The sequence below is a fragment of the Maridesulfovibrio sp. genome (assembly GCF_963666665.1).
Classification (GTDB): Bacteria; Desulfobacterota; Desulfovibrionia; order Desulfovibrionales; family Desulfovibrionaceae; genus Maridesulfovibrio.
Genome location: NZ_OY762999.1, coordinates 938,874 through 992,500, shown reverse-complemented (window position 1 = coordinate 992,500; position 53,627 = coordinate 938,874). Strand labels below are relative to the sequence as shown.

At 45.5% G+C, this 53,627-nt stretch carries 55 protein-coding genes and 1 tRNA gene (1 of these 56 only partly in view); 17 read left to right on the top strand and 39 right to left on the bottom strand.

Features of this window, described 5'->3' with window-relative positions; all coding sequences use genetic code 11:
• Positions 1-785 precede the first annotated feature (785 nt).
• The 17 genes from panD to ACKU40_RS04430 form a co-directional block, all read right to left on the bottom strand.
• Positions 786-1,136, bottom strand: coding sequence for an aspartate 1-decarboxylase (panD, locus tag ACKU40_RS04510; RefSeq protein ID WP_320175336.1), 351 nt, complete (start codon positions 1,134-1,136; stop codon positions 786-788).
• A 169-nt stretch (positions 1,137-1,305) separates the two neighbouring features.
• A complete protein-coding gene (locus ACKU40_RS04505; protein WP_320175335.1) occupies positions 1,306-1,809 on the bottom strand; it encodes a hypothetical protein in 504 nt (167 codons plus the stop codon).
• A gap of 25 nt (positions 1,810-1,834) precedes the next feature.
• On the bottom strand, positions 1,835-2,062 hold the full coding sequence (locus ACKU40_RS04500; RefSeq protein ID WP_320175334.1) for a MoaD/ThiS family protein: 228 nt from the start codon (positions 2,060-2,062) through the stop codon (positions 1,835-1,837).
• Between the two features lie 156 nt (positions 2,063-2,218).
• Positions 2,219-3,139, bottom strand: coding sequence for a manganese-dependent inorganic pyrophosphatase (locus tag ACKU40_RS04495; protein WP_320175333.1), 921 nt, complete (start codon positions 3,137-3,139; stop codon positions 2,219-2,221).
• A 75-nt stretch (positions 3,140-3,214) separates the two neighbouring features.
• Positions 3,215-3,838: a PTS sugar transporter subunit IIC gene (locus ACKU40_RS04490; RefSeq protein ID WP_320176361.1), complete on the bottom strand. Its 624-nt coding sequence runs from the start codon at positions 3,836-3,838 to the stop codon at positions 3,215-3,217.
• 88 nt (positions 3,839-3,926) lie between these two features.
• Positions 3,927-4,388: a PTS sugar transporter subunit IIB gene (locus ACKU40_RS04485; protein WP_320175332.1), complete on the bottom strand. Its 462-nt coding sequence runs from the start codon at positions 4,386-4,388 to the stop codon at positions 3,927-3,929.
• Positions 4,389-4,390: 2 nt separating this feature from the next.
• On the bottom strand, positions 4,391-4,819 hold the full coding sequence (locus ACKU40_RS04480) for a PTS sugar transporter subunit IIA (protein ID WP_320175331.1): 429 nt from the start codon (positions 4,817-4,819) through the stop codon (positions 4,391-4,393).
• Positions 4,820-4,849: 30 nt separating this feature from the next.
• Positions 4,850-5,731, bottom strand: coding sequence for an RNase adapter RapZ (rapZ, locus tag ACKU40_RS04475; protein ID WP_320175330.1), 882 nt, complete (start codon positions 5,729-5,731; stop codon positions 4,850-4,852).
• Between the two features lie 94 nt (positions 5,732-5,825).
• Entirely contained in the window at positions 5,826-6,275 is a 450-nt protein-coding gene (locus tag ACKU40_RS04470) for a fructose PTS transporter subunit IIA (RefSeq protein ID WP_320175329.1), read from the bottom strand.
• Between the two features lie 3 nt (positions 6,276-6,278).
• A complete protein-coding gene (gene hpf, locus ACKU40_RS04465) occupies positions 6,279-6,815 on the bottom strand; it encodes a ribosome hibernation-promoting factor, HPF/YfiA family (RefSeq protein WP_320175328.1) in 537 nt (178 codons plus the stop codon).
• A 51-nt stretch (positions 6,816-6,866) separates the two neighbouring features.
• Positions 6,867-8,282 carry an RNA polymerase factor sigma-54 gene (gene rpoN / locus ACKU40_RS04460; RefSeq protein ID WP_320175327.1) on the bottom strand — a complete coding sequence of 472 codons (1,416 nt, stop codon included), beginning with the start codon at positions 8,280-8,282 and terminating at the stop codon, positions 6,867-6,869.
• A 327-nt stretch (positions 8,283-8,609) separates the two neighbouring features.
• A complete protein-coding gene (gene lptB, locus ACKU40_RS04455; RefSeq protein ID WP_320175326.1) occupies positions 8,610-9,332 on the bottom strand; it encodes an LPS export ABC transporter ATP-binding protein in 723 nt (240 codons plus the stop codon).
• 17 nt (positions 9,333-9,349) lie between these two features.
• Positions 9,350-10,975 carry an SH3 domain-containing protein gene (locus ACKU40_RS04450; RefSeq protein ID WP_320175325.1) on the bottom strand — a complete coding sequence of 542 codons (1,626 nt, stop codon included), beginning with the start codon at positions 10,973-10,975 and terminating at the stop codon, positions 9,350-9,352.
• 14 nt (positions 10,976-10,989) lie between these two features.
• Entirely contained in the window at positions 10,990-11,580 is a 591-nt protein-coding gene (lptC, locus tag ACKU40_RS04445) for an LPS export ABC transporter periplasmic protein LptC (RefSeq protein ID WP_320175324.1), read from the bottom strand.
• Positions 11,581-12,102, bottom strand: coding sequence for an HAD-IIIA family hydrolase (locus ACKU40_RS04440; RefSeq protein WP_320175323.1), 522 nt, complete (start codon positions 12,100-12,102; stop codon positions 11,581-11,583).
• Positions 12,092-12,904: a 3-deoxy-8-phosphooctulonate synthase gene (kdsA, locus tag ACKU40_RS04435; protein ID WP_320175322.1), complete on the bottom strand. Its 813-nt coding sequence runs from the start codon at positions 12,902-12,904 to the stop codon at positions 12,092-12,094. The genes ACKU40_RS04440 and kdsA overlap by 11 nt, the downstream gene beginning before the upstream one ends.
• 76 nt (positions 12,905-12,980) lie before the next feature.
• On the bottom strand, positions 12,981-14,618 hold the full coding sequence (locus ACKU40_RS04430) for a CTP synthase (RefSeq protein ID WP_320175321.1): 1,638 nt from the start codon (positions 14,616-14,618) through the stop codon (positions 12,981-12,983).
• A 288-nt stretch (positions 14,619-14,906) separates the two neighbouring features.
• On the opposite strand from ACKU40_RS04430, the gene ACKU40_RS04425 reads away from it, so the two are divergent.
• Positions 14,907-15,716: a phosphoribosylformylglycinamidine synthase subunit PurQ gene (locus ACKU40_RS04425; RefSeq protein WP_320175320.1), complete on the top strand. Its 810-nt coding sequence runs from the start codon at positions 14,907-14,909 to the stop codon at positions 15,714-15,716.
• Positions 15,717-15,753: 37 nt separating this feature from the next.
• On the top strand, positions 15,754-16,263 hold the full coding sequence (locus tag ACKU40_RS04420) for a nucleoside deaminase (RefSeq protein WP_320175319.1): 510 nt from the start codon (positions 15,754-15,756) through the stop codon (positions 16,261-16,263).
• A gap of 234 nt (positions 16,264-16,497) precedes the next feature.
• Here the strand turns inward: ACKU40_RS04420 and ACKU40_RS04415 are convergent, their stop codons facing one another.
• Together ACKU40_RS04415 and ACKU40_RS04410 are read right to left on the bottom strand one after the other, a co-directional pair.
• Entirely contained in the window at positions 16,498-16,692 is a 195-nt protein-coding gene (locus ACKU40_RS04415; protein WP_320175318.1) for a hypothetical protein, read from the bottom strand.
• 110 nt (positions 16,693-16,802) lie between these two features.
• On the bottom strand, positions 16,803-18,038 hold the full coding sequence (locus tag ACKU40_RS04410; protein WP_320175317.1) for a phosphatidylserine decarboxylase: 1,236 nt from the start codon (positions 18,036-18,038) through the stop codon (positions 16,803-16,805).
• A gap of 264 nt (positions 18,039-18,302) precedes the next feature.
• Here ACKU40_RS04410 and ACKU40_RS04405 point away from each other — a divergent pair.
• Positions 18,303-18,393, top strand: a tRNA-Ser gene (locus ACKU40_RS04405).
• 714 nt (positions 18,394-19,107) lie between these two features.
• Here the strand turns inward: ACKU40_RS04405 and ACKU40_RS04400 are convergent.
• Entirely contained in the window at positions 19,108-19,581 is a 474-nt protein-coding gene (locus tag ACKU40_RS04400; protein WP_320175316.1) for an Sbal_3080 family lipoprotein, read from the bottom strand.
• A gap of 187 nt (positions 19,582-19,768) precedes the next feature.
• On the opposite strand from ACKU40_RS04400, the gene ACKU40_RS04395 reads away from it, so the two are divergent.
• Positions 19,769-21,118 carry a DEAD/DEAH box helicase gene (locus ACKU40_RS04395; RefSeq protein ID WP_320175315.1) on the top strand — a complete coding sequence of 450 codons (1,350 nt, stop codon included), beginning with the start codon at positions 19,769-19,771 and terminating at the stop codon, positions 21,116-21,118.
• A 49-nt stretch (positions 21,119-21,167) separates the two neighbouring features.
• Here ACKU40_RS04395 and ACKU40_RS04390 read toward each other — a convergent pair whose 3' ends face one another.
• A complete protein-coding gene (locus ACKU40_RS04390) occupies positions 21,168-21,794 on the bottom strand; it encodes a LysE family translocator (protein ID WP_320175314.1) in 627 nt (208 codons plus the stop codon).
• A gap of 108 nt (positions 21,795-21,902) precedes the next feature.
• On the opposite strand from ACKU40_RS04390, the gene ACKU40_RS04385 reads away from it, so the two are divergent.
• Entirely contained in the window at positions 21,903-22,775 is an 873-nt protein-coding gene (locus ACKU40_RS04385; protein WP_320175313.1) for a LysR family transcriptional regulator, read from the top strand.
• Positions 22,776-22,794: 19 nt separating this feature from the next.
• Here the strand turns inward: ACKU40_RS04385 and ACKU40_RS04380 are convergent, their stop codons facing one another.
• On the bottom strand, positions 22,795-23,703 hold the full coding sequence (locus tag ACKU40_RS04380) for an AraC family transcriptional regulator (protein WP_320175312.1): 909 nt from the start codon (positions 23,701-23,703) through the stop codon (positions 22,795-22,797).
• 180 nt (positions 23,704-23,883) lie between these two features.
• Here ACKU40_RS04380 and ACKU40_RS04375 point away from each other — a divergent pair, with 180 nt between their 5' ends.
• Positions 23,884-25,068 carry an iron-containing alcohol dehydrogenase gene (locus ACKU40_RS04375; protein ID WP_320175311.1) on the top strand — a complete coding sequence of 395 codons (1,185 nt, stop codon included), beginning with the start codon at positions 23,884-23,886 and terminating at the stop codon, positions 25,066-25,068.
• Between the two features lie 25 nt (positions 25,069-25,093).
• Here the strand turns inward: ACKU40_RS04375 and ACKU40_RS04370 are convergent.
• Positions 25,094-26,328 (bottom strand): IS3 family transposase gene (locus ACKU40_RS04370; protein WP_320173021.1). Its coding sequence is split into 2 segments (ribosomal slippage): positions 25,094-25,974 and positions 25,974-26,328, totalling 1,236 coding nucleotides; the frame shifts between segments, so codons are not numbered across the junction.
• A 104-nt stretch (positions 26,329-26,432) separates the two neighbouring features.
• Positions 26,433-28,127 carry an FAD-dependent oxidoreductase gene (locus ACKU40_RS04365; RefSeq protein WP_320175310.1) on the bottom strand — a complete coding sequence of 565 codons (1,695 nt, stop codon included), beginning with the start codon at positions 28,125-28,127 and terminating at the stop codon, positions 26,433-26,435.
• Between the two features lie 277 nt (positions 28,128-28,404).
• Between ACKU40_RS04365 and ACKU40_RS04360 the strand changes: the two genes are divergently transcribed.
• Positions 28,405-29,145, top strand: a complete 741-nt coding sequence (locus ACKU40_RS04360) for a PAS domain-containing protein (RefSeq protein WP_320175309.1) — start codon at positions 28,405-28,407, stop codon at positions 29,143-29,145.
• Between the two features lie 54 nt (positions 29,146-29,199).
• Here the strand turns inward: ACKU40_RS04360 and ACKU40_RS04355 are convergent, their stop codons facing one another.
• From ACKU40_RS04355 to ACKU40_RS04335, 5 genes are all read right to left on the bottom strand, one after another.
• Positions 29,200-29,592 (bottom strand): ferredoxin-thioredoxin reductase catalytic domain-containing protein, encoded by a 393-nt coding sequence (locus tag ACKU40_RS04355; protein ID WP_320175308.1) that lies wholly within the window; start codon positions 29,590-29,592, stop codon positions 29,200-29,202.
• A 145-nt stretch (positions 29,593-29,737) separates the two neighbouring features.
• Entirely contained in the window at positions 29,738-30,442 is a 705-nt protein-coding gene (locus ACKU40_RS04350) for an HAD family hydrolase (RefSeq protein WP_320175307.1), read from the bottom strand.
• Positions 30,443-30,559: 117 nt separating this feature from the next.
• Complete coding sequence (locus ACKU40_RS04345; protein ID WP_320175306.1) at positions 30,560-31,483, bottom strand: helix-turn-helix domain-containing GNAT family N-acetyltransferase; 924 nt, start codon at positions 31,481-31,483, stop codon at positions 30,560-30,562.
• A 188-nt stretch (positions 31,484-31,671) separates the two neighbouring features.
• Positions 31,672-32,175, bottom strand: coding sequence for a 4Fe-4S binding protein (locus ACKU40_RS04340; protein WP_320175305.1), 504 nt, complete (start codon positions 32,173-32,175; stop codon positions 31,672-31,674).
• Between the two features lie 71 nt (positions 32,176-32,246).
• Positions 32,247-33,119, bottom strand: coding sequence for an AraC family transcriptional regulator (locus ACKU40_RS04335; RefSeq protein WP_320175304.1), 873 nt, complete (start codon positions 33,117-33,119; stop codon positions 32,247-32,249).
• 203 nt (positions 33,120-33,322) lie between these two features.
• Between ACKU40_RS04335 and ACKU40_RS04330 the strand changes: the two genes are divergently transcribed.
• From ACKU40_RS04330 to ACKU40_RS04320, 3 genes are all read left to right on the top strand, one after another.
• The gene (locus ACKU40_RS04330; protein WP_320175303.1) at positions 33,323-34,186 is read left to right on the top strand and encodes a TIGR02285 family protein; all 864 of its coding nucleotides are present in this window, start codon (positions 33,323-33,325) and stop codon (positions 34,184-34,186) included.
• A 69-nt stretch (positions 34,187-34,255) separates the two neighbouring features.
• Positions 34,256-34,633: a PH domain-containing protein gene (locus tag ACKU40_RS04325; RefSeq protein WP_320175302.1), complete on the top strand. Its 378-nt coding sequence runs from the start codon at positions 34,256-34,258 to the stop codon at positions 34,631-34,633.
• A gap of 145 nt (positions 34,634-34,778) precedes the next feature.
• Positions 34,779-36,617, top strand: a complete 1,839-nt coding sequence (locus tag ACKU40_RS04320; RefSeq protein WP_320175301.1) for a UbiD family decarboxylase — start codon at positions 34,779-34,781, stop codon at positions 36,615-36,617.
• 51 nt (positions 36,618-36,668) lie between these two features.
• Here ACKU40_RS04320 and ACKU40_RS04315 read toward each other — a convergent pair whose 3' ends face one another.
• Positions 36,669-37,454: a transporter substrate-binding domain-containing protein gene (locus ACKU40_RS04315; RefSeq protein ID WP_320175300.1), complete on the bottom strand. Its 786-nt coding sequence runs from the start codon at positions 37,452-37,454 to the stop codon at positions 36,669-36,671.
• A 213-nt stretch (positions 37,455-37,667) separates the two neighbouring features.
• Here ACKU40_RS04315 and ACKU40_RS04310 point away from each other — a divergent pair, with 213 nt between their 5' ends.
• Both ACKU40_RS04310 and ACKU40_RS04305 read left to right on the top strand, forming a co-directional pair.
• The gene (locus ACKU40_RS04310) at positions 37,668-38,270 is read left to right on the top strand and encodes a hypothetical protein (RefSeq protein ID WP_320175299.1); all 603 of its coding nucleotides are present in this window, start codon (positions 37,668-37,670) and stop codon (positions 38,268-38,270) included.
• A gap of 254 nt (positions 38,271-38,524) precedes the next feature.
• Positions 38,525-38,938: a hypothetical protein gene (locus tag ACKU40_RS04305; RefSeq protein ID WP_320175298.1), complete on the top strand. Its 414-nt coding sequence runs from the start codon at positions 38,525-38,527 to the stop codon at positions 38,936-38,938.
• A 45-nt stretch (positions 38,939-38,983) separates the two neighbouring features.
• On the opposite strand, the gene ACKU40_RS04300 is transcribed toward ACKU40_RS04305, so the two are convergent.
• The 5 genes from ACKU40_RS04300 to glnH form a co-directional block, all read right to left on the bottom strand.
• Positions 38,984-39,481: a hypothetical protein gene (locus tag ACKU40_RS04300; protein ID WP_320175297.1), complete on the bottom strand. Its 498-nt coding sequence runs from the start codon at positions 39,479-39,481 to the stop codon at positions 38,984-38,986.
• A gap of 192 nt (positions 39,482-39,673) precedes the next feature.
• Positions 39,674-40,249: a calcium-binding protein gene (locus tag ACKU40_RS04295; RefSeq protein WP_320175296.1), complete on the bottom strand. Its 576-nt coding sequence runs from the start codon at positions 40,247-40,249 to the stop codon at positions 39,674-39,676.
• Positions 40,250-40,399: 150 nt separating this feature from the next.
• Positions 40,400-41,131 carry an amino acid ABC transporter ATP-binding protein gene (locus tag ACKU40_RS04290; RefSeq protein WP_320175295.1) on the bottom strand — a complete coding sequence of 244 codons (732 nt, stop codon included), beginning with the start codon at positions 41,129-41,131 and terminating at the stop codon, positions 40,400-40,402.
• Positions 41,132-41,135: 4 nt separating this feature from the next.
• Entirely contained in the window at positions 41,136-41,804 is a 669-nt protein-coding gene (locus ACKU40_RS04285; RefSeq protein WP_320175294.1) for an amino acid ABC transporter permease, read from the bottom strand.
• A 78-nt stretch (positions 41,805-41,882) separates the two neighbouring features.
• Complete coding sequence (glnH, locus tag ACKU40_RS04280; RefSeq protein ID WP_320175293.1) at positions 41,883-42,626, bottom strand: glutamine ABC transporter substrate-binding protein GlnH; 744 nt, start codon at positions 42,624-42,626, stop codon at positions 41,883-41,885.
• Positions 42,627-43,455: 829 nt separating this feature from the next.
• Here glnH and ACKU40_RS04275 point away from each other — a divergent pair.
• The 3 genes from ACKU40_RS04275 to ACKU40_RS04265 all read left to right on the top strand — a co-directional run bounded on the left by ACKU40_RS04275 (position 43,456) and on the right by ACKU40_RS04265 (position 48,148).
• On the top strand, positions 43,456-45,642 hold the full coding sequence (locus ACKU40_RS04275; RefSeq protein ID WP_320175292.1) for a glutamine synthetase III: 2,187 nt from the start codon (positions 43,456-43,458) through the stop codon (positions 45,640-45,642).
• 152 nt (positions 45,643-45,794) lie between these two features.
• Positions 45,795-46,337, top strand: coding sequence for a hypothetical protein (locus ACKU40_RS04270; RefSeq protein WP_320175291.1), 543 nt, complete (start codon positions 45,795-45,797; stop codon positions 46,335-46,337).
• A gap of 272 nt (positions 46,338-46,609) precedes the next feature.
• Complete coding sequence (locus tag ACKU40_RS04265) at positions 46,610-48,148, top strand: methyl-accepting chemotaxis protein (RefSeq protein ID WP_320175290.1); 1,539 nt, start codon at positions 46,610-46,612, stop codon at positions 48,146-48,148.
• Between the two features lie 54 nt (positions 48,149-48,202).
• Here the strand turns inward: ACKU40_RS04265 and ACKU40_RS04260 are convergent, their stop codons facing one another.
• The 3 genes from ACKU40_RS04260 to ACKU40_RS04250 form a co-directional block, all read right to left on the bottom strand.
• Positions 48,203-48,430, bottom strand: coding sequence for a YgdI/YgdR family lipoprotein (locus ACKU40_RS04260; protein ID WP_320175289.1), 228 nt, complete (start codon positions 48,428-48,430; stop codon positions 48,203-48,205).
• Between the two features lie 68 nt (positions 48,431-48,498).
• On the bottom strand, positions 48,499-50,151 hold the full coding sequence (locus ACKU40_RS04255; RefSeq protein WP_320175288.1) for a glycosyltransferase: 1,653 nt from the start codon (positions 50,149-50,151) through the stop codon (positions 48,499-48,501).
• Positions 50,152-50,160: 9 nt separating this feature from the next.
• Positions 50,161-51,852, bottom strand: a complete 1,692-nt coding sequence (locus ACKU40_RS04250) for a glycosyltransferase (protein ID WP_320175287.1) — start codon at positions 51,850-51,852, stop codon at positions 50,161-50,163.
• Between the two features lie 132 nt (positions 51,853-51,984).
• On the opposite strand from ACKU40_RS04250, the gene ACKU40_RS04245 reads away from it, so the two are divergent.
• Complete coding sequence (locus ACKU40_RS04245) at positions 51,985-52,677, top strand: CatA-like O-acetyltransferase (RefSeq protein ID WP_320175286.1); 693 nt, start codon at positions 51,985-51,987, stop codon at positions 52,675-52,677.
• A 113-nt stretch (positions 52,678-52,790) separates the two neighbouring features.
• Here the strand turns inward: ACKU40_RS04245 and ACKU40_RS04240 are convergent, their stop codons facing one another.
• Positions 52,791-53,051, bottom strand: a complete 261-nt coding sequence (locus ACKU40_RS04240) for a GIY-YIG nuclease family protein (RefSeq protein ID WP_320175285.1) — start codon at positions 53,049-53,051, stop codon at positions 52,791-52,793.
• 171 nt (positions 53,052-53,222) lie between these two features.
• Between ACKU40_RS04240 and ACKU40_RS04235 the strand changes: the two genes are divergently transcribed.
• A protein-coding gene (locus tag ACKU40_RS04235; RefSeq protein ID WP_320175284.1) for a transporter substrate-binding domain-containing protein crosses the window boundary here: on the top strand, positions 53,223-53,627 show its 5' portion. It continues 333 nt past the right edge of the window; only the first 405 of its 738 coding nucleotides appear in the window; the start codon lies at positions 53,223-53,225; the stop codon falls past the right edge of the window.

The following is a 53,627-nucleotide window of genomic DNA, read 5'->3' as shown; positions in this document are numbered from 1 at the left end:
CAGCGCCTTGCTTTTGATCAGCGCGGATTGGGAAACTATGTAATCCCGTTCCGAAAGTCAACCGCAAATGTCCGGTCAGTCAAAAAAAAATCTCGACGCGCTTGTGACTCCCAGCCGTTGCTGCGTCGAGAAGAATGTATCTATGAAAAACTTAGTTCTGCGTCAACATGTTTTTAAATTATTTATGCTATACCCAACGATTTACTTACAAAGATGGCTTAATGGTAGGCTTACGCTGCATTTAAGTATATCTGCAATAAAACGGTTCAACTAACGTCTGCCCAGACGTCATACCTTCCTATATATATAACTGATCTGGACTCTGTCTATCGTTGTGAAGCTCTGAATGTCAGGAACAGTTGATCCGGTCAGATCATGCTGAGCTTGAACAGTTAATGAAACAAGGCGCACAGATACAGCCGAAGGAACCAACACATAAGCATCCCAGCTCTCCTCCTGAGAATCAATCGAATTTATACCTTGCATCACACCCCATGCAGTTCTACCCCTCCGCTACCAACTGTCATGTAATAAGACTGCATCCCTTGAAAGACGCCTCCCTCACGACCTCTTCCTGCTGGTAAACACGTTTGATAATAACTTCATGCTGTCGAAACAGGTATATACTAAATTCTAATCACCGGAGCACTGCCAGACACCAGAACTAAACCGCAAAATATTGCTAACAATCTTTTTTCATTAGATTCTCCATTCTGATGCCTTTTCTGTACATAATATATAAAAATAAAAAAAGGCGCGGTAACCGCGCCTTTTTACTAGAACTACTAAACTTTTTTGACCTTATTCCCGTCACCGAGAAGAACAACCTTAGGCTTGTGCAGCCCTAATTCATCTTCATCAAGCCACGTATAGGTACAAATAATAATCTTCTGCCCAGCTTCACCCTTGTGAGCGGCTGCGCCGTTCAGACAAAATTCACCCGGACCGCCTTCAATGGCATAGGTGGTAAGCCTTTCCCCGTTGTCTACGTTTAGAACATCGACGCGTTCATAGGGAAGGATTCCTGCTTTCTCAAGCAGATCCACATCAATAGAAATAGAACCTTCATAATCGACATTGGCATCGGTGATGGTTGCTCTGTGAATTTTCGAATTTAAAAGGCATCTGCTGCCCATAGTTTCCTCCTTCAGGACTATTTAATTCTCCTGAACGGATATGCCGATACCATGAGCCCAATCGATTATCAATACAATAAATTTTACCTTGATTTTGATTAGAACATAATCACTGAAAACAAAAAGACCGGATTAAGTCCGGCCTTTAAAATATTGCAAGTAAACTCGATTAGCGGAAAAACTTGCGCCGAATAAAAGCTAACACAGAAAGTCCTCCTGCAAACAACAGAACTGCTCCGGGAATAGGAGTAGGCGTGTGGGAAATATCACCTTTGGTATATTTCCATTTCTTATCAATGTAAAAATTGGTCCCTGTAAGGGTGTTACCCTGACTTAATTCGGCCCACTCAACTGAAAAATTGTACTTTTTATATGGAGAAGTAAACTGAAAATCAGGCCTTATAGCATTAACCCCGGAAGCCTTGGGACCGGTCATGATCACGGATGACTTTGTGTCATCCACATATTTCCATGACCATAACGAGCTTTCACCGTTCTTAAATTTCACACTCTTAATAGAAACATCCGGCTCAACCACCCAGATCTGCATTGTATGCACACCGGGAGATTCGTTATACCAATTTTGACCGTTAATTGTTGCCGCACCAACGACTGAGGCCAAAACAAAAATCAGCAAAAGACTTAGAATCAATGTTCGTGCAATAAATTTCATACATCACCTCCCCATTGCGAACAAATCAGCCACCACCGACTGCAGGAAAAACACCAACCCGGTCTCCATCTTGAAGCGCTATGTCAAACTTAGAAGACTTGCCGTTGATAAAAACGATTTTTACCTCTTCAATTGGAATCCCTACCCTCTCAAGAACATCGGATACCGTTTCCCCTTCGGAAATAGGGTATGCCTCAGAATTTTCAGGGCTTTTTACAGCAAAAGTTGCATAACAAAGCAAAGTTATTTTCATAAATCCCCATATTTAGTGCCCACAGGCAGTTGGATAATACAAGAAAACTTAAAAAAATTAATCCAATAAATCAACCTTAACAAGGCTAATACAACACAACAAAAAAGTCCGGCAGGACTAAACCTGCCGGACTTACAGAAGCTATATATACTTAACTTATGCGGAGAAAGCTTTCTCGAAGTTAGGTACAACCTGCTTTTTGCGGGACATTACGCCTTCAAGGTATACTTTGGTACCTTCGGGAGCAACGCCGAATGCTTTTTCAACAACAGAAGGATCGTCAGAAACGATAAGCATTTCAGAACCTTCTTTCATGATGTCGGTAAGCAGCAGGAAGCAGCTGTGACGGCCTTCAGCTTTAACTTTTTCAAGTTCAGCATAGAGGTCATCTTTGATGCCGTCGAATACGGACAGATCAACAACTTCGAGCTGGCCGATACCGACTTTGTTGCCGGACATATCGAAATCTTTGTAGTCACGGAAGATAAGTTCGCTCATGGTTGCGCCAGCAACTGCGGACTTAACGTTGAACATTTCCATTCCGAGAGCCATAACATCTTCAACACCAGCAATCTTAGCCAGTTCTTCTACAGCAGCTTTGTCAGCGTCGGTGCAGGTAACGGACTTGAACATAACGGTGTCGGAGAGGATAGCACAGAGAAGTACGCCAGCAATGTTCTTGGGAACTTCTACGTTGTAGAACTTGTACATTGCGTTGATGACGGTACCGGTGCAGCCTACAGGCCATACCCACATTTCGAGGGGGTTGGGGGTAGTAACATCACCGAGTTTGTGGTGGTCAACTACTGCAACGATTTCACCTTTATCAAGGTTGTCCAGGCTCTGAGCGATGTCGGAGTGGTCAACGAGGATAATTTTCTGATCGGTAGCGTCAGTTACGATCTCGGGAGCAGCACAACCGAACTTTTCCAGAACAAAAGCGGTTTCAGGAGCGATAGCACCCTGAGCAACAGCTTTGGTTTCTTCTTTTGCTTTGGACCAGAGGTCAGCAATAGCGATTGCGGATGCAATGGTATCGGTATCGGGGTTTTTGTGTCCTACTGCGATAATAGCCATAATAATTTCCTCCTAAGAAATATGGTAGCTAAGTGAGCTTGTGTCTTCTATCACAATCTTTTTTCTATGCCAAGCTTATATAATCCCGGCAAGGATAAAAAAGCCGAATAAGACCACTCCGAAGACAAAAGTGGCATAGGCTTTTCGCAATCTAAGGGCCAAAAGGCCTCCAAGACTAGCAGCAATCCATAAAAAAGACCATTTCATCTCCACACCGGCGACCAACGGCCCCCACTTGTGAAAAAATATACAAAGGATATAATGAAGGATTATGGTGCTTGTCCAGAAAAAAAGCCACGAAGTGACAAAAGTTCTTAAAATAGAGCGAAAAACCAGCTTTTGAGGGAGTTGATCGCCTGCCTTTCCCTTGCGTGCCCAACTGATAAGCTTGTTGTGTCCCCTGTTATGCCACTGCCTTAGTGAATAATCCATCCACGCACCGATGCGTGCTAAAGGCAAACAAGCCAACAGAATAATCATAACCTGACGTGCTTCTGTAAATGCAAAAGAAGTGGTCAAAGCAAGCGCGGCAAATGTAGGAGCCAGAATATGTGGAGGAATGTAGGTTCCGGCCGGGATATTATCCAGCCAGAAAAGTTCGAAAAACACGGCAATCTTGAGACTGGTGACAACATCTCCCGTAACAGCACCCCAAAGGGCACCTACGACAAGAGGACGCTCAAGAAGACCGGGATTTATTGTGAAGCGGAAAAGCGAAAAAATCGCAAAAAAAAACCGATCAATGCAACCCAGACGGGGAAGGACAAAGCTAGTCCTTGAAACAGACTCATGAGAACCTCACCTGCACAGGATCATTAGGGACGCAGCGAAAATCGAGCTCTATGCCCTGCCCTTTGAAATAATGAAGACAGGATTCATCATCAGAACTCAAAGCCACGCTGGGGGAAATCTGTTTTTTACCGGGACCATAATGAATGTTACCGATATTAACCGAACTGAAAATAAAGCCGGAATCCAGAGCCCTGCGTACGTCAGCGCAGGAAGAAAACAAAATGATTGTGCTGCCGTTACCACTGGTAAAAGCAGGAATCATAGAATTCAAATCATCTACCGGACAAAAGGAGCAGCTCACCGACTGCGGAATTGCCAGCGACATGATCTGCTGCTGCAAATCATCCCTGGCAACGGCATCGTTAGCCACGATTATATGTTTTGCGTGGGTGTACGGGAGCCATGTTTCAATAATCTGCCCATGAACAAGACGGTTATCAATTCTCACCCACATCATCGTTACCCTTTGGAAGTTCGTTTTCGCAGCATTTCGCCGGCAATTACAATACCTTTAGCCGCGGCTTTGCTGACCTCTTCGGCCATCTTCTGCAAAGACTCATTACGCATCTGAAAAGCTTTCAGAAGCATGGGCAGGCTGACTCCGGTCACAACCTCAATATCATCTCCCTGCAACAGGGAAAGGCTTAGGTTAGTGGGTGTTCCACCAAACATATCAGTAAGAATGAGAACTCCGTTACCGTTATTCACTTCGGCAATATTGCTTTTCAAGGAGTCCACTGCCGCATCAATGCCCTGAGAAACATCAACACTAAGGGAGAGCACTCCCTCCTGAGGACCGACAATAAGTTCACCCGCTTCAATAAGCGCCTGTCCGAAGTTACCGTGGGTAACGAGAACAATTCCGTTTTTACTAGATTCTATGCCCATCAAAATTCCCGATATATTCAACTATAAATACTATTTCAAATGAATGTGCTTATGTTCAAGAGAGACAGAATAACCATTATCTTTAAGAGTTGCAAATATCCTTTCAGCCGTCGCAACGGAGCGATGACGTCCACCAGTACAACCTACAGCAATGGTCAGCCTGTATCTTCCTTCCTCCTCGTAAAGAGGAAGGACATATTGAAGGAAATCGAGATATTTCTCAATAAAAATTGAGCCCGGTTCAGTACCTAAAACATAATCAGAAATAGCTTTGTCCTGTCCGGAAAGCGGACGGAGATCTTCCTCAAAATATGGATTGGGCAGGAAACGAAGGTCCATAACCATATCGGCAGCGGTAGGCACGTCATGCTTAAAGCCGAAAGACATGACATGTACGCGTAAACCGCGAGTCTTTTCACTGAGTTCAGCCCATTTTTCCTGAATACGCCGGCGCAGGTCATGAATGGAGTAGGTAGTGGTATCAATCACCAGATCAGCCTGCTGGCGCACTTCACCGAGAATTTCCTTCTCTTTTTCAAGGGCCTGCTCTAGGCCGATATCTCGGGATTCAAGAGGATGCAGGCGGCGGGTTGTAGCGTATCTGCGAACAAGCTCGGGCAAACGGGCTTCGAGGTAAAGGATGCTGGGACGATAGCCCATAGAAGTAAGTTCTTCACGGGTGGCTTCCCAGTCAACGCTGAATTCAAGCTGACGCAAATCCATACCCAGCACCAGACCGCGATATGCATTGTCGCGGGTATTGAACAGCTCAACCAGACGCGGAAGCATGCTCGCGGGCAATCCATCCACACAAAAAAAACGCAGATCCTCAAAAACCTTCAGAACAGTAGATTTACCGGCTCCGGAAAGCCCGCTAACAACAATCACAGGAAAGGAATCCACATCGACCACCCCAATATCCTCCTTGCGAAATAGCCTACAAACAAAATTAGCAATGACCCGAGTTCATTGCTAATCTGATTTATTAATTTGAAAAATGCCGATTCTAGCTGAGACCGAGGAGTTTCAGCAACTGCTGCTTGTCCTCTGTATCTATAAATGCCTGTCGGAATGCTTCATCTTTAAGTTGCCGGGAAATTTGTGCCAGCACCTTCAAATGAGCACCGGCCCCCTGCTCGGGGGCCAGTACCATAAAAAATATCTTACATGGCTGCATGTCCAGAGATTCAAAGTCGACACCCTCACTGGATCGGCCGACCACCACGACAATCTCTTCGAGACATTCCAGTTTACCGTGGGGGATGGCTATGCCATCCCCGATTCCGGTTGTTCCAAGTTTTTCACGATCATTAAGGACCTTTAAGGCATTTTCCACATCCACATCGAGACCTGCGTCCTTGAGGGTGGAAACCATTTCTTCCAGGACTTTACTCTTATCAGAGGCCTGCAGTTCATAAATAACAAGGTCCTTTGCCAAATTATCAGTTATATTCATCAGTTAGTATCCTGGGTCAATTAAACCGAAGTCGCCATTATTACGGCGGTAGATTACGTTTATGGCTTCATTATCCGCATTGCGGAATACGAGGAATTCGTGGTCGAGAGTCTGAAGCTGTTCAGCAGCTTCATCAACACTCATCGGCTTGGGAACAAAGGAGTCAGACTCCACAATCACAGGTTCCCTGTACTCTTCCTCTCCGTAGCTGAGAACATCCATCCGGGCAGGAGCCGCCTCCTTTCGCCTGTGGCTTCTCATCTTTTCGTTTGCGCGGCGAAGCTGGGCTTCAAGCTTGTCCAGAACCATATCCACGGTGGAATACATATCCTCGGACACTTCGTAAGCAGAGACATGCATATGATCAGAGCTGAAAACAACTTCCGCAACATGCCTGAACTTATCCACTGACAGATTCACCTGCATATCAGTGTTTTCAGGATTGGTTACGTACTTTACCAACTTGGAGAAACGGCTGTTTGCATATTCCTTAAGATGTTCGGATGCGTCGAAGTTCTTAAAAGTAAATGCTACGTTCATAAAGAGCCTCCTTAGTAAAGGGTGAATATGCTTTGATTTCTCCGGACTACATTAGAATACTGTCTTCCTCTTGGATGAGGAGAGAATCCCCATTGCAGTCCTATACTTAGCTACGGTCCTTCTGGCTATATTGACTTCCAGTTTCTCTTTGAGAATCTCAGCTATCTTTTCATCGCTGAGGGGTTTCTTTCCGTCTTCTTCACTGATCAATTTCTTGATCGTTGCCTTGACGGACTCGGAACCGACCTGAGAACCGTCATCCAGACCAAGCGCACTATTAAAAAAGAATTTCAGTTCATAGATTCCATGCGGAGTAGAAACATACTTATTCGTAGTGATTCGGCTCACAGTGGACTCATGCATCTCGATGTCTTCCGCAACCTCCTTAAGAATAAGCGGTTTTAACTTGGTGACACCTTGAGCGAAAAATTCGCGCTGAAATCTCACTATGGATTCAAGAACTTTATATAAGGTACGTTGCCGCTGATACAGGCTCTTCATCAGCCATTGAGCGGAACGCATCTTGTCCTGAAAATATTCCTTGTCATCTCCCTTGGTTGATTCAAGAGTCTCCACATAAAATGCATTCATCTGCAACTTAGGAAGACCGTCTTCGTTCAGAACTATGACAAAATCACCATCATATTCATAAACATAAGCATCCGGGCTGATATAGAAAGAGTCTCCACCTGAAAAACTTGCACCAGGAAGAGGATCAAGTGTCTGCATCAAGTCCAGATAACTCTTTAAATCCTCCATGCTGAGCTTGAACTTCCTTGCAAGCGGCTTGTAGCGCTTCTTTTCAAGGTCATCTAGATGATCACGGACCAGAGAGACCAAAATCGGATCATCATCAAGCTTCAATGCTTCCAGTTGTATAAGCAGACATTCGTGCGGAGTCCTTGCCGCCACGCCCACCGGATCGAATCTCTGAATGCGATGCAGAACCTTTTCCACATCTTCGATTTCAGCATAGCATGTTTCGCAAACATCTTCCAAGTCTATCCGTAAAAAACCTCCCGAACTTAAATTCCCGATAAGACATTCGCCGATGGCGATATCTTTTTCGGTAAAATCGGAAAGGCTCATCTGCCAATGCAGATGCCCTTCAAGGGATACCGAATTGGTCAAACGGGCTTCAAAAGAAGTCCCATCTTCATATGATTCAGACTCGCGGGAAGCTGACTGCTTTGATGTACTGGAAAATTCACCGAGATAGTTTTCCCACTCAGCTTCCCTGGAAATTTGTGCTTCTTCGGCAGTAGCGGTGCCTGCTTCAGCATCGGGAGTGTCAGTACGCTCCTGAGCTTCTGCCTCTTCAAGGATAGGATTCTCCATGAGTTCCTGATGGACGGTATCCATCAGCTCCAATCGGGAAAGCTGCAACAACTTGATAGCCTGCTGCAGCTGAGGAGTCATCACCAGCTGTTGAGTAAGCTTTAATTGTTGTCTAAGTTCCAACCCCATATATTCAGGCCACCTTGTATATTGATTCGTATATTTTCAGATTCAGATTTATTACTACATTTATGCTGGACTAATCTTTTTTTTCATTCTTTTAATCCGAGCTTGATTCAACTATGCCACATCCCATTGCAAGATGCAAGAAAGACCTCTGATTTATCTGAAATTTAAGGATTTTTTATTAAATAGAAGTGCATATGAAAAAAGTGTACCAATGTTCTGCCCGACTGTAAATCTACAAAGACAAAATTCATCAAACTTTGTACCAAAAAAACAAGCCGAAACTCATTAAAGTTCCGGCTTGTACAGTTCAATTCCCAGCACAAAAGACTACAGACTGAAACTATCTCCCAGATAGAGCCTGCGGGCCTTGGTATTTTTCACGATACTCTCAGGTGAACCGTTAAGAATAACCCTACCCTCGTACACAAGGTAAGCGCGGTCACAAATAGAAAGAGTCTCACGCACGTTATGGTCGGAAATCAGAATCCCCAGCCCCATCTCCTTAAGCGTAGAAATAATATCTTGAATATCAATTACCGCAATTGGGTCAATACCCGCAAACGGTTCATCAAGAAGGATGAATTTTGGATTGTTGATCATAGCCCGGGCAATCTCAAGCCTGCGGCGTTCGCCGCCGGAAAGATACATTGCCTTCTGGTCGGCAAGGCGAAGGATACCAAGTTGGTCCAGCAACTCATCCGCCCTTTTAGGAACATCCTTACCGGAAAGCCCGGTATGCTCGATAATGATCTCAAGATTCTTACGTACGGAGAGCTTCTTGAAAATGGAACTTTCCTGCGGCAGATAACTAAGTCCCAAACGGGCACGCTCATGCAATGGCAGCCTGGTTATCTGCTGTTTATTGAAATAGACATCACCGGATGTAGGCTTGACGACACCTACAAGCATATAAAACGTTGTGGTCTTACCTGCACCGTTCGGACCAAGCAACCCCACAACCTCGCCCTCACGCACGGTCAGCCCGATTCCGCGGACAACCTCTTTAGGCCCATAGTTCTTGACCAGTTTCTTGGCGACAATTGCAGACATAAAATTCCTTTAATAACCTAAGGGGAAACATTTTTAGGAGTATAGAAAATTGCCTCAATAGGCTTATTACCGCCAACAACCTCAGCACGGTTCTCTTTCAGGTAAAATTTAATTTCATCACCCTGAATAAGGTTTGGACCATCCTGCAATTCTGCATTCCCATTCATGTAAATGATTGAATCACCCACTACATAAGTAAGCTTGTCGCAGTGACCTTTGCGCTTCTTCATGACTACTTTTACATTACCCCCGGCCACAATCTTCTTGATCTTGTCCTGAGTATCGGAAAGGGAATCCCCTTCAGGGCGCAGATGCGCGGTCAGGGTGTCTGAAGTAAGAGTAACATCAAGGCGTACCACCTTGACTTTACCGGAAAAAGTAATCCGGTTGCGATTCTCACTGAAAGTCATCTTGGTAGATGTAATCTTGATGGGAACTTCGTCCGGACCGCCGGGCTTGCCCTTCTTGCGCGGCTTTTCCTTTTCCACAACCGGAGCTTCAGCTTTGAGATATGTACCGAAAACGTAACCTACGCGTTTAAGCTCATTATTGTCGGCGGGCTTAAAAACAGGATACCATTTCCCTTCTTCCTGTCCTACACTGACAGCTTCCCCCAGCTCCAGCTTATCCACAATCAAGGATTTTGCATCGGGTTCGGAACGGACATTGAGAACAGCAGTAGCATACAGGGTTTTAGTTTTGACCGGAGCCATCAGCATTTCATCCATGGCTTCTTCCATGGCGGCCAACTCACTCCCTCTCTTGACTTCAGCCTTTGCATTACGCACTTCTTCAGCTTTGATTTCAGCTTTACGAGCGTCTATCCCGGCCATCTGTTCTTTTTCCAAATTCTTTGGATAAGGGGCAAGAAACGGTCCCCATGCATAGCCCCATACAGGAGTGTCGTCTTTAACCATGGTATCAATGCGGTAAAGAGCGTACATGCCCCCCTTCTCAGCCCCAACCTGCGCACGGTGCCCGGGACTAAGCACACCGACAGCCTTTGATGTGGAAACAGGCTTTTCAATCACATTAATTCTACGAACGGCATAACGGATACGGGCGTCATCCAGAACGATGTCCACATCATCCTTTTTAATATAGCCAAGCGCATCAGCCTCTGAATAAACCGGAGCATCTGCTTTGAAAATTGCGTACCAACCGTCCTTGAGAAATCCGACCTTAATTTTATCGCCGGATTTGATCATACCACCGGTTGAAGATTTTACTGTACGTTCAAGATAGAATTTCAAATCCTTGCCGGCATATCGAACATCACCCCAATCCGCCAATGAGCTGTCCGCAGCAGCGGGAACAACCACTTTGCTGGAAACATACCCCACAGGCTCGGCCTTCTTATCTGCAGAAGCAGGATAGACCGGAAACCAGCCTCCCTGAGCCTTGCCGACCACAAAACTTTCCGCCGGAGAAAGAACCCAGACAACCTCTCCCTTGAGGTCCGGTTTGGAACGGACATTGGCAATGGTCCGGGCAATTTTCAATTCGGATTTATCGTAGGCATGGGCAGCAGGACCGGCCAGAACAAGGACAAAGAAAAATACCGCACAAACAATGGCGGGGGAAAGCAGCGCAAATATGGACCTGCCGCGTAACAATGAACTATTTTCAACTATATTAATCAAATGAATGCTCGCTTCTATTGAGGCATTACCACCATGTCCGGTGAAATCAGGGCTTCCATTCCATCTTCAATCATAATTTCACGGGTGACAAGGTCCACCTTGACCCGTTTGGAAGTGATGTAAACAGTAGGACTCTGGACCTTTACATTGCCTTCGAGGAAAAGCAGGTTGTCCTTGGGTTTAAAATCAAGTCGGTCAGCCACAAGCCCCATATCACCGTAATGTCCTTTGACATTATCCCAGAGCTTCAGACCTTCACCTTTCTGGCTGACCTCACCGTGCAAGGCACTTACAAAAACTTCCTTGCGGTCCCGGCCAAGATAATATGTAACCCGGGGCTTGTCAGCAATGACCAGTCCTTTCTCCTGATCATAATCAGCACTTCCGGCCCGCAGAATCCACTCAATATCACCACCGGTACCCTGAATCAGCTCGATCTCCTCAGCAGAAATATCGGACTGGTTCTTATTGGAAAGAAGCGGATTCTCCACGGCCTCACGGACCATATGCGGAAACGCACCATACTTCTTACCAAGCAGGGTTCCGGCGCAGACCCCGATTAATAGGGCCAGAATTAAATATAGAACTAAGCCGACACGGCCCATCTAGCCTGCCCACTCTTTCCAGATGTCATTCAACTTGCCCTGCGCGTCAAGAATAAAAGAAATTGCTTCGCGCACAGCACCATGCCCGCCCTCACGGCTGGCGATCCATTTGGAGATGCCGAAAATCTCGGGCTGGGCATTTTTAACAGCCATAGGCAAGCCCACACGGAGCATTACCGGGACATCAATCCAATCATCACCGACATAGGCGACGTCTTCGTCCTTAAGCCCTTTTTCCTTAAGCAACTTCTCATAGAAAGGGAGTTTTTCCTTCTGTCCGGGATAATATTCGGTAATTCCAAGCTCGGTGACACGCTTTTCAACAGCACCGTGATTCAATCCGGTAATTACCGCCAGTTCGATACCTGCCTGCTGAGCGAACTTGATACCAAGGCCGTCCTGCACGTTGAAACGCTTGGTTACGTTTCCGTCCTTATCGTAATAAAGACCGCCGTCAGTAAGCACGCCATCTACATCAAGGATGAGCATCTTAATTTTTTCGGCACGAACCTTAGCAGACATAATCAACACTCCACGCGGCTAGAAGGTCCTTGATCAGGTCTTCGGCACGGTCAAGAGGCCAGCTGTTGGGGCCATCACAAAGAGCGCAATCAGGATCAGGATGGGTTTCCATAAAAACACCGGAAGCCCCCGCAGCAACAGCAGCACGGGAAAGAACAGGCACGAATTCACGCTGACCGCCGGACTTGCCGCCCAGGCCGCCGGGAAGCTGCACGGAATGGGTGGCATCAAAAACCACCGGGCAGCCCATTTCCTTCATAATTGACATGGAACGCATATCCACTACGAGATTATTGTAACCGAAGGATGCTCCACGCTCAGTCAGCCAGATACGGTTATTACCAGCTTCACACAATTTACCAACAACATGGCGCATGTCATGGGGCGCAAGAAACTGTCCCTTCTTAACGTTGATAATCCGCCCAGTATTGGCGGCAGCAACAAGAAGATCAGTCTGACGGCAGAGGAATGCGGGAATTTGGATCACGTCAGCGACTTCACCAACAGATGCGGCCTGATCCGGGGTATGGATGTCGGTAACAACGGGAAGTCCGGTTTCATCCTTCACCCGCTGTAACCATTTAAGCCCTTCCTCCAAGCCCGGTCCCCTGAAAGAAGTAATGGAAGTCCGGTTAGCCTTGTCGAAAGAGCTTTTGAAAATTACCGTCACATCAAGACGGGAAGCAATGTCAGCCAATACTTCTGCAGCACGCAGGGCGACATCTATGGTTTCCAGTGCGCAAGGTCCCGCCAGAATAAACGGTCCCTGCAGACTTTTTTGATACAATTCATCGGGGCTCAAAAGGGACTGCCCTCCAATTATAAGATTGCCCGGAGACACTGCATACCAGTATCCCCGGGCAATACAAAGTTAATTCTTATTTATTTTTATTTTCGCAAGAAGCCTTGATGAAATCCCTGAACAGCGGATGTGCATGCATGGGATTAGACTTGAATTCCGGGTGGAACTGGCAACCCAGGAACCAGGGATGGTCGGCTACTTCAACGATCTCAACCAGAGCTTCATCCGGAGAGAGACCACTCAGCACCAGACCTGCTTCAACAAGCTGATCTGCAAATTTTTCTTTGTTGAATTCGTAACGGTGACGGTGGCGTTCCTGAATTTCAGTTTTACCGTACGCAGCCATCGCTTTAGTACCTTCAACAACTTTACAGGGGTATGCACCAAGACGCATGGTGCCGCCCTTGTCACTTTCTTCGCAACGGTTTTCTGTCTTCTTAGTACGGTAGTCGTACCATTCTTTCATCAGGTAGATGACATTATCATCACCATCAGGGTTGAACTCTTCGGAGTTTGCACCCTTGAGGCCCATTACGTTACGGGCATATTCAATAACAGCACACTGCATGCCGAGACAGATACCGAAGAAAGGCACCTTGTTTTCACGAGCATACTGAATAGCAGTAATCTTGCCTTCAACACCGCGGTTACCGAAACCGCCGGGAACGAGTACGCCGTCACAACCGGCCAGTTTTTCCTTAACGTTTTCATGAGTGATCTCTTCAGAGTTCACATAACGCAGGTTAACCTTGACCTCGTTTGCAACACCACCGTGAATCAGCGCTTCATGCAGGGATTTATATGCTTCCTTGAGATCAACGTATTTACCGACGATACCGATGGTGGTTTCACCTTTCGGATTCTCAAGAGTATAGTTAAGCTTTTTCCATGATTCAAGATTACAATTCTTGGCCGGAAGCTTAAGCATGATAGCAATCTTCTGATCCAAACCTTCGTTATAAAAGCTGAGCGGGAGCTGATAGATGGATTTTACATCAACAGCAGTGAATACAGCGTCACGGTCAACGTCACAGAAAAGTGCGATCTTGCGTTTAATGTCTTCATCCAGATCAACTTCACTGCGGCAGAGAATGATATCGGGATGGATACCGATGCTGCGCAGTTCCTTAACGGAGTGCTGGGTAGGCTTGGTCTTAACTTCACCTGCTGCTGCAAGATAAGGAACAAGAGTGAGGTGAATGTAAAGCACATTCTCGCTGCCCAGCTCGGAACGCAGCTGACGGATAGCTTCAAGAAAAGGAAGACCTTCGATGTCACCAACAGTACCACCGATCTCGATGAGGGCCACATCCTCGCCGTTGGGAACGTTTATTACGGCATTCTTAATCTCATCGGTAATGTGCGGGATAACCTGAACAGTACCGCCGAGGTAGTCGCCACGACGCTCTTTGGTGATTACATTGTGGTAGACACGACCGGAAGTCATGTTGTTTTTCTGGCTCAGCGCAACATCAAGATAACGCTCGTAATGGCCAAGGTCGAGGTCGGTTTCTGCACCGTCGTCAGTTACATAAACTTCACCATGCTGAAAAGGGTTCATGGTGCCGGGGTCAACATTGATATAAGGATCAAGCTTCTGAATGGTTGCGGTCATTCCTCTGGCTTTGAGAAGTGCGCCGATGGATGCAGCTGCAAGCCCTTTACCAAGTGAGGACAACACGCCCCCGGTGATGAATATAAATTTGGTTTTCATAACGCTCCCGTCCCGTGGCGGACAATTTATTTTAAAATATCGCTGTTACATAAAACAAAATGGACAGCGAATAAAGTCGATAGCTATGAAAAAAACACAAAAAGGCACCCGCCCCGTTAACATTCTCATATTCAGGCGTATCCCACTTAAAAAAAATGTGTTAGCGGTACGTCCTGAGGAATATAGAGTGTTGACGGGAGGCTTACCCGCAATTATGTTCCTCTCTTCAAACACGCATTAGATAGTCTTGGAATATTTCTATTGTCAACATCTGGAGGACAAAAATATATGGCCCTCGTAAAAGTTTTGGTCATCACCGGTTACGGAACCAACTGTGAACACGAGTCTGCTCATGCCGCTAAAAAAGCGGGCGCAGACGAAGTAGACATCACTTATTTTTCCGATCTTGCTGCAGGCAAAAAAACTCTGGAAGGATATAACTTCCTGATTTTTCCCGGCGGCTTTCTTGATGGAGATGACCTCGGAGCAGCACAGGCTGCCGCGCTCCGCTGGAAACACGCCCACACCGCAGACGGTACCCCGCTTGTGGACCAGATCAAAAAATTCTTTGAAGACGGCGGCGTGATTCTTGGAATCTGCAACGGATTCCAGCTGCTGGTCAAACTCGGCCTGCTGCCCGCAGTTGGTGGAGAATACTTCACCCGTCAGGTTTCACTCAGCTACAACGATTCCGCAAAATACGAGGATCGCTGGGTTCATCTTAAAGCCAACCCTGATTCTCCCTGCGTTTTCACCAAGGGAATCGATACCCTTAACGTTCCCGTACGTCACGGCGAAGGGAAAATTATCCCCGCTGATGATGCCATGCTGGAAAAAATCGTGGAGAACAACCTCCACGCAGTTCAATATATAGATCCCGAGTCCGGCGAAGTGACTATGGACTACCCTGCCAACCCCAACGGCTCCCCGCTGGGTATTGCTGGCCTCACTGATCCTTCCGGCCGCATTCTCGGACTTATGCCTCACCCTGAAGCATACAATCACCCCACCAACCACCCCAAGTGGACTCGTGGCGACATTCCTACCCTCGGGTTGGCGTTGCTCGAAGGTGGCGTGAATTACCTTAAATCGCTCTAAACGAAAAAGGGGGAGTTAAGCTCTCCCTTTTTTTATTATGACAAATATTATTACCCGAGGGACCCCACCCGCCGAACCGCCACAGGGCCAGACTTGGCGCTCCATGATGGATGTTGCCATACGTGAAGCCTTTAAAGCCCGCCAGCACGATGAAGTTCCCATCGGCGCGGCTCTTTTCACGGCTGAAGGCGAACTACTCGCCACTGGAAATAATACCCCGCTTACCAAAAACGACCCCACCGGACATGCAGAAGTAAACTGCATCCGCAATGCCTGCGAAAAACTGGATAATTATCGTTTGCCACGTGGAACGATTCTTATTGTCACGCTGGAACCGTGTATCATGTGCCTCGGTGCAATCATCCATGCGCGGGTAGGAGGAGTTGTTTTCGGCGCTCCCGACCCGAAAGCAGGGGCCGTAATCTCCAATATGGAAGGAACAGAACTCTCCTTCGCCAACCACAAATTCTGGACCATCGGCGGGGTTTGTGAGAATGAGTGTAAGGAAATTTTGCAAAGTTTTTTTCTGCATAAACGCAAAAAATAAGTCCCTAGGCGACTTCCTCGCATAGGAACTTATTTTTAAAAACCTACTTCAATTCTTATTTCTTTTTATTTTTCTTCTTTTTATCTTTTTTCTTATCACTCTTTCGTTCTTCGCGCTCAGTCTTTTTTTCTTCTTTCAGCTTATCACGTTCCTCCGCAGCATCTTCTTTACGCTTTGTCTTATCTGCCTTTGATTCTTCCTTGCGGGTCTCACGTTCATCTTCCCTTTCATCCTTTAAACGCTCACGCTCTTCTTTATCACGCTCACGCTCGGATTCCCGCTCATCTTTAGCACGCTGACGATCGTCTTTATCACTTTCACGCTGGGCTTCGCGCTTTCCTGCTCATCTTTTTTCTTTCCTTTGCCTTTAGCTGCGAAAGCAGCACTGCCAATCATTGGCCACACAAACCAGAACAGATGCAGCGGCAATATGTTTAAAGATACTGCGACGAGTAAATCTTGTCTTCATAACCATTCTCCATTTATTTAATTTCATCAATAACAAAAGACTGTTACGTATATTGTCCAAAAATTTAAATTTAATCATTCGAGCCGGTATCAAAAATACCGATCTGATTCCCCAGTCGGACTTTAATAGCCCCGGATTTATACTTACCCGGCTCAAAGATAAGGATAACCAGTGATCCGCCGTAAAGAAAATGACCAAGCTCATCCCCTCTCTTGACCGCAACGGGGCTATTACCCTTAAGAAATTCATCCTCAAATATTACTGATCCAACGGTACTCAGCCCAACCGGAACAACACCTACCAATCCATATTTTCCGGTATCAATAATAAAATATCCGCGCTGGTAGCTTTCGAAGGCACCGAAACTGGCCCCGAAATACCCCACATTTCCGGTAGTAGGTACGAACTTAGGAAAGTCTTCCATACCCAGCAAAGCACCATCGACAAGCCGAGTCTCAATCACCTTCCCGCTCACGGGAGAATGGTAATGATGATAGGTGTTGGGCATCAAAATGCAGGACATGGCAGTACCGCCAACAAACTTTTCCCAATGTTTTGATCCGGCAAGCAATTGCCTGATATTCAGAACCTGCATGCCCTTGGTGGGAATTGTCGCTTTTTCCGCCACGATCTTTGCCGGAATAGTATTAACAATTGCATCAGTAGGCGCTCCGATCACATAATCCCGCTCGGGCATAGTTTGCGGCCTGACCTTATTGATATCCTTAAATTTACGTGAGAAAAATTCATTATATGACTTGAATCCCCCGTCGGCTGCCTTTGGATCAGGGAGGACATACTCTTCTTTTTCAATACGCGAGTCAGCAAGCCAGCGGGTCACAAACTTAGTTGAGGCCTTACTGTTAAGAAACGCCCCGCGCTCTTTCGCGAAATTATCGAAAATCATAATCCCCGGGCTGGTTTGGAATGCAGCCCTTCCAAATGGGTTCTTGTAAGCAAAAAGGTCCATCTGCTCGATGTACAGAAGCCCGTTATCAGAGCTCCCCTTTGCTTCCGGTAAAAAGGAACACCACTCAACAAAAAATGGAATCATATCCGCAAAGGTTTTGCCCTGCCATGGATTTCCGCCTGCTCGATAGCCTTCCGGGGTAGGCTGCATATTCTTGAAAGCTTCATCAATAAGCAGTTTAAAAACCTGATCCCCTTCATAAGATCGCACAAGTTCCGAAATTGATTCCTTGCACGGACAATCATCAGGAATGGAGTAGCCTGCTCCGTAACCCAGAGATGGAAAAGAAAGAAATACCAACAAGCTTAAAATCAAGGTTAAACATCTTTTGCTCATAACCACTTCCTCCTGAAATGAAATATTCGTTACCCTCAGCATCAACGGACACATGGAATACAAGCTTAAGCATACTACATTTAACGCAACCCTGAAATCAGAAAACTGCTATTTGGTTGCACCCTGCATCTATGCGGCATTATATGTCTATTTTAAATTTCACCCTTCAATCCCAATCATTTATGCTTGCCAAGCCCATTAAAAAAACATATAAATCGTGCCTTCCAAGATCGAATCGCCGGAAACGGTCTTGCTTATAAACGTGGAAAGGTAGCGAAGTCCGGCCGTAACGCGCTCGACTCGAAATCGAGTTATGGGAAACCATACGTGGGTTCGAATCCCACCCTTTCCGCCAGAAAAAACAAAGGACTTAGAAGAAATCTTCTAAGTCCTTTTTCTGTTATCACCCTCATTAGTACCTTTATATCCATTCAATACTTCTAATTGATAACCTCTCTTTAAAAGATAGGTAAACATAGATCACAAATACAGTTGGTTAAGATAACTTTAGCTTTAAAAACGTCCAGACTAATTCAGTTTATTAAATAAAGGCATTGACTACACTGACAAGTAGTATAATAAGGTCACATTGCATTAAAAATTTGAGGGGACCATATATGCCGGCAACAATTTTGAGCATCACCATAGTGGCGATTTTTCTCGCTTACACGTTTAAGAAGAAACAACCAAAACTATTTATTTCTCCCTCAGACAAAAATCAATTCAATGCATTCCCCCTGTGCACATGCCAAAAAAACCTGCAATTACCGATAGAATTATCGAAAATGCAATCTCATATCATTGAAAATAAAGCTGTATCATTTACAGTTTACCAATGTCTTCGTTGCGGAGGAATAGTTGGATACCCTCTAGAGGACTTCAATCAATTCATCAAATATTCATCGGACAGCAAAAAACAGGAACTGTTTCATTCATTTTCTCATAAGATGGAGCCCCCGCTATAAGCTCAAGACCACCACTCTCCATCAGAAAAAACAAAAGGATTTAGAAGATACCTTCTAAATCCCTTTATTTTACCAAAACTAGCTATAACTTTGGTTTTAAATAACTACTTTGCTTCTACCCTATTTTTAGGCTTCGCAATAACATAATGATCGGCCTTACCAGAAAGCATATCCATCATTTTGCCGATTCTCTTCTCTCCGGATTCAAACTTGTGTGAATCCCATTGCCCAACTCGCAATTTAACTTCTCCGGTTTCATTTCCATCGTGATAAGCCCTAATCTCAGCGTCCGAAAGAAACAAAGCCATATCCCAAGACCAATAACCATAATACCGCAACACCCAGTCACAAGCATCACTTCTAGAGCTGGCGGGAATTACCTGATAGTTTATATTTTCCTTAGTCAGCCACTGCTTTAAAGCCGACTCAAACCCTTCACGGGTCTCTGGATGGTTCACAATACAAACTTTTTCAGCCTGCAATAAATCAGGGATAGGCCGATTGACCACATCAAACTTTCCGCAACCAGAAACAGCCATAAGAACAAGCAACACAGCAAAACTTTTTATATATCTCATTACCAAACTCCTTTAGTGTAGACCGCCAATAACATTGCTATATCAAAAGTCAATAATATCCTGTAACCCAAGGAAAAATGCTTCAACAGCCATTATCATCTGCTACAAAGAATCACCCATCACAAACAGATATATTTGATCGACTTGTTGCGCTCCATAAGCTAAATGGGCAGCAACAGGAGAGCCAATGCTGATCGAAATTTCAAAAGACCTGACCATTACCGATGCCCCCGAAGAACTGATTGAAGAGATCAAAGAAGCTTTGACCCTGATGAACCCTGATTACATCAATGCCATCAAGTACCGGGGCCGGGTCGGGAAGCGCATCCCTAAATATATTAAGATGTGGTCCGGTGACCGTAAAAAAAGGCTGCATTGCCCGCGCGGATTCGGCATTGAGCTCCATCAGATAGCCAAGGCTGCAGACATTGAGCCGACCTACGAAGATAAGCGACTGGAACTTGATCCTGTAGACTTTTCGTTCAAAGGCGAACTGCGTCCTTACCAGCAGGCTGCACTCCAGTCCTTTTCGAACCAGACCCAAGGACTACTTGAAGCGGGAACCGGAGCTGGCAAAACCGTCATGGCGCTGGCCCTGATTGCCCAACGCAAACAGCCATGCCTGATCATCGTTCATACCAAAGAATTGCTCTTGCAATGGATTGACAGGATCAACCAATTTCTTGGCATTGAGGCAGGACAGATAGGCGGAGGCAAATTCAAGATTCAGCCACTGACCGTGGCAACAATTCAGACAGCCCGCAACCGTCTAAAAGACCTGAAAAAGACCTTCGGGCATATCGTGGTTGATGAATGCCACCGCACCCCTGCCAGCACATTTCAGAAGGTGGTCAAAAATTTCGATGCCAAGTACCTGACCGGATTATCTGCCACCCCCTATCGGGCAGACGGGCTGGACCGCATGATTAACCTTACTCTCGGACCAGTGGTTCACAAGGTTAACCCGGCCCTGCTGCGCAACACCGGAGCAATCCTCAAGCCGGAAATTTTCACTGTAGAAACCGCGTTCAGGTTCGCCGGAAATGCCTCTGAAGAATATTCACTGATGATGACCGCTATTGCCGAAGATTACCCGCGCAACAAGATCATTGCCTCCTGCGTAAACAAGGAACTACAGCAGAATCCGGGAACCCTGCTTATGGTAGCGGACCGCACTGCCCATCTTGACGCACTTTCTGATCTTCTGTTCGACCAGGGCGTGGAAGTAGCAGTTTTGACTGGAAAGACACCAGCCGGAGAGCGCGAAGAAATCATTAATGACCTTAACGCAGGCAAGATCAAAGTGCTGGCCAGTACTGCATCGCTCATCGGCGAAGGCTTTGACTGTCCGGGTCTATCTACCCTCTTCCTCTGCTCACCAATTAAATCAAAAGGCAGGCTGGTCCAGATAATCGGCAGGATTCTGCGCCCCGCAGACGGCAAACGCCCAAGGCTTTATGACTTTGTAGATATTGAAGTAGGGGTGCTCAAACACAGTGCCGGGTTAAGACAAAAAATTTATGCTGAGATTGCATAATAAAAGGGTTCAGGATGATTTTCCTGAACCCTTTTTTTATAAATTAAAACTAAGCATCCAAAGCCAGCTTCAGCCCTAATCCTAAAAGACAGCATCCCACAACATTCTCAATCGCTTTTCGCCATTGCCCAAAGATTTGCACTGTGCGTGGATTGGTCAATACAAACACGACAAATGAAAACCACACCAAATGGGACAATGAAATATAAACGCCAATCCCAACCTTGGTCATCATGGATGTTTCCGGAGAAATGACCTGAGTAAATAAAGCGATAAAAAACATCATAGTTTTAGGATTAAGTGCGTTGCACAAAAATCCATTCCGAAATGCACTCCAAAAACCAACCGGGGCAACCTCTTCGTTGCACTCAATCTCCTCATCCTTCACGCTTGGGATAAATGCCGACACACCAAGCCAGATTAAATATGCAGCCCCGATATAGCGCACAGCTTCCAATATCCACGAAAATTCAGCGACCAAATAACTCAGTCCCAAAAGGGTGTATGTAACATGTACAACCACCCCGCCAGCAATCCCAAGAGCTGTTGCCAATCCCATTTTGCGCCCATAACGCAAACCATTCCTTACAATGACAGCAAAATCCGGCCCCGGACTGATTACAGCCAGTATAGTCACAATTCCAACAACAAACATGTTTGATTCAAAAAAAGTCACAATTTACCTCCTCAATGGACATTTAATATCACCCGGTATACATTGCTATCATAAAGAATAAAAACTAAAAGAAATCACATTTTGCATGAATAAAACTCACATATAAAAATGAACAACCTTCCTCCATTAAAACCTCTTGTCAGCTTCAGGGCCGCAGCACGTTACAGCAGCTTTACCAAGGCAGCGCATGAACTCAATCTCACTCATGGTGCTGTCAGCAGGGCTGTTAAACAATTGGAAGAATTCTTTGGATTTGAACTTTTTGAAAGGCGTAACCGCACACTTTATTTAACTGCAAAAGGAAAGCAGCTGGCAGCCGGAGTTGAGGAAACTTTGACAAAGCTGGAAAAGATCAGTGAGGCGATACGCATTCCGGATTCGAAACGCAGGCTTTCGGTTTCCTGCGAACCATCCCTTGCCATGCGCTGGCTTATGCCAAGGCTGGATGAATTTAGAGCCTTAAACCCGCAGATCGACATCCACCTCTCTGTTGGCGGAGGCCCCATAGACCTCTCGGCAGAAGGAGTTCATTTAGCAATAAGACGTTCAGACTTCACATGGCCTTCGCATTACAACTGCACAATTCTGGGCAAAGAATCCGTCGGTCCGGTATGCAGCCCGGCATATTGGGAAAAGCACTGTAACAGCGCGAAGCAAATCCTACATACCAGAACCCGCCCGAAAGCGTGGTCTGAATGGTTCGACCTTACAAACAAGCGGATTGATTCAGAATCAGAAAAATATTTTGATCACTTCTACTTCAGCCTGCAGGCAGCATCAACCGGATTCGGTCTGGCTGTAGGCCCAGAACCGCTTGTCCGTGAAGACATAAAGCACGGCCTTCTTATCGCCCCTTACGGTTTTGAAACAACATCGATCGACTACATAGTGCTGTCACTGGAAAATCAAAAAAAGGCTGAAGATCTGAAAATATTCACAACATGGCTCAAAACGGAACTGAATCTGCCTCTCGGCAAGTAAAGCCTGCGCATCATAAGCTCTACCCCGCCATCCCCTGACTGTTCCGCACCGCCTCCCGCGGGGTATATCCGAAATGCCGTTTGAACTCGCGACTGAATTGCGAAGGACTTTCATACCCCACCATATGTGCGGCAGAACTGGCCTGTTCCCCTTGTACAACCATAAACTGGCGGGCTTTCTCCAAGCGTATCCGCTTCAGATACTGTACCGGGGTCAATGCGGTTACCGCTTTGAAATGATTGTAAAATGAACGCACGGACATATTCGCACTCTCGGCCAGTTCATCAATATCAATTCCGGCATCATAATTATCGTGGATAAAACGCAGAGCTTTAGCGATCAGTGCGTAATCCGATTCACCGAAAGCCGCAGAAGCCAACAAATGACCGTGCTTGCCCATAAGGATATGATAGTAAATTTCCCGGATGATCTGCTTGCCGAAAATATTGGCCTCCTTGCGCGACTTCAAAACCTTAAGCAAACGGATTGTCGCCTCCATCACATTGTTGGTCAAAGGCTCGAAATATATACCGGAAGAGCTGGAGATTTTTCCCAGCGCCTGCTTGTCATATTTATTAATGGACTCCACCAGTTCCTGAATCACTTCAAAATCAAATGGCACCGTAATACTGAGTAACGGATTATCGACATCAGGAACAACTTCAATATCAAGCGGAACAATGGCAGGAACCACCAGAAATTCATCTTCACCGTAAGTGAACGTTGCATCGCTCAGATGACAAATCTTATGCCCATGCACTGCAATGCAGAAACATTGTTCATAGATTAGCGGGCACTTGGGTTTATGCTCTGAAACCCGAACAAGTGTAACCTCTTCAAGAAAAGTTTCATTAGCTCCTTCCCGTACCGCCCCGTCATCAAGGGCTTCTTTCAATTCATCCAGCAGTTTTTTATCCTGAGTGCTCATTTTATACTCCAAGTAGCGAAACTTTATGCTAGCATGCTTACCAATGTTGCATATGAATTCTACCGAAATATGCTCGTATTGCAAAATAAGGCAAACTGTTTGCAAAAATAGGTATTCATTAAAAATCGCACACAGGGCATAAAATAGCCAAAACATCACCTAAAAACACAGGAGTTAAAAATGCTTAACTTTAGCTTTTACAACCCGACCAATATTGTTTTCGGCGAAGGCCAGCTTCAGAAATTGGATAACCTTGTCCCTAAAGATGCCAAAGTCCTTATCACTTACGGTGGCGGCAGCGCCAAGAAGACCGGCCTTCTAGACCGAGTCAATACCGAGCTTGCCAAGAGCAGCCGCACTGTAGTCGAATTCGGCGGAATTCCTGCAAACCCGAAATTCGAAGTTTTAATGGATGCCATCAAAATTGTCCGTGATAAACAGATCGATTTCATTCTTGCAGTGGGCGGCGGGTCCGTTATTGATGGGACCAAATTCATTGCGCTGGCAGCACCTGCCCAAGCATACGAAGGCAAGGAAAAAGAATTGATGCATTTCGGTTTCACCCCTGTCCCGGTTGATTCTGCCATTCCCTTCGGAACCGTGCTGACCCTCCCGGCCACCGGATCGGAAATGAACAATGGTGCTGTAATCAGTGACGGCGAAGACAAACTTCCGGTCTTCTCCACCCACACATTCCCCAAGTTCTCCATCCTCGATCCGAAGCTAACCTTCACCCTGCCTAAAACTCAGGTGGCTAACGGCGTTGTGGACACCTTTATCCACACTATTGAGCAATACCTGACCTACCCTGCGGAAGGACGATTTCAGGACCGCACAGCTGAAGGTATTCTGCAGACCCTGATCGAAATCGGCGAAACAACAGTTAACGAACCGGAAAACTACGATGCCCGCGCCAACCTTGTCTGGTGCTCCACCATGGCACTCAACGGTCTTATCGGTGCAGGTGTTCCGCAGGACTGGACCACTCATATGATCGGGCATGAACTGACTGCCCTCACCGGATTGGACCACGCCAAAACACTGGCTGTCATGCAGCTTGCCAACTGGAAGGTCCGCCGTGCGGAGAAAAGAGAAAAACTCATCCAGTATGCCGAACGGGTCTGGGATATCCGTGAAGGCGACGATGATGCACGTATTGATCAGGCAATTGCCAAGACTGAAGAATTCTTCAACAATATCGGCATGGCAACCAGACTTTCCGATTATGAAATCGGACCCGACATTGTTGACCGAGTCGTTGCCGGCCTTGAAAAACACGGCATGACCAAGCTTTCCGAGCGCGGCGATGTCTCCCCCGAAATTTCCCGTAAAATGCTTGAAACAGCACTCTATGAGCCGTCCTAAAATAGATTGACGGTTAATTGGTTTACTACAGGGCTGTGGGGGTACCCCCACAGCCCTGTTTATGTATTTGGTTCGGTGTTTTCATTTTCAAACTAAGATGAGGACGTTCAGAATTATATATTTCAATAGACTCTTTTACGAGTGAATTTAACTCATCAAAGCTAGTGCATTTAACCACCAAAAATTCTTGTTTTAAAATTCCATTTATACGTTCAGCTAACGCATTTTGGTAACAATCATACCCATCTGTCATAGATGGGACCATTTCGGCTTTCTTGAGTTTGTTTTGATAAATGGACGATGCGTACTGCAATCCACGATCTGAATGGTGGATTGTTTTGTTTCGCGTTTTTCGGTTTTTGATAGCCATATCTAAAGCTTTAGTGGTCCCTTCGGCACTAAGATCAGAACTCAAATTGTGACCTACAATTTTTCTGCTAAAAGAGTCTGTGATTAGTGATAGATAGTATGTTTTATTTAACGTTTTTACGTAAGTTATATCACTAACAAAGACTTCTTCTGAATACTGAGGCTTAAACTCCTTCAATAAATTAGGATGTTTTTTGAGCCAATGCTTTGAATTTGTAGTTTTTGTGTAATTTTTTCTTGTTTTTATCAGTAAATGCTCTCTGCGCAATAATGCGAAAAAAGCATCCCGCCCAAGCTTGATTCCACGAGCTACAAATTTCTCACGCAATAAAAAATAAAGCTTACGCGTTCCCAGCCGAGGCATTCTGGCCCGCAGACTCAAAACAAGTTTCTTTACTTCTTGGAACTGTTTTTCCCGTACCTTATGGCGTTTTTCAGCCTGATATATCGATTGCCGACTCACCCCGAGCTGTCTACAGCAAGCAGATAAACTTATTTGCTTTGTTTCCTGAAGACCTCGTGCAGCTCGGGGGTAAGTTTTTTTCTTATGGAAGTACCCAGTTCTCTGTCAGAAATATCAATCATTTCGTTGAGAAGCATAGTTTTGATCTTCTCTTCCTGAAGCTCTTTTTCAAGACGCTTAATCTTTTGTGCTGGAGTCTCTTTGGATTTTGGCATTCTTTTCTGATGTACCATTGGCTTGCTCCAGTCAAGGCTGCCATGTTTACGAAGCCACTTTAAAACAGTGCTGCGACCTTGGATTCCATAGGCCCTTTGGGCCTGCTTGTAGGTCATTTCACCCTTTTCAACTAATGCCACAACGGACAATTTAAAGCCCATTGTGTAGTCCCGCTGAGTACGCTTTACTCTTTGAGTTTCTTCCTTTTTCATAAAATAGGTCCTTTGGGTGTAAACCTATTTCAGGACGGGACACTAAAAAACAAAAGGCCGAGTACTGAGTACTACGGCCCTTTAAATTTACTATCTTACAAAGGCTACATCTCGACCTTGAACGGCCAGCCCATGATACCGCCTTCCATGACTTTAACGTTGGTCCATCCGTTTGCCTCAAGCACCCGCTGAGCCTCGTAACCGCGCATGGATATCTTGCAGAAAGTGATTATCTCAGCATCCTTGTCTTGCGGCAGCTGATCAAGAGCATTGCGCAACTTGCCAAGGGGAATAAGATTTTCCCCTACATTCAAACGCATCTCCTCAAATTCATTGGGTGCACGCACATCCAGAATAAACGGTTTTTCACCGGCATCCAATTTCTCTTTCACCTCTGCATTGCTGATCCCGGTCATCTGTCCGGCCATCTTGTTATCAAGTATATGCGCAGTGGTGATAAAATGATCAATAGCCAAAGAAAAAGGCGGCGCATACGGCAAGTCGGCCATGCCCACTTCCCAAATGGTGTTGCCGTTCATAACAGCCATTGCAGCCTCGGCCAATTGGCGGTTAACCTCACCGGGACCAACGCACTGAAACCCAAGAATACGTCCGGTTGCGGCATCAGCGACCATCTTTGAGACCAGCAGCTTGGCCCCCATGAAACCGGGCTTGTCCGGGCTGGCATTGGTTGCAGTAATAACATCATACCCTTCGGCCCTAGCCCGCTGTTCGGAAAATCCGGTTGCTCCGGCGCTAAGATCAAAGACCTTGCATATCCCGCTGTTAACAGTACCGGGGAATTTATATTTATCACCACGGGCAATATTATCCGCGACAACACGGGCCTCAAGGTTAGCAAGATCTCCATAGGGAGCATAGGTTTTCTTCCCGGAGATACGCTGGGTAATCTCAACGCAATCCCCGGCAGCATAGATGTCAGGGTCGGAAGTACGCATGAAATCGTCAACCGCGATGCCACCGAATCCGCCGATTTCGAGACCTGCATCCGCTGCCAGCTTGGAATTGGGGATTACACCGATGGCAACCACAGCAAGTTCGCATGGAACCACGGAACCATCATTAAGTTTAACTCCGGTCAGCTTGCCATTCTCGCCCAGAAATTCTGCCACACCATTGTCGGTATGGACGGTTACCCCTTTGGAGGCCACATGCTTCTCCACCAACTTGGCGATTTCCCAGTCCAGAAACATAAGCAGCTGCGAAAGCATCTCCACAACATTCACATTCATGCCGGATTCGGACAGAGCTTCGCATACTTCAATTCCGATCAGTCCGCCGCCGACAATAACCGCATCTTTGACCTCGCCGGAATCAACCAGCTCACGCAGCTTATCTGCATCGCGCATTTCGGAAAGAGAACGAACCCCTTCGAGGTCAATTCCCGTAATAGGCGGACGACGCGGAGTCGCTCCGGTGCAAATGACCAACTTATCATATTCCACGCAGGAAGATTCTCCGGTAAGGACATCAGTGCAGGACACTGTCTTATTCTTACGGTCTATGACTGTCACTTCAGTGTTGACCCGCGCATTCACCCCCTTGGCAGCAGCAAAGAAACCTTCATCGCGAACTACCCCAGTGGGTGTGGCAAGCAAAGCATTTCGCTCATCAAAATTCCCGCCGATGTAGTAAGGATAACCGCAGGAAGCCATGGACAATTCCGGGGCTTTCTGAAGCAGGGTAACTTCCGCTTCTGCATCAAGACGCTTGGACCGGGCTGCTGCCTTGGGTCCGGCAGCAGAACCGCCGATAACGACTATTTTTCTTGAACTCATCTGTATCTCCTTTTCGCTTTCAGCTTTAATTGAGTCATGGATTGGATTAGCCAGAGATTACCCATCGACAGATGGAACGCATTGATCCAGATCAACGGAAACAATTTATTATAGAAAAACAAGCAGATCCCATCATAGAAAATCTTAATTGTTATCAAAAATTCACAAAGCACATATCATATCCAATCATAAATCATTATATTTACATTTCTAATGGACCAATATCCACCATTGTCGTATAATTTTACTCAAATCATTCAATATTTAAGGATGCACCGTGAAATCGAAGAAGCCAACATATGAAGAACTGGAACAGCGCATTGCTGAACTGGAAAGGCGTGAAGAGAAAAACGAATGCCTGAATACTGTTAATTTCTTTATGAATGCCGACACAAAATCTTCACTTGTCATGGACATACTCTTCGATTCCATCCTCAGTGGAATTATCATTGTAGACGCAGAAAAGTTCACGATTGTTGAAGTCAACAGCACTGCCCTTGAAATGCTGGGGCGTGAAAAAGATGAAGTAATCGGCAAGGTGTGCCACAACTTTGTATGTCCGGCAGAACGAGGGAAATGTCCTATTGCAGACCTCGGGCAGACAGTGGATATGTCTGAAAGGATTCTGCTCACTGCAAAATCCGGCAACCGCAATATTCTCAAAACAGTTAAGACCCTTAATCTCAAGGGTAAAGACTACTATATAGAAAGTTTCATCGATATAACCAACCAGAAAAAAGCTGAACAGGATAAAGAAAAACTCATCAAGGAACTCTCGGAAGCCCTTGAAAAGGTGAAAGTTCTCAGCGGGCTCATGCCTATCTGTGCCAAATGTAAAAAAATTCGCGATGACAAAGGCTACTGGAACAATCTTGAGTCATTCATCGAAAAATATTCCGAAGCCTCATTCAGCCACGGACTCTGTCCGGAGTGCTCAGATAAAATGTATGGGGACCAGCAGTGGTATATAAAAGGCAAGGAAAAGCGGAAGCAGAATAAGAAGGGTGAAAATCCATAAAAAAAGGACACAAGCTATAAAGCATGTGTCCTTTTCTATTTATACTTATATTGCCTAGTTAGGCAGCTTGCGATGCATCTTTTCCGGAGCGGGGTCTGCGATATCGCCATAGGTCTGTCGGCCTTCATGATCTTCAGGAAGATGCTCAGTTACGGGCATACCTTCCTCATTAACAAAAAGCATACAGTGACAGTACTTGTAGTTCTTCATATCTGAGCAGGGACACAGCCATTCACGCTCTGCAACCGCCTGCTGCTTATCGGGGTAAAACCGACAGGGACAAAGAGGACGATTAAGATCATCAAGATGCATGGCCAGACCGGTGGTCACGGCTTCGGAAACATCCTTCATGGGATGAAGGTTCAATCCGGTACGTTCACAATACTTCTCCACATAATTGGAGATCAATTTTACACTTTTTTCAGTAGGCTGAGACAATGCTATCACCTTATATATTGATATTTTAATACAAATACGCACTATGAAACACAAACGGCATCCCTTAGTGCGTAAGCAACGGCTTATTAACATTCATTGCAAGAGAATGAAAGTGATTAATTGCCGTATAAAATTACGAAACGAATCCTTCAGGCTATGAACTCATCAACAATGGCAATAATTCTCCTGCCTTGCTGATTTCTACATACTCACGTCCGCAAAGGTCATCTTCACAGGCAACTTCATGGACCCAAGTAGTATGGAATGGAATATGTACAGCACTTCCGCCAATCCCCACAACCGGAAGAATGTCTGATTTCACGGAATTCCCGACCATGAGAAATTCATCATGCCGAATGCTGTGCTTATGAAGAATCCGCTCATATGCAGCTTTGTCTTTCTCGGCAAGAATCTCTATGTGATCAAAATACACGGACATACCGGAAAGACTGATTTTGCGTTGCTGTTCAGCCACATCACCCTTGGTAATCATAAGCAGCTCGTAGTCACTGCCCAAAGTTCGCAACACCTCTTCGACCCCTGCAATAGGTTCCACAGGAGCAGTCAGCATAGACCGGCCAAGAGCAATGATGCGTTCAATTTCAAAGCTTTTTATCCTATCCGGAGCAACGGCATTTGCCGCCTCAATCATGGAAATAACAAAACACTTTACCCCGTACCCGAACACGGCCACATTACGGGACTGGGTCTTTTCCAAAATCTGCGTAAACTTTTCCGGCGCAATATAAACAGACATCATTTCAGCAATTTCTGCCTTTGCCCTGTCGAAAAAAGGTTCATTCACCCACAGGGTATCATCAGCATCAAAAGCTACCGCCCTTACTTTTCCATGAAACATCACTTTCTCCTTGCAGAGAAATTAAGTACTGCCCCGCCACAAGTCAAATATGAATTTTAAGGAACGGCCTGATCTTACCTGAATCACAATCTCATCCAACACACAAAAAGCGCGGAATTAACCAAACCTATATAGATAGCGGAGTTCACAAACTTCGTGTCCGGTATCTCCTAACAAATCTTTCTGACGTTCAAATCCTAAAGCTTCATAGAGCGATATGGCCTCACGCAGCTCACCTGTAGTTTCGAGATAACAAGCCTCATAACCAAAACTTCGAGCAAATTCCAAAGCCATGAGAACCAACTTCCTGCCCAGCCCCCTACCACGGCACTCAGAAGTATAATACATTTTCTGCAACTCACAAACATGACCATCGCCCCCCTGTAAAGCCGCAACTCCGCCTCCACCAACAACGCGTCCCTTGCTCTCAACCACCCAATAACAACCTCCTTTATCTGCATAAGCACTGCTCATATGATCAACAGAAGGATCACCAACAGCATATCCGTCCTCAGCACGCAAACCATATTCCTCCGAAACAAGGCGTATAACACGCGCAACAGCAGGATCATCCTCAGCCACTATAGGACGTATGGAAAAACCTTCCTGTAATCTGCAATAACGAAGAGCCTTGGCATAAGTCTGCAAACCCAGCTCTACGATCTCCCGCTCACGAACACCGAGCATTCCCAAAGCACACCCAACCTGCTCATCGGCTTCGGCATGCACCTGTGTGACTTGCTTCCTACCGGCATCAGTAATGAACACCTTTTTAGCTCTTCGATCCGCATTACTTGCTCTAAATTCAACAAATCCTTGATTTCCCAGCGCCTTGAGAGCCCGGCTCGCATTGGACTTGTCTATAAGCAACAAGTCAGCCACTTCCTGAACAGAAAATGACTCAACAGTTGACAATTCAATAAGTGAATGTGCCTCAGACACACTCAGCCCTTCCGAACACGCGCGGTTTGCGACCAACTTCCATTCACGAGCAAGACTGCGTGAATATTGTCTCACCTGCCGGACCTGATCATTATCCATTTTCTATCCCTCCATTGAATTTGGTTGCGTTACGCAACTAAATATTTAAAGTGGCACAATGTGTCAAGCAACAATTCACAAGGAGGAGAAATCACATAAGAGCCACCGTACGCCTAAACACACAAAAAAAGGCACAGGAGTAATTCCTATGCCATTACAACGTCCCTTATTATTTGGAATGTAAAAATTTATATAGTCTGTGAGAGAGCAATAGCTTCAACCGGACAGGCCAAAACGCAGCTTCCGCATTCGTCGCACCGGGAACCGTCTACCCGGTAGACATCTCCCGGAACAATCGCCTTGAATGTACAGGCCTCAAAACATTCGCCGCAGGCAATGCATTTTTCGGGATCAATACGCATTCCGGCCTCAGCCTTTTCACGCAATTCATCCATGGAAACTTCACGGGCTTCCCCGGTAATCCTTAAGGTATACCCCGGAGGGAAATAAGGCTGGCCGTCACTGTTCTTTCCTTCCTTGCGGCTGGTGGGGTAGATTCCGCACATGGAAACTTGGGGGTTAGCTATGAGCTGACGGTAAAAAGGCTTAACGTCCATAGTCAGGAAATAAAGCCCTTCATCGTCACCACCGCAAAGACTGATTATCCTGCTGTGCATTATCCCACCATCAAGGGTAGTGACAGATAAGCAGCCGATTTTCTCAGCTGCTTTAGTGATATCTTTTAAATTCATGAACTATCTCCTTTCTGCAAAAATTAACTGCAAATAGCTTAGCCCATGATCCCTTTGATACGAAGGTGAATTTATACCAATTGCTGGTACTTTCCTCTTACGTGCTCCCGGAAAACAGACGGAGTGAAGCCGGTTTCACGTTTGAAGAACCTACCGAAGTACGAAGGGTCTTCGAATTTAAGCTCATAGCATATTTCAGAAACATTCTTATCGGAATTTGCCAGCATACGCTTGGCTGTAAGGATCAACTCGTTACGGACTATCTGGCCCGGAGTCATACTGGTAACTTCTTTAATTACAGCGCTAAGCCTGCTTACACTCACATTCATCCTTTCAGCATAATCCTGAACCCGCAGCTGAGGACTGTGATCAGCGGAGACAAGTTTTTTGAATTCCCGAACCATAGGATTTTCTACACGTGCACCGGGGCGCTGCAGCCGATCAGCAAACATACGCTGCAAGCTGACCATAAGAATATGAAAATATGACCTCAATACAGTTTCAAATCCGGACTTTCTAGCACTGAATTCCCGACAAAGATTAGACATAACCCATGACAATTCGACTTTCTGCTCAGTGGAAAGCATGAACATGGGGGAATTTACCACGCTGTTAAAAAACTCCAGCTCATAAGCGCAATGAATTGGAGCTTCCGGTGACTTGAGAAAATCATCGGTAAAAACCATCACAAAACCGTCCACCTCGCCTTCCGGATTCCATAAGTGCAATTGTCCTGGAGAAACAAAATATAAAGAACCGGGAAGAATATCATAGGTCTCAAAATCGATAACACAACTTCCGCTCCCAGTTGAAACGTAATGGAGCACATAAAAATCATGTAAATGAGGTTCCTTAACATCACTTATAGGGCAGCCAGTGCCATCGGTGAACGGATATATTTTAAAATTCGACTCAATGCCGATCAATTCTTCTGCTTTATGCATTGTATGGTTCTCTTTCATAGCAGCTGAGTATCACTCCCGATAACTATGCATCAAGAATAAAAACACTCTCACCTCGCGGCACATGGAGAACTTTCTGACATCTCTGTCTTAATTTTGAGAATTAAATACTGACTTCATACAAAAAAACGGATAAGGTTTAATTGCATAACACAATTTAACCTTGCATACCCAATAAAATTATAATGAAGCACATATTTATAGTCATTATTTATTTATCATTGGTTATCACTGCACCGGTTCAGGCTGAAAACGTCATTAACTGGTATCATGCGGACTTTCCTCCTTCGAGCATCATGTGCGGAGAAATGAAAGGCAAGGGTCATGAAAATTATCTGGAAGACAAGCTACAAAATGCCCTCCCCGAATACGAACACTTGGAACACATAGCCAACTATGGCCGTATTCTAAAACAGCTTTCTGAAAACAACGGTTGTTGTGTGACAATGCTGAAGACTAAGGAGCGGGAAAAATACATTGAATTCAGCAAGCCGGTAATGCCCTATATTTCAAATGGGGTAATTACCCTGAAATCAAAATTAGATGAATTCAAACCTTTCATAGATGCACAAGGCTTCATCTCCATAAATGACCTGTTCAAGACTTCCCACATGCGTATGGGAATTTCCAAAGGACGCCGCTACGGGGGCATGGTAGACAAGATTGTGGACAACAATAAAAAATCCCGAAAAATTATTGTCCACTATAAAATGGACTTACTTGAAACATTGGCAAAAAATATCCAAGCTAAACGAACCATAGACTATGCCATAGGCTTTCCCCATGAATTACAATGGCTTGTTTCTCAAAAACTCATTGAAGACAAGTTCATTTTTATACCCATTCGCGAAATGCCCGAGTACATTTTAAGCTATGTCGGGTGCACTAAAAATAAGTGGGGCAAGAGAATCATCAGCAAAGTAAATCACATTATCAACGGGCAATATGAAGAAAAATACAAGAAAAAATACCAGCAATACCTTCCCGAAAAGATGATAGGCTTGCACGAAAAATACTCATCAAATCTATTCCCATTGAAAAGTAATTGATTTTGCTTAAATTTATCCTATAATTAAATCCAAAAAACGGCTTCAAGCCGAAAACACAATGGAGAAATTATGGGAATTCTTGATGGATTAATGGGCAATGCCTCCGAAATAAACATAGACGATGTACAGGAAGAACTCTCCCCGATACTGGGAGACACCGAAAGAGTTGAACGGGCTTTCAAAGTCATCCGTGACATGTATGTTTTTACTTCCGGCAGACTGATTCTCATCGATAAACAAGGCCTGACCGGAAAAAAAGTGGAATATTTGTCCATCCCCTACAAATCCATCTCCACCTTTTCCGTGGAGACTGCAGGCCATTTTGACATGGACTCCGAACTCAAAATGTGGGTTTCAGGACGTCGCGAACCAATCATCAAGGAACTGAAGAAAGGCAGCGATGTTGTAGGCATTCAAAAACTGCTCGCAAATAAGATTCTGAAATAAGATTCCGCTACAGCTTGTACTTTATCGGCATTCTGAGCCTGTCCTCATCCGGCAGGCTCTTTTTGTGTCCGATTAAACTTGATTCCCGCCCCTCGAATCCATACACTCTGCCGCACAAATAAAAAATGACCACAAGGAAAATATAATGGGATACAAGAACACGAAAGAATGCCTTGATGCACTCGAAGCCAAAGGCGACCTGCTACGCATAGATCAGGAAATAGACCCCAATATTGAAGCCGGAGTTATCCAGAGGCGTGTCTTTCAGGCAGGCGGCCCTGCCCTACTCTTCACCAACGTGAAAGGTTGCAAATTTCCCATGGCTGCCAACATCTTCGGCACCAAGGAAAGGCTGCATTTCATTTTTCGCGATACCATCGAAACCGTGGAACGGCTCATGAAGCTGAAAATGTATCCCATGGAAGCCATCAAAAAACCGTGGCAATACCTCGGCGCTCCGCGCACTGCATATCACACTCTGCCGCGCAAACTTTCCGAAGGCCCGGTAACCGCCAATGAAACAACCCTTGCCCAACTACCACAGCTCAAATCGTGGCCGATGGACGGAGGAGCATTTGTAACCCTCCCGCAGGTCTACTCCGAAAGTCCGGAAAACCCCGGATTCGCAGGGTCCAATATAGGCATGTACCGAGTTCAACTTTCCGGCAATGAATACAACAATACAGAAGTAGGCCTGCATTACCAGATTCATCGCGGCATAGGACACCATCATGCTCAGGCATTGAAAAAAGGCGAAAGGCTCAAGGTGAATATTGTTGTCGGCGGAGCACCGTCCATGACTCTCGCCGCTGTAATGCCTCTCCCTGAAGGGCTTGCGGAGATATTCTTTGCCGGGGCACTGGGCGGACACCGCATCCCGATGGTCATGCGGCCCAATGGTTTGCCTGTCCCTGCTGAAGCGGACTTCTGCATCTGCGGAACTATCAGCAATGAACAAAAAACAGAGGGACCGTTCGGTGACCATATCGGCTACTACAGCCTGACCCACGATTTTCCTGTACTGAAAGTTGATAAGGTATACCACCGCAGCGATGCTATCTGGCCTTTCACCACAGTAGGACGCCCGCCGCAGGAAGACACCATGTTCGGAGATTTCATCCACGAATTGACTTCCGAACTGGTTCCGTCAGTATTTACCGGTGTGCACGAAGTTCATGCCGTAGACGTCGCCGGGGTCCATCCGCTGCTGCTGGCAGTTGGCAGCGAACGCTACGTACCCTACGCGGAAGAACGCCAGCCGCAGGAACTGCTGACCAACGGCATGGCCCTGCTGGGCAACACCCAGACCGCCCTTGCCAAATACCTTTTTATCGGTGCCAAAGAAGACATGGAGCATGGCAAGAACTGCCACAATATCCCGGTCTTCTTTAAGCACATGCTCGAACGCGCCAACCTTAAACGTGACCTGCACTTCATCACCAGAACCACAATTGACACCCTCGATTATTCCGGCATGGGCTTCAACGAAGGTTCCAAGCTGATCTTCGCCGCTGCCGGATCAAAAAAACGAGAACTGGCCAAAGAACTGCCCCACCTGCCCACCCTGCCCGACGCTTTCGGGGAAGCAAAGGTTTTCGCTCCCGGAATAATGCTCATCAAAGGACGCAAAAGCGATACATCCAGAGGCGAGCAGGACCCGCAAATGGAAAAACTAGGCGAAGCGCTTAAACAAGCCGAAGGAATCGAAGGATTCCCCATGATCGTAGTTGTGGATGATCCTGATTTCACTGCCAAGAACTGGGAGAACTTCCTCTGGGTCACCTTCACCCGCTCCGACCCGGCAACAGATATTTACGGAGCCGGTGCCTTTACCAAGGCCAAACATTGGGGAACAGAAAAAGCCGTCATTATAGACGCCAGAATGAAAACCTACCAAGCACCACCGCTTGATCCTGATCCGGAAGTTGAAAAACGTGTTGATGCTCTGGCTGCATCCGGCGGACCGCTTTATGGTATAATTTAGAAGAACTTAAAATCCCCTCTTCAGCCTAACCAAGCTGACGAGGGGATTTTTTTAACGCTTAAAAGGCAGCACCTTTTTCTTGCTACCCTGCAACCCATACTGACGCTTAAGTTCAGCAAGCCGACCATCTGCCGCCATTTCCTGTAATGCATAATTTATCCTCTCAATAAGCTTTCTAGTTTTAGGATTATGATTGCCAAAAACATAGAACCGTAAAGAATCAACACCCGGCATGCGGATAAACGAGATGTCTCCCCCGTCAAGACCATTTAACCTCATGCGCGAACACACTATCTGCTTAAACCCAATCCCGAGTTCGAACCGCCGTTTTTCAAGCATCTTAAGCATAGTCTCAATATCTTTTGCCCCTTGTTGAACTCTGGAAACATCAAACGGGTATACTTTGTAATTAAAGCCGAAAACTCCTCCTAATGAAAAATTATCAATATCTGCTATAGCTTTGATTTGAGGCCCGTTTGGAAATCTGCTTTTCAGATAAAACAAGGCATTGTCCAAATGGTATATTTTGCGCGAGAACAAAAAATTCCTGAGCCTCGGGGAATCCTTACTCCCATCCAAAACAAGGTCCAACTCGTTATTCTCCAGCATAACCAAGCATCTTTTCCATGGGAGTGCCACAAACTGCAGTTCATCCTCAGGACGACAAAAAACCTCCCTGAGAAAATCAACAGTAAAACCTTTAAGCGTTAACGGATCATCCGGGCTGGTGTAACAATATGGAGACCAGTATCCAGTTCCGCCAACCTTGACTATTTCCGCTTTCGCTATTGATGTGAACAAGACAAAAAATATTGCTGACCAAACAAGATATCGCATTATTTCCCCTTGTAATCTAAAAAGCATCTATATCTGAAATCAGACCATACATTATGATCTGATTTTAAACTAGGTCTAGAATAACAAGAGAATCACAAATGAGATTTTATACCCAAATTCTCTGATCGCCTTTTAATTATCTCCGGAATAATTTATGCATATTTTTTAATGAACCAAAAAAGAGTCAAAATATTGCCTCACAGGAGGCAACCCATGTTTAAACAACATCGCAACAATTTATTTAATGACTGTGACTTAAGCGTAATACTTGAGAATGTTTGCAACAGCATCATCCCGCAAATAGAAGCTATCGCGGAAAGGGAATTCTTTGCCACTTCCGATGCTGATCTTGTGGAAAACATTATTGCACAAAATTCCATTAAGCAGATAACCCTGCATGAAGAAAAAATATGTATACGCAAACCAATCCTCTGCAGAATCACATCTGCGGGAAGATTATATCGCCCTGAAAACGGGCAAGACCCGCCAAATTTAAAAGATGGAATAATCACGCAAGTAGAAATTCCATACTCTGGCGACAAGCGGCTTCTAGTCAGCAAACCGAGCATGCATTACAGGCATGGAGGCCCCAGTTTCACCATAAAAGATGACCGCATAATTAAACATTATGTGCAACCGCTTTATTCTGACCCGAAAGCTTTCAAGCACCACTTTCTACGTAATTTAGAAAAGATAAAAAATATCTCGCATGGCAGGCCCATGACATATCACTATCCGAAAAAAGACTGCGAGACATTGCCATCAAAGGCATTGAAAACAGACGAAAGAAAGGCAAAACAATTGATCTGCACCTAGCGCCTAAGCACGACTCTAACGAATTCAACCCCATACAGGTACGCAGCAGGCTCTCCATTATTCAGCAGCCTGCCAATGTCGGCACACCAGTCATTTCAGAAGATGATTTCATAAAGACAATTCGTGTATTGCGCCACACGGGAAGAAGCTTTGAAAGAACGCCTGCAATCTACAGCATCCACAATAATTGTGACCTGAGAAACATACTGGTCTCAAACCTGAATACCCATTTTGCAGGAACAAACAATGAAGACATGTTCAAACGCAGCGGCGAAAACGGATTTGCCATAAGCCATACGAACCGCTCAGCACTAATAGGCAAATGCTCAACATGGCGTTGCTCTGAAGGGTTAATACACACCCTCAACTCACTTTTACAAAAAGAAATCTGCCCCGAATGCAAGATAGCTGTAACAATATTTAATAGGACAAAAATGAATTTCAACTTACTGCTCGAGTACATACGCAAACTGCTTATTGAGCATCCATACCTGATAAAAATTGAAAAAGAATATGCTGAGAATGAATGGCATACCACGATGAGTACAAAGGGAGATTTAACGAACAGACATTGGCTGCACCTGATGGTTTTCAACCTTTATTTTAAGAAAAATGGAAACTTGACTCTTCTGACTGAAGCAGAGCGAAAGTTCTTTGCCAATATGTAAAAAAGGACCTTCATGTTCAAATGAAGGTCCTTTCAAATAAAATTCTCAGTTAGTCTTACGTTCCCGGTCATATTCGGTAAGGTAATCCGGCAATTGGTACACCCATCGAAAAATACCGCTTAATGAAAAACCGGTAGGAGTCTGCCCCCATTCACTTCGCTCTGCCAGCAAAGCAGCAAACAAGCTGACCACTTCCGCATGGCTTTCTTGCCCGACCTTACCGGCATTAATATCCGCTATCAATCGGTTAAGGCTGCCTAAGAGCTTCAATCCGATAGAATCATCAGGTAAAATCCTGACCGCAAGCCCTGTATGCAGTTGCCGCAACTTCGCAACGGCCATATGTGCGGCCTTGTCATTCGCGCAGCCACCGTACTGCCGAGGCGTATGGTTTGTAATCAGCAAAGCCATCTTTCGTATCTCTTTACGCCATTGCTGAAATTCTTTGTCTTCAATTTTGCCTTGCTCACGCGCCTGCATCAGGACATAAGCCAGAGCAAATCCCCCGACACCCGCCAATAACACCGCCCACGCATCACTCATAAGCCCCCCGCATCAGCTTACGTTTATTGATTAATTTAATCAGAACTATTTCACGGTCAGAAACTTTTTTCAATTGCAAAAGTATTAATTACCCCATTGACCGAAAACTGAACATTAAAGGGGATATGCTCCTACACAAAAACAAAAGGCACGGACCTAAATCCGTGCCTTTTATAACTTCCAATTGAAAACTTATTGTTTCTTTTTCCATTCTTCCCATTCTTTTTTGCTCAGTTTTCCATCTTTATTTAAGTCAGCTTCACGCATAATTCGCTCGGCATTAAGAGGATAAACCTTAACAATTTCGGAACGGATAATGGTTTTATTGCCATCTTTATCGATATCAACAAAAGCTCTGGCAAAACGGATTCGCTCCATCGTATAGTAAATGGCTTTAGCTTTACGCCCATTCTCAAGGTAATAAAGAGACATGTTTTCCTTACCGGTCAAAGTCCCCAGAGTATACCCGTCTTCATGCTCAGCAAAATAGAGACTCACACCGTCAGCTCCAATAATTCCGCTGAATCCTTCTGTTATAAGATTTTCCTTGTTATCGGCAAACCATGCTTTTTCACCGGAAAAAAGATTTCCCTCTTGCTTTTTAATTATGAAAACGGCTTTGTTCTCTTTAACGTTTCCATCCTTATCTATCATCTTGACCAGACCGACCCATGTACCGCGTAACTCAGGACAGCCGTCAGCAAAGGCAAAGGAGCTCATCAGGACCAGAACAAGAGCAACAACGCTGCAACTCAGAAACTTTTTCATCTTATCTGCCTCCCAGATTTCAAAATTAAAGATACTACTGTTATTTAGCAAAGAGGCAGATACGTCAACCTATTCCCAAAAACAAACTATTATAAAAAAAGGCAGCCCCGAAGGGACTGCCCGATAATTCCAACTATTGAGTTGCTTCATTTATATATGAGAAACAACTTTACCAAGAAAATCCTTAAGGCGTGGATTCTTGGGACTAGCAAACACCTCAACAGGGTCGCCTTCTTCCTGAATAATGCCTTGATCGATGAAAATGAGACGGTCGGCAACTTCCTTTGCGAAACCCATTTCATGGGTAACTACGATCATGGTCATGCCTTCCTTGGCAAGCTTCTGCATTACTTCCAGAACCTCTCCGACCAACTCAGGGTCAAGAGCGGAAGTAGGCTCGTCAAAAAGGATAACCTTAGGCTTCAAAGCCAAAGAACGGGCAATTGCAACGCGCTGTTTCTGACCGCCGGAGAGCTGCTCAGGATAGTTGCGAGCCTTATCCTTGAGACCAACCTTATCCAGAAGCTTAAGGCCGAGTTCGTCAGCATCACTCTTTGACATATGACGCACCTTGACAGGACCGAGGGTCACGTTTTCAAGAATGGTCATATGAGGAAAAAGATTAAACTGCTGAAAAACCATTCCGGCTTCAGCACGAACTTTGTTGATATCAGTAGAAGGAGACATAATGTCATGACCGTCTACAATGATAGTACCGGAAGTAGGATCTTCAAGCTTATTAATACAACGCAGCACTGTTGATTTACCGGACCCGGAAGGACCGATAATACAGACAACTTCGCCGGACTTAACTTTAAGGTCGATTCCTTTGATAACTTCAAGCTTCCCGAAACTTTTATGAAGGTTCTTAATCTCAATCATTTCACTACCTCCGGGAAGTATTCAACTTTTTCTCAATGCGACGCATTACAAATGCGATGGACAGGGTCATAACGAGGTAAACACATGCAACCGCAAGGTATACCTCAAAGGCACGAAAGTTCACAGAGGTGATTTCCTGACCGGTCCTCATAAGCTCACCGACACCGATAACCATGAGCAGGGAGGTATCTTTAAGGCTGATGATGAACTGGTTGCCGAGGGGCGGAATCATGCGCTTAAGAGCCTGAGGCCAGATAATATAACGCATGGTCTGGGCATTGGTCAGGCCGATGGAACGTCCGGCCTCAAACTGACCTTTGTTTATGGACTGAACCGCACCACGCACGATCTCGGCAATATAGGCACCTGAATTGACTGCTATAATAATAATCCCGGCGGTCATTGGGGGAATGCGCATCCCGATTGCCATGGGAACCCCGTAATAAAGGAACATGGCCTGAACAAGCATGGGCGTACCCCTGATAGCTTCAACGTAGACCCCGGCAATCTTCCTGGTAAAAAAATTGCGGGAGAGCTTCATCAAACCTGCTGCGCTTCCAAGTAAAAATCCGAAAATTAGACCGCCGATGGTAATCTCAACTGTAAGCTTGAGACCACGCATAAGCATGGGAAATGTGTCCCAGAAAACTGATGTGTCAAATGCGAATGCCATTAGGACCTCTGTTTAAAAAATAATTAGGGGCGGCCAAATAGCCGCCCCACAAAACATATTGTAATTATTACAAATAAATTATTTAGGCTCAGTACCGAACCATTTTACGTACAGTTCGCGGTAGGTGCCGTCTTCACGCAGGTCTTTGAGAGCTGCGTTAACTTTAGCAACGAGGCTGCTTCCTTTGGGGAAAGCAATACCGTACTGCTGACCGTTGTAAAGAGGACCAACAACTTTAACCTGGCCTTTACCGGCCTTGCGCATGAAGTCTGCGATAACGGGAGAGTCAAAGATAACCGCATCAGCGCCGCCGGTCATGAGTTCCATGAACATAGCGTCGTTGTTGGGGTAAAGTTTAACTTCCTTAGCGCCTGCAGTTTTAGCGAAATCTGCGGAAGAAGTGCTCAATTTGGTAGAAATAATCTTACCTTTAAGATCTTCAATACCGTTAACGGAGTTATCGTCTTTTTTAACAAGGATAAGCAGGCCGGAGTTGTAGTAACCGTCAGAGAAGTCGACAACTTTAGCACGCTCGGGTTTGATGGTGATACCTGCGATACCTACATCAAGCTGGTTGGACTGGAGACCGGGAATGATGCCGTTGAAGTCCATGGGCTGCAGATCATAATCAGCACCGATTTTTTTGGCGATGGCTTCCCAAAGCTCAACGTCAAAGCCGGTGTGCTTTCCGGTAGCAGGATCTTTAAACTCAAAAGGAGGGAAGCTAGTGTCACAAGCAACAGTAAGTTTACCTGCGAAAGCAGTTCCGACCATGGTCGCGGTAATCAGAGCAGCAACGATTATTGAAAGCAGTTTTTTCATGAATCCTCCAAAAATGAACATCATTTCTTAAAAATCTTCATCACAACAAAATGAAGATAGACCGATCAACGAGCAATTTACCCGTCGATAATTTGTCGAAGTAGGAAAATTTAGCACCTTTCTACACTAAATTCAAGACGTAGACCGCACAACCAGTCAATTAGAAACTCAATCAAACTCAATAGATACGTTAACAGTTCGAGAATACATGTGTTTTAAAAGCAAACACTCACCTGATTAACCAATCAACCAGTAAAGAGATAAACGGAAAATACCTGTGATCAGTTATGTCTTATTTAGCGAATACCACATCTATTAATACTCAAATAACTACACAAAAACAGAAACAGTTTCTCCAAAAACTGCTTGAATAATAACAAGCAAACCTCCCGGTATCGAGAAAAGCATAAGATTTTATGTTTACTACTGACTTTCTAAGTATATTAATGTAGGAAGTCACCAACACACGTGGTACAAGTGCAATCTTTCCCAAGCCGCTCTGTACACGCAAACTAAGGGATATCCTCTTAAAAAAACAGTTTGACGGATCAAATTATACAAATTTGTAATCAATTTACCCTTCTTTTGAGCTTTGCATAAAATTAATAACAATTTTGTAACTACCCACATCTCTACAGAACACCTCATTCTACATTTTTGTAAGATCAACATATACAAAAACACCAGCAAAACTACTTAACCATATGTAATATAAGATTTTCAAAACAACGGCACACCTCCTGCTTATGTAGGATCAGATTTGATTAAAGCCCAAAATTCTTCGCCAAGCGAAGATCACCAATAAAAAAGATTTAAGGAGTTTTTTCAAATGAGTTCAAACACCTCCCGCCAGGGTGCGATCACTGCAGTGACCAACTACTCTATCCCTGAAGCTTCCTTCAGCTTTGCCGACACTAAACCCACCGAACTCTTCGGCTGCAATGTCTTCAACGACAGCGTAATGAAGGATAGACTTCCCAAGAAAGTCTACAAATCCCTGAGAAAGACCATTGAAGAAGGTGCTGCAATCGATCCTTCCATCGCTGATACCGTTGCAAACGCAATGAAAGAATGGGCAATGGAAAAAGGCGCAACCCATTACACTCACGTTTTCTATCCCCTGACCGGCCTGACCGCAGAGAAGCATGACAGCTTCATCTCTCCCGAAGGTAACGGCAACTGCATTGCTGAATTTGAAGGCAAACTGCTCATTCAGGGTGAACCCGATGCGTCCAGCTTCCCCAACGGCGGTCTGCGCGCCACCTTTGAAGCTCGTGGATACACCGCATGGGATGTAACCAGCCCTGCCTATATCCTTGAGAATCCTAACGGAACTTTCCTGTGCATCCCTACCGCATTCATCTCCTGGAAAGGTGAAGCACTGGATAAAAAGACTCCTCTGCTGAAAGCAACACAGGTGGTTAACACTTCTGCACAGCGCATTCTTAATATTTTCGGTGACAACTCCGGTAACCGCGTTGCTTCCAATGCCGGTCCTGAGCAGGAATACTTCCTTATTGACCGTAACTTCTACTTCGCACGCCCCGACCTCATGATGTCCGGCAGGACCCTTTTCGGTGCAAAACCCGCAAAAGGACAGGAACTGGATGACCACTACTTCGGCGCTGTTCCCCGCCGCGTACTTTCTTTCATGATGGATGTTGAGCACGAACTCTACAAACTGGGTGTACCGGTTAAGACTCGCCACAACGAAGTAGCTCCCGGTCAGTTCGAAATCGCTCCTGTTTACGAACAGTCCAACATTGCTACCGACCACAACCAGATGGTTATGACCACCCTGAAAAGTGTGGCCAAACGCCACGGTATGGTCTGCCTGCTTCACGAAAAACCTTTCGCAGGAATCAACGGTTCCGGTAAGCACCTCAACTACTCCCTGAGCTGCAACGGACACGGTTCCCTTTTCGATCCGGGCGACAACCCCCACGAAAACGCACAGTTTCTCATCTTCTGCGCTGCAGCAATTCGCGCAGTACACATTCACAGCAAACTTTTGCGTGCAGTAGTTGCCACAGCTTCCAACGACCACCGTCTCGGTGCAAACGAAGCACCTCCGGCAATCATGTCCATCTTCCTCGGCGACCAGCTCTCTGAAATCTTCAACAAGATTCAGGAAGGCAACTCCCCGACTCCGACCTCCACTGGTTTCCTTAAAGCCGGCGTAGACACCCTGCCTCCGCTGCCCAGAGACGCAGGAGACCGTAACCGTACCAGCCCGTTTGCCTTTACCGGTAACCGTTTCGAGTTCCGCGCAGTAGGTTCAAACCTCTCCATCGCAGGTCCTCAGGTTGCCCTGAACACCATGATGGCTGAATCTCTCGATTTCATCGCCGATGAAATGGAATCTATCATGGGCGGTGACAAGTCCAAACTCAATGATGCCGTAAATAAAGTCATCAAAGACATCATGGATAAGCACGGCCAGATTGTATTCAACGGCGACGGTTACTCTGACAAGTGGCACAAAGAAGCTGTAGAAGAACGCGGCCTGCCTAACCTGCGTACCTCCGCAGACGCAATCCCCGAGATCTCTTCTGCAGACTCCGTGGAACTGTTCACCAAATACGGTGTCTTCACCAAAGAAGAACTGGAAAGCCGTAAAGAAATCTACCTCGAACAGTACAATCAGGCTATCGTCACCGAAGCTGCACTGGTAACCAAACTCGCCAAGACTCATATTCTCCCCGGCGCAGTTCGCTACCAGAAAGAACTGGCTGAAACCTGCGCTGCAATGAAAGCCATCGGCGTGGAATTCACCACCGGCACCCTTGAAGACGTAACCGCTAAACTTCGCGGCATGCAGAATGCAAACATCGAACTTGAAAAAATCATGGCTGCCAAGCCTGAAGGCGATGTAGAAGAAGAAGCAAAATACCTCTGCTGCACCGCACTTCCCGCAATGCTGGAAGTCCGCAAGTACGCCGATCAGCTTGAAGAAGTTGTTGCAGACGACCTCTGGTGCCTGCCCAGCTACTCTGAAATGCTGTTCATCAAATAAAAAAATAGATACTGCCATATCCTTAAGCTAAGAAAGGTCCCTGCTCTTAATTGAGCGGGGACCTTTCATTTTCTACAACCCTCTTTACAAAATCTTAATTTAATATATACCCTTAATAATTAGTCGGGGTAAATAATCTGCTTGGAGGAATAATGCTTAAAAAAATACTGTTACTGGCCGTACTGACCTTCCTTTTCGCATTCACTGCGAATGCCATGTCCCCTCTTACGGGAGATCAGGTAGAACGGGTTGTAAAAACACTGGAACAACTAGACCCGATCATGGACCAGATGGAAGAGGAAAAGGAAGAGTCCGGCGAAAGCGATGTAGACCCTTTTGACCCTGAAATGCTTAATAAAGAATTTGCCATGCTTTATGGTTACACCCCGAAAGCAAAAATGATCATCGAAGCTAACGGATTCACCGACAAGACATGGCCTGAAACCGCAGGACGCGTAGTTAAGGCGTTTGCCTCCATCGCAATGGAAGCGGAAGGGAATGCAGGTATGGCCGAGCTTGAAGCTGCAATAGCTCAAATGGAAGCTGATCCGAACATGAGCCCGGAACAGAAAAAAATGATGAAAGAACACATGCTGTCTTCCATGAAGATGGCCAAAGCCATGATCAAAGCACCTGCTGAGGATGTAAAAGTTGTGCGTCCTTATTTTGAAAAGCTTTCCAATGCCATGGAATAAAATTCTACATTTAGATCTTATTTAAAGAGGCCTTCTGGCCTCTTTTTTTTTGCTTAAGAAATTATGACACACAACTTAATATACTAAAAAGACTTCGAATAAATCTCTTCATATCCTAATTCTCAGTCAACACTGTGCTAATATGACTCATTTACAGCTACCAAAAACCAACCCAAAAACACTCCATCACTTGTTACAGTATATAAACAAACACATGGCATCAAACATGCTTTCGTTCTTTCAGCATTTCTATCATAGAACTGGAGGCCTAAATGACCGTACGCCTGTATGCATCCATTGCAACAATTGCTATCTTACTTGCCATAGGACTTTTTTTTATCCAGAATGAAGCAGCAATCATTATTGTTTCTGTTTCAATTGTATCATTGCTCGCCCTTGGTTTTATTATACAACGTAGAATTATCTCACCTATCAAGATACTTATCTGTGAAGTCGAAAGAATTTCCAAAGCAGATTACACGCCCATTCCGCATCACAACTTCATGGCTGAGATTGGCATCCTGTCAACTGCAATTGAAGGGCTTAATAACATCCTGAACGAAAAAGTAGGCATGAGCGAATCCATGCTCAAAAATATAATGACCCCTATGGTAGTCGTTGATCCTAATGGCAACATCAGTTGGATTAATGAAAGCATTATAAAATTAATTGAAGAAGATGGAGAGACAAACAAATACATTGGGCAGGACTTCTCTACTTTCTTTTACGGCAAAAAACAGGAAACTGTATCCGAAAGATGCATGGAAGAAAAAAAGAAACTCTTTGTAAAAGGCCAAGTTGACGGGCGCAAAGGTACAACAAAATATATTTCTGTCGCTTCCTCACCAATTTACGATGCCAGAGGAAATCTCCTCGGCGGTTTTACCACCATCATGGACTTCACAAACATCAAGCTTAAAGAAGATTTCATCACTGCCCAAAATAAAAAAATTGCCAAGGGAGTGACCGACGCCACGAAAATATCAGAACAGCTTGCAGGCACTTCAGATGAAATCAGTTCTGAAATCCAAAACTCCAGCAAGGGAATCCATGACCAGCGGGCCAGAACAGAAGAAGTGGCAACTTCCATGGAACAGATGAACGCATCAATCCTTGAAGTATCCAGAAATTCCAGTGATGCAGCACGCATGGCCCGCCAGACTCAGGAAACAGCCAGCGAAGGGTCAGGTCTTGTTGAAAATGTCATCGAAGTTATGGAAGAAGTAAATATGAAAGCCGGCAACCTCAAACAGGAAATGGGCACCCTTAAAACCCACAGCAACGGAATAACAACCATCATGCAGGTTATCTCCGACATTGCCGACCAAACCAACCTTCTTGCCCTTAACGCCGCCATTGAAGCAGCCAGAGCCGGGGAAGCAGGAAGAGGTTTTTCTGTAGTAGCCGACGAGATCAGAAAACTGGCTGAAAACACCATGCACGCTACCAAAGAAGTCGGTGAATACATAAGCGCTATTCAGAACAGTTCACAGAAAAGCACATCTGCCACAGAAGACACCCTGCACAGTATTCAGCAGGCCACAGAAATGTGCGGCAAAGCTGACACAGCACTCAAACAGATACTTGAAATATCGAAAATAACAGCTGGACAAGTGGAAGGGATAGCAACGGCAGCAGAACAGCAGTCAGCTGCCAGTGAAGAAGTTACAAATGCAATCGATATGGTGAACAATATCGCAACACAGACTTCAGATTCAATGGACATGGTTTCCAGTGCAGTGTCGGAATTGACGTCCCTCGCAACCGACCTTGAAGAATTCATGAACAAGATGCAAACTCAAGAGGCATAAAATAAAGCCGGGAACTCATTCAACGTGAGATCCCGGCTTACTCAGCTAACAAATCTATTTCTTATTTTCTTCTATCTGCTGCACATCTTCACGTTTTATTGTTGTCTGCTGACCATCAAGATTCTCATAAGTATAGGTATTTGAGTCCTTATCAAATTGAGGCGCACCTACACTTACCGCAGTAGAACCATCAGTTCTGGTAATGGTATGATGTTTTGATCCACAACCAACGAATACGAAGAGACCAACACACAATAAGCCCGCAATTAAAATATTTTTCATTTTCCACTCCTTCTAGGGTTTGGAAAACTCTAACAGATTATTGCAGGTACAACAACGAGCTTAGTTAACTACTCTACTTCCTTCATCACATGCCCTACTTTGAGGGCCTTCCCGGTGAAATCATTTTCCAACCGCTCAATATCACGCTTAATAATCGCCGCTACATCCCTAGCTTCATATTTTGATTCAAGCTTCAACACATTACCTGCCCCGCTGCCGCGGGCGGACCGGCTGATTGATACGGCAGAACCGGACTTACGTTTATGCTGAACTTTGAGTTTACCCTGATACACCGCAGTTTTTCCTGCCTTGGCAAGCATCAAGTCATGATCGAGGTCATCATACTGGGTAGGAGAATAGCGCAAATCAAAATCACCACTCTGGCTCAAAATATTCTGTCTGAAAAGATGGAAGCATCCGGTAACGGAAACGCAGGGACGGCAATAATCAAACTGCCCGTAATCAAGGTCCTGATTGTATGGATCAAGATAAGCAAACTCAAAACTGCGGACCACATCTTCAAACCCTGCAGGAGTCTCCCGAAGATGCAAGTCCGCATGCTGGATAACTTCCTGCTGATCTTCATTCACCACCTTGCAGCCCCATACACCTGCTTCTGGGTAGGACTCCACCGCCGCACTGAACTGGGCCTGCCAATCCGCCGGAATAAAGGCATCGTCATCAAGGTAGGCAACATAGTCGTAAAGCTTAAGCTCATTCATATTTTTAAGCCAGTTACGTGCAGCAGGAGCTCCTACATTAACCGGCAGGTCTATACGGCTGAAGCGATCACCAAGTTGCGATTTCCAGCGACTTATTACTTCGGAAGTATGATCAGAACTTCCGTTATCAAGCGCGAAGATATGCACATTATCAAGCGGCGACAGCGCCAGCGACTTGAGAGTCTCGTCAAAGTCATCCGCTTTGTTAAAGGTATACAGACAAACTGCAACCAAACCATCAAGCAGTTTCGAACCGCCACTACCTAACAATCGATCATAAACCTTAAACCATGTATTAACCTGCCACGGACGGGCAGTCATGCGATCCCGCCAAAGAATCATTGCTTCATCTCGCCTGCCCATACGATCTACGCTCTCGGCAAGCCGTAACAAATTCTCGCCCAAAATTAATGCACCCTCAGAAACATCGGAATAAATAGCTTCAGCCTGCTCATAATCCCCGGAGCAGAAAGCAATGTCCCCGGCATATTTATTAAGCACCATATTCATTGATGTAGGCCAGTCACGGGCAAGGGCGGCACTGGCAACCTCATGTCTGCCGAGAAAAAATGCCAGATCGAGCAGATGGGACAGCCAGAAAAAATTTTCCGGCTCGCGCTCAGTCTGCTTGGAAAGATAATCGAGCAGCTTATCCTTATCATCTTTAGCGATAAGCCGTTGCAGGTAGCCCAGATTCTCTGGAATGGCACTATTTGAGGCAATCAGCGACATACTCTCCACCAACGGCGCCGGCAGAAAGTTCAGCTGCTTATTTATGGCCAGCAGGTTGGATGCAAGCTGCCCGTCCAAGGGGCTGACTTCCCATGCAGCAAGAAACATATCCACACCCAGATCAATAAGCGCACTTTTCTCGCGACTGCTCTCGGCACTGTTGATGATACGGTTTGCGGTTTCCATAAGATGAGGCTTGCCATGCCCGGAAACCAGAAGCCTGTAGCGGGAAGCAGTGTCCAAAAATCCCCAGAATTTACCTGACATAATCCTTTCCTACCCAAATGTTTGACGCATTTTTTCCAGCAAAACGGAAAGCCTGTGTTCGTAGGTATGTTCGGCCATAATCCGTTTACGCGCGGCAGCAGTAACCTTAGCCCGCCCAGCATCATCAGCCAGCCATTTTTCCAACAGCGGGCCGATTTCCGAAATTTCATTATAGGCAATAATCTCAGTGCCCGGTTCGAAAAGAGCTTCCATCTGCTCCCGGTAATCAGTAAGCACAAATCCGCCGCAGGCCGGAACATCAAAAACCCTTTGATTGACTGCACCTTTCATCTGCCTGCTGGTACAATTGAATCCAACCTTGGACATGGGATAAAATCCGGGCAGGTCATTATAATAATCCAAAGAAGGCAGATAACGCCAGTTTCCTTTTTCCAACAATTCATGCCAGCCATTATCACCTACAATAAGGGGATTAAACGGCAATAATTCTCGTACGCAGGAAAGACGGTAACGGCGGGTTGCTTCCCATGTAATCAAACCCTCAAAGGAGAGTTTATTCTCGTCAGTGGCTAAATTTTCCATCTTCTCCAGAAGCTCTGGATGCGAATTACGCAAAAACTCTTCAACGGAAAGCTCCGCCCGCTCGCCAAACTCTATTGCCAACTCCGGCACTCTCTGTTCCAACTCAGCATCCAGTCCACTGGACCGCAGATAATCATCCACCGCATAAACCATGGAATTACCGAGAAAAGAAACATCAGCACGCCATTCAGCCCGTCCCGGAAGCCCCGGCTTAAAACGCTCTACATCCGTTGCAAGCGGGAGGTAGAATACATTCTCAAACCCTTTATCACTCATAATCTCTAAATTACCCGCATCATAAGTAAATATAGCGGTCAAATCAGGCAAAACATCGGAGTAGCGGTAAAGAATCAGGTGCGGATTATCAACAAACCACGAGGCCAGCGGAAGTTTTAGTTTCAGAAGCAGATCAGTGAGCTTGCCTTCCCGGTCCACACCAAAATGGTTCACGGTCAGTGCAAAATCAGGCTTGAAATCAACAACTGTATGCAGCAGATCTTCCACAAATCCTTCACGCACCGTGTCCCCGGTTCCAATATCCACACTACGAAATTCAATACCCAAACGCTCAAGCGCGGCAGTGATCTCGCCCATCAGGAAATATTTACGATAGAAGAATAGTACTTTCGGCTTTTCATTTCGAAATTTCGAATAGGCAACCTCGGACCAGAAATCTACTGGCTCGGAATCCTTTTCATCCTCAAGGGTATTACCGATAGCAAGATACCAGTCACGATCCAGTCGCTGGTACAAGGGAATCTTCACAAGTTCCAGCGGGCTGTTACCGTTAGCAAAACGCCACTGCCGAACCTGTTCCAGAACCTGAACCGGATCACCACTCAGCCATGTAACCTGAGGGTGTTCCAGAAACTCAGCTGCGCCGGAAGTTTCAGCTATCAAAGGATCATTATCCAGCACTGCCACCGGGCCGGATTTCAACAATTCTGCTATGCAGACACCAAGTCCGGCGCCAATAAGTACAGGCAGCTTTCCGGGCGCAACCGCTTCAGCAAGACCGCGTTCACGTACCTCACCCATACGCCCCCATAGGTGCCATTTCTTGCCGTCGATATGGATGCGCACATCGGCAACACTACCCTGATCCATCACGGGTTCTACATTGTAAGCTCGTTTCGACATATTGAATATGTATGTCATTACAGCATGCTGTGACAATCCTTGATTGTGATTTTTTTAGATAAGTAATGAACTGTTTACGGACTGCCCTTTCATTCGTTATAGCTGGCCCAAATTTGATTTTAAAACTTAAAAATATATACGAGAAAACTCATGATAAACAAAGCTCTGCTGACTAAAAGCAAAATGGAATTTCTGGATATGGAAACATGGGAACGAGCTGAACACTTTACCTTTTTTCAATCCCTGTGCACCAGCCGCTACGGTTTCACAGTACAGCAGGATGTGACCGAACTTTTCAACTTTCGTAAAGAACAGAACAATGGTTCCGTCAAAATTCGCCTCTCATCCATACTCTATTATCTGGCAACCCGTGCGGCAAACGATATTCCTGAATTCCGCACCCGCATTGTGGAAGGCAAACCGGCAATCTACGACGTAATCCATCCGGCATTCACCTACATTCCTAAAGGACGCAACCTGCACGCCAACTGCCTCTGCCGTTTTGATGAAAATTTCAGCGAAACAGCAGCTAACATTGAAGTTGCCCGTCAGGCCACAGACGAAAAACCGACCCTCACCCCCGCAGGCGGAGAAAAACCTAACCTGTTCTATTTCAGCGTGGTTAACGGCGTGGCCTTCACCTCTGCCAGCAACCCTTGGGGAAATTGCAATACAGACTCAGTACCCCGAATCCTGTTCGGTCATGTGACTGAGAATGAATCCGGAAGAAAAATGATGCCAGTGGCAGTTGAAGCCCTGCACGGCCTCATGGACGGCAAGCATTTCGGAGAGTTTTTTCAGAAATTTGATGCGATGTGTAAGGAACCGGAAGATTATTTGTAGGAAGCCTCCGGCGGCCCTTCGGGGACCAAAGAACCCTTTTAAAAAAGGGTTCTCTGGACTCTCCCAAAACTTTTATTATGCTTCGCAAATAGCGCATTAAGACGAAATTTAATTTACCCTTGCGTTGCCAGCTCTCGCAAAAAACCAACCTTCTGCGCTGCCTTCTTCTGCTTAACAGCATACTCAGCGCGGTAGGCTGCGCGTTTGTCAGGAAAGGCTTCATATGCTTCGAACTTAACAGGCAACCGGCAACGGGTGTACTTTGCGCCCTTGCCGGAATTGTGTTCTTCCAGCCTGCGCTCCGGGTCAGTAGTTACACCGCAGTAAAGGGAATTGTCGCTGCAACGCAGCAGATATACGTACCATGTGCTCATGAATTGGTGCATAACTCCCTTAAACAATCTGGTCAAAATCAAATTTAGAATGGATCGAACATATTCTAGCACAGCCTGCCCGTTCAGCACACAAACTAAGCATTGAAAACGCAATGCAGCATCGACATCACTACCCAAACATGGCAATATTAAAAAAACGTAGGTGATATCATGCGCACACTTATATCAGTACTAACCATCCTCTCTTTTATATTAGGATCAGTTCCATGTTATGCAAAAAAGCTCCAGCTCATATCTGGGAACTGGGCTCCTTACGTAAGTGCAAATCCTGCTGAACCGGGAATAACTACTGAGATAGTACTAGCCGCATTCAAAGCAGTGGGAATAGAAACGGCACTTGAATTTTATCCTTGGCCCAGATGTGAAAAGATGATCCAGCACAATATGGATGTTGTTACTTTTCCGTACGTTAAGACACACGAACGCAAAAAGTTTGCTGTCTTTTCTGTCCCAATGATAACAGAAAAGACTTACCTTTATTACTCCAAACAAAACATGCACAAGTATGATTTTAGCGGATATAAAGACCTACGAAAATATCGCATAGGAACCTTA

Coding starts and splice junctions, on each gene's coding strand:
- panD (WP_320175336.1), bottom strand. CDS start 1,136: ATGGGCAGCAGATGCCTTTTAAATTCGAAAATTCACAGAGCAACCATC.
- ACKU40_RS04505 (WP_320175335.1), bottom strand. CDS start 1,809: ATGAAATTTATTGCACGAACATTGATTCTAAGTCTTTTGCTGATTTTT.
- ACKU40_RS04500 (WP_320175334.1), bottom strand. CDS start 2,062: ATGAAAATAACTTTGCTTTGTTATGCAACTTTTGCTGTAAAAAGCCCT.
- ACKU40_RS04495 (WP_320175333.1), bottom strand. CDS start 3,139: ATGGCTATTATCGCAGTAGGACACAAAAACCCCGATACCGATACCATT.
- ACKU40_RS04485 (WP_320175332.1), bottom strand. CDS start 4,388: ATGATGTGGGTGAGAATTGATAACCGTCTTGTTCATGGGCAGATTATT.
- ACKU40_RS04480 (WP_320175331.1), bottom strand. CDS start 4,819: ATGGGCATAGAATCTAGTAAAAACGGAATTGTTCTCGTTACCCACGGT.
- ACKU40_RS04470 (WP_320175329.1), bottom strand. CDS start 6,275: ATGAATATAACTGATAATTTGGCAAAGGACCTTGTTATTTATGAACTG.
- hpf (WP_320175328.1), bottom strand. CDS start 6,815: ATGAACGTAGCATTTACTTTTAAGAACTTCGACGCATCCGAACATCTT.
- rpoN (WP_320175327.1), bottom strand. CDS start 8,282: ATGGGGTTGGAACTTAGACAACAATTAAAGCTTACTCAACAGCTGGTG.
- lptB (WP_320175326.1), bottom strand. CDS start 9,332: ATGTCTGCAATTGTCGCCAAGAAACTGGTCAAGAACTATGGGCCTAAA.
- lptC (WP_320175324.1), bottom strand. CDS start 11,580: ATGGGCCGTGTCGGCTTAGTTCTATATTTAATTCTGGCCCTATTAATC.
- ACKU40_RS04440 (WP_320175323.1), bottom strand. CDS start 12,102: ATGTCTGCTAAGGTTCGTGCCGAAAAAATTAAGATGCTCATCCTTGAT.
- ACKU40_RS04430 (WP_320175321.1), bottom strand. CDS start 14,618: ATGAAAACCAAATTTATATTCATCACCGGGGGCGTGTTGTCCTCACTT.
- ACKU40_RS04425 (WP_320175320.1), top strand. CDS start 14,907: ATGGCCCTCGTAAAAGTTTTGGTCATCACCGGTTACGGAACCAACTGT.
- ACKU40_RS04420 (WP_320175319.1), top strand. CDS start 15,754: ATGACAAATATTATTACCCGAGGGACCCCACCCGCCGAACCGCCACAG.
- ACKU40_RS04410 (WP_320175317.1), bottom strand. CDS start 18,038: ATGAGCAAAAGATGTTTAACCTTGATTTTAAGCTTGTTGGTATTTCTT.
- ACKU40_RS04400 (WP_320175316.1), bottom strand. CDS start 19,581: ATGAGATATATAAAAAGTTTTGCTGTGTTGCTTGTTCTTATGGCTGTT.
- ACKU40_RS04395 (WP_320175315.1), top strand. CDS start 19,769: ATGCTGATCGAAATTTCAAAAGACCTGACCATTACCGATGCCCCCGAA.
- ACKU40_RS04385 (WP_320175313.1), top strand. CDS start 21,903: ATGAACAACCTTCCTCCATTAAAACCTCTTGTCAGCTTCAGGGCCGCA.
- ACKU40_RS04380 (WP_320175312.1), bottom strand. CDS start 23,703: ATGAGCACTCAGGATAAAAAACTGCTGGATGAATTGAAAGAAGCCCTT.
- ACKU40_RS04375 (WP_320175311.1), top strand. CDS start 23,884: ATGCTTAACTTTAGCTTTTACAACCCGACCAATATTGTTTTCGGCGAA.
- ACKU40_RS04365 (WP_320175310.1), bottom strand. CDS start 28,127: ATGAGTTCAAGAAAAATAGTCGTTATCGGCGGTTCTGCTGCCGGACCC.
- ACKU40_RS04350 (WP_320175307.1), bottom strand. CDS start 30,442: ATGTTTCATGGAAAAGTAAGGGCGGTAGCTTTTGATGCTGATGATACC.
- ACKU40_RS04345 (WP_320175306.1), bottom strand. CDS start 31,483: ATGGATAATGATCAGGTCCGGCAGGTGAGACAATATTCACGCAGTCTT.
- ACKU40_RS04340 (WP_320175305.1), bottom strand. CDS start 32,175: ATGAATTTAAAAGATATCACTAAAGCAGCTGAGAAAATCGGCTGCTTA.
- ACKU40_RS04335 (WP_320175304.1), bottom strand. CDS start 33,119: ATGCATAAAGCAGAAGAATTGATCGGCATTGAGTCGAATTTTAAAATA.
- ACKU40_RS04330 (WP_320175303.1), top strand. CDS start 33,323: ATGAAGCACATATTTATAGTCATTATTTATTTATCATTGGTTATCACT.
- ACKU40_RS04325 (WP_320175302.1), top strand. CDS start 34,256: ATGGGAATTCTTGATGGATTAATGGGCAATGCCTCCGAAATAAACATA.
- ACKU40_RS04320 (WP_320175301.1), top strand. CDS start 34,779: ATGGGATACAAGAACACGAAAGAATGCCTTGATGCACTCGAAGCCAAA.
- ACKU40_RS04315 (WP_320175300.1), bottom strand. CDS start 37,454: ATGCGATATCTTGTTTGGTCAGCAATATTTTTTGTCTTGTTCACATCA.
- ACKU40_RS04310 (WP_320175299.1), top strand. CDS start 37,668: ATGTTTAAACAACATCGCAACAATTTATTTAATGACTGTGACTTAAGC.
- ACKU40_RS04305 (WP_320175298.1), top strand. CDS start 38,525: ATGTTCAAACGCAGCGGCGAAAACGGATTTGCCATAAGCCATACGAAC.
- ACKU40_RS04300 (WP_320175297.1), bottom strand. CDS start 39,481: ATGAGTGATGCGTGGGCGGTGTTATTGGCGGGTGTCGGGGGATTTGCT.
- ACKU40_RS04295 (WP_320175296.1), bottom strand. CDS start 40,249: ATGAAAAAGTTTCTGAGTTGCAGCGTTGTTGCTCTTGTTCTGGTCCTG.
- ACKU40_RS04290 (WP_320175295.1), bottom strand. CDS start 41,131: ATGATTGAGATTAAGAACCTTCATAAAAGTTTCGGGAAGCTTGAAGTT.
- ACKU40_RS04285 (WP_320175294.1), bottom strand. CDS start 41,804: ATGGCATTCGCATTTGACACATCAGTTTTCTGGGACACATTTCCCATG.
- glnH (WP_320175293.1), bottom strand. CDS start 42,626: ATGAAAAAACTGCTTTCAATAATCGTTGCTGCTCTGATTACCGCGACC.
- ACKU40_RS04275 (WP_320175292.1), top strand. CDS start 43,456: ATGAGTTCAAACACCTCCCGCCAGGGTGCGATCACTGCAGTGACCAAC.
- ACKU40_RS04270 (WP_320175291.1), top strand. CDS start 45,795: ATGCTTAAAAAAATACTGTTACTGGCCGTACTGACCTTCCTTTTCGCA.
- ACKU40_RS04265 (WP_320175290.1), top strand. CDS start 46,610: ATGACCGTACGCCTGTATGCATCCATTGCAACAATTGCTATCTTACTT.
- ACKU40_RS04260 (WP_320175289.1), bottom strand. CDS start 48,430: ATGAAAAATATTTTAATTGCGGGCTTATTGTGTGTTGGTCTCTTCGTA.
- ACKU40_RS04255 (WP_320175288.1), bottom strand. CDS start 50,151: ATGTCAGGTAAATTCTGGGGATTTTTGGACACTGCTTCCCGCTACAGG.
- ACKU40_RS04250 (WP_320175287.1), bottom strand. CDS start 51,852: ATGACATACATATTCAATATGTCGAAACGAGCTTACAATGTAGAACCC.
- ACKU40_RS04245 (WP_320175286.1), top strand. CDS start 51,985: ATGATAAACAAAGCTCTGCTGACTAAAAGCAAAATGGAATTTCTGGAT.
- ACKU40_RS04240 (WP_320175285.1), bottom strand. CDS start 53,051: ATGAGCACATGGTACGTATATCTGCTGCGTTGCAGCGACAATTCCCTT.